At 42.2% G+C, this 57,671-nt stretch carries 54 protein-coding genes (2 of these 54 running past the window's edge); 7 read left to right on the forward strand and 47 right to left on the reverse strand.

Annotated features, from left to right (window positions below; all coding sequences use genetic code 11):
- From L6421_RS10640 to gspC, 25 genes are all read right to left on the reverse strand, one after another.
- A protein-coding gene (locus L6421_RS10640) for a GspE/PulE family protein (protein ID WP_237261772.1) crosses the window boundary here: on the reverse strand, positions 1–735 show its 5' portion. 948 nt of this gene lie to the left of the window's left edge; 735 of the gene's 1,683 nt are visible here — the first part of the coding sequence; the start codon lies at positions 733–735; its stop codon lies beyond the left edge, outside the window.
- A gap of 78 nt (positions 736–813) precedes the next feature.
- Entirely contained in the window at positions 814–2,427 is a 1,614-nt protein-coding gene (locus tag L6421_RS10645; RefSeq protein WP_237261773.1) for an ExeA family protein, read from the reverse strand.
- Complete coding sequence (locus L6421_RS10650) at positions 2,417–3,703, reverse strand: tetratricopeptide repeat protein (RefSeq protein ID WP_237261774.1); 1,287 nt, start codon at positions 3,701–3,703, stop codon at positions 2,417–2,419. Before L6421_RS10650 ends, L6421_RS10645 begins: the two co-directional genes overlap by 11 nt.
- Positions 3,704–3,709: 6 nt before the next feature.
- Positions 3,710–5,455 (reverse strand): pilus (MSHA type) biogenesis protein MshL, encoded by a 1,746-nt coding sequence (mshL, locus tag L6421_RS10655; RefSeq protein WP_237261775.1) that lies wholly within the window; start codon positions 5,453–5,455, stop codon positions 3,710–3,712.
- Between the two features lie 42 nt (positions 5,456–5,497).
- Positions 5,498–6,271 (reverse strand): type II secretion system protein, encoded by a 774-nt coding sequence (locus tag L6421_RS10660; RefSeq protein ID WP_237261776.1) that lies wholly within the window; start codon positions 6,269–6,271, stop codon positions 5,498–5,500.
- Positions 6,264–6,947, reverse strand: a complete 684-nt coding sequence (locus tag L6421_RS10665) for a hypothetical protein (RefSeq protein WP_237261777.1) — start codon at positions 6,945–6,947, stop codon at positions 6,264–6,266. Before L6421_RS10665 ends, L6421_RS10660 begins: the two co-directional genes overlap by 8 nt.
- 36 nt (positions 6,948–6,983) lie before the next feature.
- Entirely contained in the window at positions 6,984–7,502 is a 519-nt protein-coding gene (locus tag L6421_RS10670; RefSeq protein WP_237261778.1) for a hypothetical protein, read from the reverse strand.
- Between the two features lie 8 nt (positions 7,503–7,510).
- Positions 7,511–8,836, reverse strand: coding sequence for a hypothetical protein (locus L6421_RS10675; protein ID WP_237261779.1), 1,326 nt, complete (start codon positions 8,834–8,836; stop codon positions 7,511–7,513).
- On the reverse strand, positions 8,833–9,306 hold the full coding sequence (locus L6421_RS10680; protein WP_237261780.1) for a hypothetical protein: 474 nt from the start codon (positions 9,304–9,306) through the stop codon (positions 8,833–8,835). Before L6421_RS10680 ends, L6421_RS10675 begins: the two co-directional genes overlap by 4 nt.
- A 51-nt stretch (positions 9,307–9,357) precedes the next feature.
- Positions 9,358–10,209 carry a type II secretion system protein gene (locus tag L6421_RS10685; protein WP_237261781.1) on the reverse strand — a complete coding sequence of 284 codons (852 nt, stop codon included), beginning with the start codon at positions 10,207–10,209 and terminating at the stop codon, positions 9,358–9,360.
- Between the two features lie 10 nt (positions 10,210–10,219).
- Positions 10,220–11,011 carry a prepilin-type N-terminal cleavage/methylation domain-containing protein gene (locus L6421_RS10690; RefSeq protein WP_237261782.1) on the reverse strand — a complete coding sequence of 264 codons (792 nt, stop codon included), beginning with the start codon at positions 11,009–11,011 and terminating at the stop codon, positions 10,220–10,222.
- A gap of 361 nt (positions 11,012–11,372) precedes the next feature.
- Positions 11,373–12,071, reverse strand: a complete 699-nt coding sequence (locus L6421_RS10695; protein ID WP_237261783.1) for a response regulator transcription factor — start codon at positions 12,069–12,071, stop codon at positions 11,373–11,375.
- Positions 12,072–12,107: 36 nt separating this feature from the next.
- On the reverse strand, positions 12,108–14,033 hold the full coding sequence (locus L6421_RS10700; RefSeq protein ID WP_237261784.1) for a sensor histidine kinase: 1,926 nt from the start codon (positions 14,031–14,033) through the stop codon (positions 12,108–12,110).
- 51 nt (positions 14,034–14,084) lie between these two features.
- Positions 14,085–14,945: a type II secretion system protein N gene (gene gspN, locus L6421_RS10705; RefSeq protein ID WP_237261785.1), complete on the reverse strand. Its 861-nt coding sequence runs from the start codon at positions 14,943–14,945 to the stop codon at positions 14,085–14,087.
- A gap of 11 nt (positions 14,946–14,956) precedes the next feature.
- A complete protein-coding gene (locus L6421_RS10710; RefSeq protein WP_237261786.1) occupies positions 14,957–15,448 on the reverse strand; it encodes a type II secretion system protein M in 492 nt (163 codons plus the stop codon).
- Positions 15,432–16,706 carry a type II secretion system protein GspL gene (gene gspL / locus L6421_RS10715; RefSeq protein ID WP_237261787.1) on the reverse strand — a complete coding sequence of 425 codons (1,275 nt, stop codon included), beginning with the start codon at positions 16,704–16,706 and terminating at the stop codon, positions 15,432–15,434. The genes L6421_RS10710 and gspL overlap by 17 nt, the downstream gene beginning before the upstream one ends.
- A complete protein-coding gene (gene gspK / locus L6421_RS10720) occupies positions 16,696–17,754 on the reverse strand; it encodes a type II secretion system minor pseudopilin GspK (RefSeq protein WP_237261788.1) in 1,059 nt (352 codons plus the stop codon). Before gspK ends, gspL begins: the two co-directional genes overlap by 11 nt.
- Positions 17,755–18,387 (reverse strand): type II secretion system minor pseudopilin GspJ, encoded by a 633-nt coding sequence (gspJ, locus tag L6421_RS10725; RefSeq protein WP_237261789.1) that lies wholly within the window; start codon positions 18,385–18,387, stop codon positions 17,755–17,757.
- A complete protein-coding gene (gene gspI, locus L6421_RS10730) occupies positions 18,384–18,782 on the reverse strand; it encodes a type II secretion system minor pseudopilin GspI (RefSeq protein ID WP_237261790.1) in 399 nt (132 codons plus the stop codon). The genes gspJ and gspI overlap by 4 nt, the downstream gene beginning before the upstream one ends.
- 66 nt (positions 18,783–18,848) lie before the next feature.
- Positions 18,849–19,376, reverse strand: a complete 528-nt coding sequence (locus L6421_RS10735; RefSeq protein ID WP_237261791.1) for a prepilin-type N-terminal cleavage/methylation domain-containing protein — start codon at positions 19,374–19,376, stop codon at positions 18,849–18,851.
- A 31-nt stretch (positions 19,377–19,407) separates the two neighbouring features.
- Positions 19,408–19,854: a type II secretion system major pseudopilin GspG gene (gene gspG / locus L6421_RS10740; protein ID WP_237261792.1), complete on the reverse strand. Its 447-nt coding sequence runs from the start codon at positions 19,852–19,854 to the stop codon at positions 19,408–19,410.
- 65 nt (positions 19,855–19,919) lie between these two features.
- Positions 19,920–21,143, reverse strand: coding sequence for a type II secretion system inner membrane protein GspF (gene gspF, locus L6421_RS10745; protein ID WP_237261793.1), 1,224 nt, complete (start codon positions 21,141–21,143; stop codon positions 19,920–19,922).
- Positions 21,144–21,171: 28 nt separating this feature from the next.
- Positions 21,172–22,623 (reverse strand): type II secretion system ATPase GspE, encoded by a 1,452-nt coding sequence (gene gspE, locus L6421_RS10750; protein WP_237261794.1) that lies wholly within the window; start codon positions 22,621–22,623, stop codon positions 21,172–21,174.
- Positions 22,624–22,635: 12 nt separating this feature from the next.
- Positions 22,636–24,789 (reverse strand): type II secretion system secretin GspD, encoded by a 2,154-nt coding sequence (gene gspD, locus L6421_RS10755; protein ID WP_237261795.1) that lies wholly within the window; start codon positions 24,787–24,789, stop codon positions 22,636–22,638.
- A gap of 12 nt (positions 24,790–24,801) precedes the next feature.
- A complete protein-coding gene (gene gspC, locus L6421_RS10760) occupies positions 24,802–25,614 on the reverse strand; it encodes a type II secretion system protein GspC (protein ID WP_255695486.1) in 813 nt (270 codons plus the stop codon).
- A 468-nt stretch (positions 25,615–26,082) separates the two neighbouring features.
- Here gspC and L6421_RS10765 point away from each other — a divergent pair, with 468 nt between their 5' ends.
- Together L6421_RS10765 and olsF are read left to right on the forward strand one after the other, a co-directional pair.
- Positions 26,083–27,468, forward strand: coding sequence for a mannose-1-phosphate guanylyltransferase/mannose-6-phosphate isomerase (locus tag L6421_RS10765; RefSeq protein ID WP_237261797.1), 1,386 nt, complete (start codon positions 26,083–26,085; stop codon positions 27,466–27,468).
- Between the two features lie 436 nt (positions 27,469–27,904).
- Positions 27,905–29,638 (forward strand): bifunctional ornithine lipid synthase OlsF, encoded by a 1,734-nt coding sequence (olsF, locus tag L6421_RS10770; protein ID WP_237261798.1) that lies wholly within the window; start codon positions 27,905–27,907, stop codon positions 29,636–29,638.
- A 74-nt stretch (positions 29,639–29,712) separates the two neighbouring features.
- Here the strand turns inward: olsF and L6421_RS10775 are convergent, their stop codons facing one another.
- From L6421_RS10775 to L6421_RS10785, 3 genes are all read right to left on the reverse strand, one after another.
- Positions 29,713–32,997: an efflux RND transporter permease subunit gene (locus tag L6421_RS10775; protein WP_237261799.1), complete on the reverse strand. Its 3,285-nt coding sequence runs from the start codon at positions 32,995–32,997 to the stop codon at positions 29,713–29,715.
- Positions 32,994–34,052 carry an efflux RND transporter periplasmic adaptor subunit gene (locus L6421_RS10780; RefSeq protein ID WP_237261800.1) on the reverse strand — a complete coding sequence of 353 codons (1,059 nt, stop codon included), beginning with the start codon at positions 34,050–34,052 and terminating at the stop codon, positions 32,994–32,996. Before L6421_RS10780 ends, L6421_RS10775 begins: the two co-directional genes overlap by 4 nt.
- A gap of 117 nt (positions 34,053–34,169) precedes the next feature.
- Positions 34,170–35,027, reverse strand: a complete 858-nt coding sequence (locus L6421_RS10785) for a TIGR01777 family oxidoreductase (protein ID WP_237261801.1) — start codon at positions 35,025–35,027, stop codon at positions 34,170–34,172.
- Between the two features lie 189 nt (positions 35,028–35,216).
- Here L6421_RS10785 and L6421_RS10790 point away from each other — a divergent pair, with 189 nt between their 5' ends.
- The gene (locus tag L6421_RS10790; RefSeq protein ID WP_237261802.1) at positions 35,217–36,047 is read left to right on the forward strand and encodes an FAD-binding domain-containing protein; all 831 of its coding nucleotides are present in this window, start codon (positions 35,217–35,219) and stop codon (positions 36,045–36,047) included.
- A complete protein-coding gene (locus L6421_RS10795) occupies positions 36,031–36,513 on the forward strand; it encodes a hypothetical protein (protein WP_237261803.1) in 483 nt (160 codons plus the stop codon). The genes L6421_RS10790 and L6421_RS10795 overlap by 17 nt, the downstream gene beginning before the upstream one ends.
- 185 nt (positions 36,514–36,698) lie before the next feature.
- Here the strand turns inward: L6421_RS10795 and L6421_RS10800 are convergent, their stop codons facing one another.
- From L6421_RS10800 to L6421_RS10845, 10 genes are all read right to left on the reverse strand, one after another.
- On the reverse strand, positions 36,699–37,529 hold the full coding sequence (locus tag L6421_RS10800) for a DUF2189 domain-containing protein (protein WP_237261804.1): 831 nt from the start codon (positions 37,527–37,529) through the stop codon (positions 36,699–36,701).
- Between the two features lie 250 nt (positions 37,530–37,779).
- Positions 37,780–38,337 (reverse strand): hypothetical protein, encoded by a 558-nt coding sequence (locus L6421_RS10805; protein WP_237261805.1) that lies wholly within the window; start codon positions 38,335–38,337, stop codon positions 37,780–37,782.
- Between the two features lie 63 nt (positions 38,338–38,400).
- Positions 38,401–39,087 (reverse strand): cupin domain-containing protein, encoded by a 687-nt coding sequence (locus L6421_RS10810; protein WP_237261806.1) that lies wholly within the window; start codon positions 39,085–39,087, stop codon positions 38,401–38,403.
- A 3-nt stretch (positions 39,088–39,090) separates the two neighbouring features.
- A complete protein-coding gene (gene pdxH / locus L6421_RS10815) occupies positions 39,091–39,768 on the reverse strand; it encodes a pyridoxamine 5'-phosphate oxidase (protein ID WP_237261807.1) in 678 nt (225 codons plus the stop codon).
- Positions 39,769–40,256: 488 nt separating this feature from the next.
- Positions 40,257–41,063, reverse strand: coding sequence for a sulfite exporter TauE/SafE family protein (locus L6421_RS10820; RefSeq protein ID WP_237261808.1), 807 nt, complete (start codon positions 41,061–41,063; stop codon positions 40,257–40,259).
- 9 nt (positions 41,064–41,072) lie between these two features.
- Positions 41,073–42,668: a gamma-glutamyltransferase family protein gene (locus L6421_RS10825; RefSeq protein WP_237261809.1), complete on the reverse strand. Its 1,596-nt coding sequence runs from the start codon at positions 42,666–42,668 to the stop codon at positions 41,073–41,075.
- Between the two features lie 2 nt (positions 42,669–42,670).
- Complete coding sequence (locus L6421_RS10830) at positions 42,671–43,996, reverse strand: TRAP transporter large permease (protein ID WP_237261810.1); 1,326 nt, start codon at positions 43,994–43,996, stop codon at positions 42,671–42,673.
- A gap of 4 nt (positions 43,997–44,000) precedes the next feature.
- A complete protein-coding gene (locus tag L6421_RS10835; RefSeq protein ID WP_237261811.1) occupies positions 44,001–44,507 on the reverse strand; it encodes a TRAP transporter small permease subunit in 507 nt (168 codons plus the stop codon).
- Between the two features lie 2 nt (positions 44,508–44,509).
- Positions 44,510–45,604, reverse strand: a complete 1,095-nt coding sequence (locus L6421_RS10840) for a TRAP transporter substrate-binding protein (protein ID WP_237261812.1) — start codon at positions 45,602–45,604, stop codon at positions 44,510–44,512.
- Positions 45,605–45,640: 36 nt separating this feature from the next.
- A complete protein-coding gene (locus L6421_RS10845; RefSeq protein WP_237261813.1) occupies positions 45,641–46,738 on the reverse strand; it encodes a hypothetical protein in 1,098 nt (365 codons plus the stop codon).
- 367 nt (positions 46,739–47,105) lie between these two features.
- Between L6421_RS10845 and L6421_RS10850 the strand changes: the two genes are divergently transcribed.
- Positions 47,106–47,549: an Lrp/AsnC family transcriptional regulator gene (locus L6421_RS10850; protein WP_237261814.1), complete on the forward strand. Its 444-nt coding sequence runs from the start codon at positions 47,106–47,108 to the stop codon at positions 47,547–47,549.
- Between the two features lie 85 nt (positions 47,550–47,634).
- Here L6421_RS10850 and L6421_RS10855 read toward each other — a convergent pair whose 3' ends face one another.
- Entirely contained in the window at positions 47,635–48,117 is a 483-nt protein-coding gene (locus L6421_RS10855) for a hypothetical protein (protein WP_237261815.1), read from the reverse strand.
- Positions 48,118–48,222: 105 nt separating this feature from the next.
- Positions 48,223–49,326 (reverse strand): ferrochelatase, encoded by a 1,104-nt coding sequence (hemH, locus tag L6421_RS10860; protein WP_237261816.1) that lies wholly within the window; start codon positions 49,324–49,326, stop codon positions 48,223–48,225.
- Between the two features lie 90 nt (positions 49,327–49,416).
- On the opposite strand from hemH, the gene L6421_RS10865 reads away from it, so the two are divergent.
- Together L6421_RS10865 and L6421_RS10870 are read left to right on the forward strand one after the other, a co-directional pair.
- The gene (locus L6421_RS10865; protein ID WP_237261817.1) at positions 49,417–50,391 is read left to right on the forward strand and encodes a YbgA family protein; all 975 of its coding nucleotides are present in this window, start codon (positions 49,417–49,419) and stop codon (positions 50,389–50,391) included.
- 100 nt (positions 50,392–50,491) lie between these two features.
- Positions 50,492–50,950, forward strand: coding sequence for a PAS domain S-box protein (locus L6421_RS10870; RefSeq protein ID WP_237261818.1), 459 nt, complete (start codon positions 50,492–50,494; stop codon positions 50,948–50,950).
- Positions 50,951–51,081: 131 nt separating this feature from the next.
- On the opposite strand, the gene L6421_RS10875 is transcribed toward L6421_RS10870, so the two are convergent.
- The 7 genes from L6421_RS10875 to L6421_RS10905 form a co-directional block, all read right to left on the reverse strand.
- Positions 51,082–51,930, reverse strand: coding sequence for a MerR family transcriptional regulator (locus L6421_RS10875; protein ID WP_237261819.1), 849 nt, complete (start codon positions 51,928–51,930; stop codon positions 51,082–51,084).
- 84 nt (positions 51,931–52,014) lie between these two features.
- A complete protein-coding gene (locus tag L6421_RS10880) occupies positions 52,015–53,511 on the reverse strand; it encodes a cryptochrome/photolyase family protein (RefSeq protein WP_237261820.1) in 1,497 nt (498 codons plus the stop codon).
- A complete protein-coding gene (locus tag L6421_RS10885; RefSeq protein ID WP_237261821.1) occupies positions 53,512–54,066 on the reverse strand; it encodes a chalcone isomerase family protein in 555 nt (184 codons plus the stop codon).
- A gap of 13 nt (positions 54,067–54,079) precedes the next feature.
- A complete protein-coding gene (locus L6421_RS10890) occupies positions 54,080–54,625 on the reverse strand; it encodes a DUF3833 domain-containing protein (protein ID WP_237261822.1) in 546 nt (181 codons plus the stop codon).
- The gene (locus L6421_RS10895) at positions 54,622–55,866 is read right to left on the reverse strand and encodes an SAM-dependent methyltransferase (RefSeq protein ID WP_237261823.1); all 1,245 of its coding nucleotides are present in this window, start codon (positions 55,864–55,866) and stop codon (positions 54,622–54,624) included. The genes L6421_RS10890 and L6421_RS10895 overlap by 4 nt, the downstream gene beginning before the upstream one ends.
- On the reverse strand, positions 55,860–56,645 hold the full coding sequence (locus L6421_RS10900; protein WP_237261824.1) for a DUF1365 domain-containing protein: 786 nt from the start codon (positions 56,643–56,645) through the stop codon (positions 55,860–55,862). The genes L6421_RS10895 and L6421_RS10900 overlap by 7 nt, the downstream gene beginning before the upstream one ends.
- Positions 56,638–57,671 carry the 3' portion of an NAD(P)/FAD-dependent oxidoreductase gene (locus tag L6421_RS10905; protein ID WP_237261825.1) on the reverse strand. Its footprint extends 373 nt past the window's final position, so the window shows 1,034 of its 1,407 coding nt (coding positions 374–1,407); its start codon lies beyond the right edge, outside the window; its stop codon occupies positions 56,638–56,640. The genes L6421_RS10900 and L6421_RS10905 overlap by 8 nt, the downstream gene beginning before the upstream one ends.

The raw sequence follows: 57,671 nt of genomic DNA on the forward strand, positions 1-57,671 counted from the left end.
TTGAGGGCGTAATTGATCAGAAATATCCATATCAGCATGACGTTTTATGGCAGCGACTAAACGTTTTAAAGTTGTAGGAATTGCAAAAACAGGCTGTAGAACACCATCTACACGGAATGAAATATGAATACTTTTTGGCTCGGGTTGGATATGAATGTCCGTGGCACGTTGAAGCACCGCAAGATGTAACAGATAATGAATTAAGTTATCTGGAGAAAGAACTTGATCTTTATCTTTATCAATTTTTGAAACTTCTTTCAAGAAAAGCTTGTCTACTGGATTATCAATAAAGAAATAATTATGACGAATTGCTTGAAGGACTTTACTGAACTCACCCTGTTTGACTTTGCAATTCATCCCTGCGCGCTGAGTAACCGCCTGTTTCACATCATGGATATTGGCATTACCAATTACAACAACAAGTTCATTACCCTCTCTAAACAAGGGTAAGAAACCTCTATTTAAGCAGTACTCTTGGTTAAACATCCGAAGAATATCAGCATTAGGCTTAGAAACTGTATCAACATCGACAAACTCAATACCTGTTTGCGTTGCTAAATGTTTGGCTAAATCATACTCAGAAACAATTCCTAACCTTACCAGCAACTCACCTAAGCGTTCACCTGTAACGGCTTGCTTTTGTAAAGCGAACTCCATCTGATTCTGATTCATTAACTCCGCATTGAGTAATGATTCACCTAATCGAACAACTTGTGTATTCATCTCTTCTGACATAGTGACCAGCTTTATTTTTTGTTTAGCAATAACGTCTACAATCCACACAACTTGAATTGCGCCAACCAAGAAAAACAGCTACATAGCTAATGCACTGTTATCCCGAGTTAAAAAATACAATGTTAACGAATCCGCTTTACCCGTTGGTTCAAGACCTAATGAACGCTGAAAATTTGCAACGGCATACATGGTTTTAGAACCAATAGTTGCATCTTCTTTATCCTTAAAAAAGCCTTGTTCTTTAAGCAAATTTTGCAAAATCGCAACCTGTGAAGATTGCATACCAAAATAGTATTTATCAAAACGCAACTTAGGCTTCCAGAGCATTAACCAATGTTTTTTTTGATTATTAAACACCAGTTTCATTACACTTCTAGATGGTTCAATAAAAGGCTTCTCATTTATTAAAAGCTGCCAGCCCTGTTCAGCAATTTTTCTTTGGAAAACAGGCCAGTTGTTTTGCTCTACAGCCTTCTCTAATTCACCTGAATCATCACTCACACCATACCCATTTAGAAAACGCATTAACTCTGTGTTTTTGGGTTCCAAAACAGGCTCTGTGACTTCCTCTATAACCTGACCTGGTAACTCTTTTAGTGCCACTGTCTCGGTGTGACTAACCTCAACCGTGTCAAGACTTTTATCTCTTACCGTTACTTTTGTGCTGGCAGGTCCTTCAAGTACAAGACTCGCTTGAGATTCTGATACAGCCTGCTGTAAATTCAACTTGCTTATCCAGCTATCTGGTGCAAATTGCCAAACTGCCATTCCTAAAGCCAGTAAGATAGAAAAGCTTGCTAAATAGGCTCTATACCGATAAGTGTTAGCCTGCGCTTGTTGCACATTACGCATAGATTCTGTTTGCTCTATATCGTTATTAGCGAGAGTAATGAGCTTATCGTTCACGACTGTACTTGCATCCACTAACAATGCGTATAAGGCTCTATCCATAATTAAATTAATACGCCTTGGATAGCCTTTACTTAACTTATGGAGTTTTTTCCCCGCTTTTTTTGTTAGATGAATGTCATAGTCGTTGCCAGCCGTAGCAAGTCGAAAATTCACATAATCCAACACTTCTTGTTCCGTAAAAGGTGCTAGCTCAATATGTAGTGCAATTCGACTTTTTAACTGTCTTATTTGCGGCAAATTTAACGTCAACATGATTTCAGGTTGAGCAATCAACAGTATTTGCACTAACTTATGCGTACTTACCTCAAAATTTGAAATAAGGCGAATCATCTCCAAACTTTCCGCACTTAAATTTTGCGCATCATCAATGATAATTAAGCAGTTACGTTGCTGTTCATACTGTCTTAATAAAAAACTATTCAATGCATCTAACTGAGTTTTTACACCACCTTCAACCTTTAGTCCAAAGTCATCATTAATCGCTTTTAATAATTCAATACCCTGTAAAAACGTGTTTAAAACCAATGAAACATCGGTATTTTGTTCTTCCAAATTGTTAATCAAATAACGACTTAATGTACTTTTACCTAGACCGACATCTGCTGTAAAAAGTAAAAAACCTTTACGCACATGAATACAATGCATTAGCTCAAGTACATGTGACTCTAACCGTTGAGAACAAAAGTAGTTACTTGCATCAGGTGTTACAGGGAAAGGGGATTCCGTAAGACCTATACGATCGAACATGCCTTCGTTAGGTATGGCTAAACTAATATCCATATTTAGCGTGAATCATTTTTTTATAGAGCCTTAACTGGCTTGATTCGGGATATAACGAATCTAACCGATTCAATTGTTGCTTAGCAGTTTGTTGATCGCCTAACTCGGCTAGTGCAATAACTAAATTCATATTCGCCTCCATATCTTCAGGCTTTTGACTTAGAAGCTTCTGGTAGCTATTCACAGCTGCTTGATAGCGTTGATTTTTTAATGATGCATAAGCATTCATTCTTTGATAAATAACGCTATCTTTTCCTGATAACCGCTCAAGTTCATTTAAGTTGCTCTGAACCTCTTTATCACTTTTTAGTTGAATAGATTGTTTAATCTCCGCAACCTTTGTTTTTACCGCCATAAAATACTCAACCGAATTCTTAACGGGTGTCTCATTCGACTTAACCACCTCCACTTTAGTTAACGTCACGTCCTCTTTTTTAGGGAGTGGGATTTTTTTAAAAGGGGTTATATGAGACTTATCAACAAGCTTGTTTTCTACCACTTTGGCCGAAATGGGTTTTGGCGTTTTTTCTACTTTTGTGACAACCACCGCTACCTGTTTCACTGGTAGCTTATCGGCTTTCGCAACCGAAATAACGTGCTCTTTTTCTGTTTTTTGAAAAGAGAAATCTCTAACATGATAAGATTCATCACTTTCCACTTTTGGCTGAATGGCCTCTAATTCAGTCGATACTGTCTTTGTATTACTGTTTTTTTCAAACTGGCTATTCACCTCAACCATTAAGTTCGTTGGTTTAGATTCAGTTTTTTTAACAACAGGGCTTTGGTTAACACCTTTATCAACCGTAGCCATTGAAGCCTGTAAAGCGTGTGGTTCAATATTTTGATGTTTTGTATCATCTAAAACATCAACCGCAACAACGTCAGTTCTCGCTTCATCTTCATTGCTTATTTCTGCTACAAGAATTGAATCAGGCTCACGAACCTCTATGCTTTCATCCACTCTAGCGACAATTTTATTAATACTAGAATCATGAATGACGTCCTTCTTTATTTCACCCTGGCTCTCGACCAAATTAACTCGTTTATCTTGAAACGGTAACCGCTCCTCTTCTTTAGCTTGATAGCCCCAGTACTTTTGCAAAATAAATAAACCGATAATACAAGCTAGCGTTACCCCTAACACCACCAACCCAAAAGAGGTCTTTGAAAAAGCTTCCTCTTCCCTAGTTCGCATTCGCTGACTAATTGGATTAATTTTTTGTTGCGAGTCAGCTTTTTTCTCATGTTGTTTTAAGGAGTTATAAATTAAGCTCATAATCCTCTAAAGAATTGTTACACGTAAAACCATAACCAACTCTCTAGTCTCCTTGTCATGCAGACGGTTACCACCGAATAACGCGCCAATACCTGGAATTTCATTCAATCCTGGAACCCCTTCGCCTGAGTCAGTTGCCACTTCATCCATTAAACCACCTAAAATAACCGTGTCACCATCTTTAAGACTGAGAGAAGTAGTTAACCCTTTGAAATCAATGACGGGTAACGTAATTTTGGTACCGTTACCTACATCCACCAAAGCCATACTTGCTTTATCCACATTCGACTGCATAGGGTGAATGGTTAGACTAATTTTCCCATCAGAATCAATAAATGGCTCAAACCCTAATATAATCCCATCAAATACAGAGCTTGTTGATACATCGCTGGTTGTGGTTAAAGAACCGCCCACGTTATTCACTGTAGAGGTACTTTCAGAAATATATTGAGAGTTACGCCCTACACTAATAAAGGCTGGACGAGCATTTTTAGCGCGAATACTAGGGTTGGAGAGCACTCTAAGTGAACCAAATTGCTGTAAAGCTTGTAAGGCTACAGAGAAGGTATTGGCTGAATGTACCAACTTTAAGTTCGTTGCACCATCTACACCATAAGAATTTGCCGGAATAGTAATAGAACGAACCTGATTACCTGTACCAATCAAAGTATTGGTTACACTGCCCAAATCGACTGAACCCGCACCATAATTATAGGCGATATCTTCACCAAGCTTATTCCAGTCAACACCATACTGGTTTCCGTCCCCTAAACGAACATCAAGTAATTGCGCTTCAATGAGCACCTGTCTTGATAGTACTGATTTGTATTGTGTAATCAGCTGATCCACCGCTTCGACTTGTGAAGGTCTAGCTTTAAGATAAAGCGTGCCTGTCATCTCATTGAGAGAATAAATTGGCTGAAAACCTTTTGGTTTCTCTTTAATAGGAGAGGGCAAACGCCCCATCATATTTGGTATTTGAGTATTCACACCAGGAATCGTATTTTCTTGCTCACTGACTTTTTTACGACCCAAAATATCTTCTAAAGTTTCACTTAATTGAGTATAAGGATTGCTTTGCGTGGCTCCCGTTCCTTTAAACGCTAAAGAGCCTGTCATTGGCTTATTACCCCCATTACTACCGCTACCGCCATTTGAATTGGAATTTGCACCAAAGACATCTCCACCCATACTGTAATCAATTGTGGTAGAGGTCTGTAAAAAGTTAAGTTCATACACTTTTTCACGATAAGGTCTAACAATCAAAACATTACCCTTAACCTGACCATCAAAGTCTAATAGTTCCATTACTTGATTGAAAACCAAGCTAGCCGGTACATTTTTGAGATGCATACTTATTTTGCGTTTCAGCTCAGATAGCTGGGGATCCATTAATAAACTCATGCCCGCTTGATCAGAAATGGCGTGCAATACTGACTGTACATCCCCATTATTAACATTCACACTAATTTGCACAGCATCTAACGGATTGAAGACAGGTTCAACCACAACCACTTCAGGTTCTACTTTAGGTATTTTTTGAATCTCCTTATAAAGCGATTGGCTTTCATCCATAAACTTTTTAGACTCTTGATCAATACGAGTCGTCATCAATTTATGAGATTGATTATCCACTTCCTTCATATTATCAATATTGTTTTGGGAGACGTGCGCCGTTGAGCAACCCGCCAATAATGCACCACTTATAGCAAGTGATACGATTTGAACATAAGTATGATTTTTAGTACGCATCTTATAACCCATTTTTTTGATAATTCTTCATTCAAAATCCGTTTAAAGCAAGCCTATTAATTCACTAAAGGCCAAACCTGAAACCCTATCTACATAATTCGCATCTTGTCTTCTCGTCGGTGAAGCAAAGCAAAGCGAACCGGAGCCATCATGCTTCAAAAAAGCATTTACCCCATCAAAAGGGTTCCCATCCCCATCTGCATCTTCAACACTAGATGAAGCTAACCAAAAAGCGCCATTAGCCACTCTGTTCGTTAAGCAATCTTCACTACCAGATGTATTATTATCGCCTGTTATAAAAGGCTGATTAGCATTGGTGGCGAGTAAACTTGCATTCGATAACGCTTTTTTTAAATCATCAAGATTTTGATAATTAGCATCACCTAAACTGTCTCCAGTTCGTTCTGTCAAAACGGTCAGTTCTGCATCATTGACTGTATCTCTAAAAACCCCATAAATGAGGTTTTGATAGCCAATATCTACATCAGAAATCTGACTACTTACTGGCAGCCCAACAGTATAAAAAGGTAGCTGTCCTGTTTTATAACCACCTGAACAATCTTCAAAACCATCTCCATTTACATCTGGGCATGGAAGGCGAAAATTTCCTTGTGCAAAAAAAACTACGGCCTCTTGTGCTTGTAATAGCACTTTATTAACTAACGTCTGATTTCTATAGGTATTTACAGAGTTATAAACTTGCATTGTTGCCATCGATATAACCCCGATAACAACAAGTGCAATTGATAATTCGATTAAAGAAAATCCTTTCAATTCTTTGTATAGACTATCAACCTCTGCATCCTGACTATTCATGTTTTATGATAATTCCCTGTTGAAGATCCTGAAGGGTTTTAACCTCATCTTTTAACTTCTCGTTTTTATCTTCTCCAGGCAGTAAACCTTTGTTCTGAGATGTTTCTATGATTTTGTTAGATTGTGCAATTATTTTTCTCAATTGCGGTATATTCACCCCACCAACAACACCATTCTCATCACCCATTTCTTGGAGCTCTACAAGTAATGCATCTAGTTTGTTAAAGTCCACACTTTGAGGGTCACCTAGGGCAATTTTTTTCAACTCATCACGAATAACATTTAACTTTAGACGTTTTTGCTCTTCAGGTGAAAGCGCATCCTTTGTGTCTTTTTCACTTGACGATGACTGAACACCTAAATCTACAAAAGGACCTCCAACTCCATTCTCTTGCGTACCTTTTGGTATATCATTACCTTCTGTTAACCCTGCGCCATCATCATTAAAGCCACGGCCACTAGGTGTCTGACCATCTGGGCTACCAGGCATGTTTGGAAACCCTGAATCCTGCTGACTTTTTTCATGTATATTTGAATACTCAGGACTTTCAACAGAATGGTTCTCAACACTTATTTCAGGTTGATTTGCAGGAATTAAATGGTTAACCATCCAGTAAGCAATACCTACAATCAAAACAAAACCCAAAACAATATAGACAACCTGTTTCACTTTCATTAACCCTGCTTTAGCTTTCTATTTACAACAATTCAACTAAGAACGAATCTTGAATGTCTCTATTTTTTTGCCACGCTTTACTTCAACATAACTATCTTCAATAGAAACGACCTTTCCACCATCTGGCAAAACATCACCCACTCTGGAAAAATGATCATCGATTACGGCATAACGGTTATTAGGTGCAATAAAAATCATTGAAACGGCATAATCTTTGTAACGCTTAACAACAACCCGCGTATATGGAGTATAACGCTGTGAAGGCAAAGTCACCGTCGGCTTGTTAATTACAGGCGCGGTTGGTGCCAAAGCTATTAAGTTTGTATTTATGTTTGCAGCGGACTGATAAGCTGCAATAGCCTCAACTTGTTGATTCACTAGTGAAGCCTTCGCTTTTTGTGAAGTTTGCACCAATGTTTTAGACTTCAATTCTTGTAACTCTACCAGTGAAGAGTCTGAATTAGATGGAATATACTGTTTACTCCCAACTTCATCCCACGATAGATAGACCGAAACAGCGATAATCAATAATAAAACTAAACCACTATATTTCATTTAGACACCTATTCCTTATTTCCAGGAATGAGTATTAACTGGAACCCATTATTTCCATTTTTAGCAATAAATCCTTTGTCTTCAATTTGGTAGCCTTTTTCAACTAAACGGTCAATAAACATTCGAACCTGTCTAGAGGCAAAATCTAGGTCTTGGTCCACAAATCCTTGAACTACCATGCCGAACCCTTCATCCTCTTCTGAACTGTGGAGTTGAATGTTGTTGATATGAATAAATTTATTTACGCTCGCTTGCAAATCTGCAACGATTTGTGGAATAGAGTTAGATTCAGTAATAGAGTACAACTCTTCAATGAAGTCGACCTTGTTTGCTTCAAGGATTGTAGCGGTTTGATTATTTTGGGCTACCAGCTGCTTGGCGTTTGTTAACTTAGCTTCAAACTGACTTGATTCCATTAACTCATCTGTAGACGCCATATACTCTTCAGCAGATTTTTGCCAGTTCAAACCGGCCAGAAAAGCTCCTGCGCTGACTGCTAGTACTAACCCCGCCACCCAAGGTAATGCGCGTTCAAACTGAAACAGAGGTTTACTGGTTTCAGCTTTAATGGCATCACAAGTTGAAAGCGCTTGAAATAATGCATCAACATTACTCGCACAATCAGTTTTGTTTACCGATATATCTTGCTTTGTCGCGACAGAAATAGCTCTTCCAGACAGGCTTTCAAACCGTTCTGCTAATTCACCCGATGAATTATCAGCACACCATGAGAACCATTTAATACCATCTAACTGAACTTCTTGTTCTGACTCAACTTGGTTTAGCTCTGTTGCCAAATAACTAAGAGCACTCTCCCAGTCTTGACCACCATAAGATGCACTAGAGACTCTAATACTATGCAAAGGAAAACCAGAACCGACAACCAACACATCTAGCACACCGCCATGCTGGACAACCACCGTCGAAACACCTTTGCCAGCGACTTTCAACATGACGCTCCACAAAGGGACATAGAGACAATGATCATTGTCTTTTTTAATGGCATTTAGATAAGCCGCATATTCATTTATAGGCAAGGCTGCATAAAATACATTTTGCGCAGACGCAGCTTTTTTAGTTTGTAAAACCAATACCTCACTAGCCCCCTCCATATCACCGCGACTTCTGAGATGTTTTTCAATAATCGCTGATGCATAGGAACTGCCTTGATGAACAGTTTCAATCCCCGTTAAAGCATGATTGAAATCGGATAAAACCACTTTTGGACCAGAAACTGTTTCCAAAGAATCAATTAAAATCGCTTTTTTACCTTCTAATAACCAATTCTGATTATCAAGATGCAATATTCGCTTAAAACCTAAAGGGATACTCATAACGGTCTCCGAATCATATATTCACCTTCAAGCAATAAATTAAGTTGGTTTGAGCTTTTAGCCGTCCAATGAAAAAGGTCATCTTTTTCACTCATGGTTTTCAATGCAAACTGTTTAGGCTTGAACCATTGGGCTTCTTTATTTGAAATTCCTTTCAAAAACCCAGAAACATCTTGCCTTGAAATAATGCTATTTTTTACGATGACACTCTTACTACTCCAGTCCTCTTTTTTTAGGGCGTTTTTGGACACCCCTGACTGGATAGAAAGCAATGTATTTTGATAATTTTGAAACTCAGGTAATTGCTGCTCAAGTTCAGAAATCATTCTGACCTTTCGCTCTGCAGCCAAATATTGTTGCTGAGAACTCTGAAGCTTTTGCCACTGCTGAACTGAATATGAAACTGAAACCACCAAAAACACAGCGGCTAGAGCACTCAATCCCAACATGATTATTCTAAGAAATGGCATAACAACTCCTTCCAAATAGCTCGCTATTTATTTATCAATCTAAGCAAGAACCTATTGATCCATTTGCCAATGTGCCGTTAACAACACAACACGGTTTTCGTCTTGATTATCACCATCACCTTGCGCAGTAGCGGTCGCTTCTTCACCCACTTTGTAAGTACTGTTAGCACGCCACTCTACACCTGGTTGTTGACTGGTATTTGTCCCACCAGTATTCAAAGCCGCATCTTGTTGGCGAAAACGTCCTTCGATTGCATCAGGCTTACCATCAATCATGGTATCTAAAGTTCGTGCCAAATCTGGTGTAACACCACGTAAAACTAGCACATTACCTGCACCACTATTCGTGCCATTGGGGTTCCATTGAAAACAAACTTGCAACTCTACAGGATTGCCATTGGTATCCAAATATAGATAGCGATCCTCTTGCCCTTCTGCACGCCCAGGAGGCATTTTCAAACCTGCACGATCAAATAATGCGTGCAAGTCCTGCTGAGCAATGCCAGCATCACCTGTACCCACCGTATTAGCTGCATAACCTTGACCATGGCAAATTTTTAAACCTGTACCAGTGAAATTCTCAGCAACCCCCGCATTAGCGCCAGTCACATTGCCAGAGGCACCACCCGTTGTCCCTCCACCAATATTCGCTTCTAAGCCATTTACCATATAGGTTGGTGCTACTTGACTATCACCCACGACAACACCAATACGATTGTAATACTGGTCATAAGCCGTTTTCCACGCGGCTAAAAACTTTTGGTAGATTTTTTGATTTTCGGCGTCACGCTGCAAATCTTTACCAATGGAAACCGCGCCTAAAATCACCCCAATAATGGCCAATACAATCGCCATTTCAACCAGGGTAAACCCTTTTAATTTAGCTATTTTCTGCATAGACATGATGGCTCTCCTATTGATTCATTTTATAGACGGCGACCAAGGTGATTACCTGATCTTCATCTTGGTTATCAGTCACATCGGTTGCACTGGCTGTTGCTGCGGTTTGATCTTGAGCGTTATTTCCTACCCATTCAATACCTGCTACACCGCCTGTTGAATTGGCAACACCTTGCTGTCTAAAATTACCTTCACGGGCATCAGCTTTGCCATCAATCATTTGATCTAAAGTTCTTGCTAAATCCGGTGTCAAGCCTGCCAACACCATGACATTACCAGAACCTTCTGCTGTTCCAGGTCTATTCCATTGAAAACAAACTTGAACTTCTTGAGGGTTACCATTGCTATCTAGATATAGATATCTGTCTTCTAAACCTTCGGCACGACCTGGTGGCATACGAATACCTAAACGGTCAAAAAACGCGTGCAAATCAACGTCTGCGTCGGCTCTAGTCATTTTAGGTGCTTTTACACCCTGGCAAATCGCATTTGGTTCTGTAGCAGCCGTCATATCCCCTCCTGACACAGGAGCTCCTGCAGCAGCGGCGTAATCCTCGCCATTTACCATAAATCTTGGCTGTGACTGACTGTCACCAACAACCACTCCCGCTCTTTTGTAATAAGCGTTGTAGGACTGCACCCATTGATCAACAAATTTTTGTTTGATTTTGCTGTATTCAGCATCTCGCTGCAGATCTTTACCGATAGACACTGCCCCTAAGATTAAACCGATAATAACCAATACAATCGACATCTCAACCAAAGTAAAACCACCTTGCGATTTTTTATATGCTTGATGCTTCACGACGCTCTCCCAATCGTTAACTAAACTCATTTCAGATAGAATATAAACTTCAAATACGGTTCTTTGTTATTTAAAAATTGAGTTGCATTCGCTAGAAAATTCAAAGCTACCAGACCTGATAGCTCTAAAAACCCAACATCTTCACTTATAAAAACCGTTTATCATCCAAGTATGGTTGTTATTAATAACAATTACTAACGTCAAGTTACGACAATATACGACACAAACCGACATTTATTATTCCTAAGGAAGCCACATGGCGCTTAAATGAGATGATCTAGATAATAAAGAGGGGGAATTCATTTTATGTAGCATTGACGCCACAGACCTCTATACAAAAAATGAGAGTGTGGTGAGCTCGTTAAACAATATCAATCGGCTCTATAAAAGAGTACCCTATAGAATGTATTGTTTTGATGGGTTTTGTCTTATCCCCTGATACAGTTTCAATCTTTTGACGTAAACGTCTAATCAATACTTCTAGGCTTCTTAAGTCATAAGAGTCTTCTTTTTTATTTAAAGCAATAATCAACTCTTTTTTACTTACTGACTTACCAGGCATAATAGCTAAACGGTTTACCACCATTTCCTCAAGTTTTGTTAACTTGATGTGCTCTGCGTGATATCTATTCTTTAGAGTCCAATCTAATGTGTTTAACATCCATACCGCCTCATTTTTTTTAGGTATAACCACTTGTTTTTTATGCTGAACATTACGAATAATAGCAACCAGTTCTTCTAAAGCTATGGGCTTAATAAGATACGAATCAACGCCCAACTTAAATCCTTGAACACGTTCAACAACCTCTCCTCGAGCAGAGGTAATTATAATGGAAGCCTCTTCAGGTAACGGCTTGGTTTTTAGCCATTCCATTCCGTCATCACCCTCTAAATTAAGGTCTAATACCACCACGTCTGGACTGTTTTTGGCCAACCATTTTTGAGCATTCTGAAGATTACTAACCCCAACGGCAAAAGCATCTTCTAGATTTAAATAGGTGACAACAGCGTCACGTAATTCCACCTCGTCTTCAATGACTAAAACTGTTACACCTTTCATGACCTTACGATATCGCTCCTTAGTTAAAACTCGAAATTATGCACGTTTGAAGCACAAAACAAAACGGCTACCTTCATTATAATCTTGATCTACATAAACAGTTCCATCGTGTAGTTCCATAACTTTTTTAACTAAGAATAACCCTAGCCCAGTGCCACTAATATAGGCATCACTGTCAACGCGAACAAAACGTTCAAAAATTTTTTGTACATTTTCTTGGGCTACACCATCCCCCTGATCTTCTACATAGATAAAGATATTAATTTCTGTTACCACAATCTTTATGTGTATCTTACGACCAACTGGCGAATACTTAACTGCATTATCTACCAAATTATAGAGTGCCAATTTGAGCAAAACCGAATCTGCATGAATAGTGACAGCTTGTTTTTCAAAAGAAAATTGATGACTACTATAGATTTGTTTAATCATTTCTTCTAAAGACCCTAACCATTCGGCTAAATTAAACGTTTGAATTTCAAATGAAAACAGGTCATTTTCTAACTTATCCGAAATCAACCAATCATCAAACAACATCTCCATGCGTTGAGTGGTCATACTCATGGTATTTATACGATTTTGACAGTTATTTATCCCCTTTTCTGACTCTTTTCTTAACAATGCAAGCTGACTTTTAATAATCCCCAAGGGATTTCTGAGCTCATGGGTAATAAAGGAGATAAAGTTAGAATACTCGTTAACTAAAGCGCTCTGCTTTTTTAACATTTTTTCTAACTGAGCTGTTCGTGCTAAAACCTGTCTTTCGAGTAGTAGATTATTGTTTGTTTGTGTTTGAACCAAGTTGTGATTAGCAACCTCTTTCTCATCTTGTATTTGGAACATTTTGAGTGCAAGCAGATAAGCAAAAAAGGCAAACTCGATTATTGAGCCTGGAAAAGGTGCATTTCTTGTTAAGACGTTATAAGGCAACCACCCTAAATAAAGCATGGATAACACAATCATCCCTGAGAAAAAGGCAAATAACCCCACAACATATAAATTAATCTTACGCTCTTTGCGGGCGAGCGACTTGAATGACAAGTAAATAAGAACCAGCATGGTTATTGTTACCAACACATTGTGCAAGACAAAGCCCGTTTGTAGATCAACAGGAATAAGAACAATGACCAATACAAACAGTACAATCATTAGATTTAAGAGAATATGGCCTCGTGGATAATACAAACGGCTATCTAAAATTGATTGTGAAAACTTAATGAGAAAGACGAAAGAAATCGGCATAAATATATACAGAGCATTGTTAATCCACTCATTAAAAAACATTGGCACTAAACCATTGTATAACGCGACCCAAACCGAGTAACTTAAACTATAAAGACTATAGTAAATAAAGCTCATCTCTTTAAGATAAATATGCAACACTAAATAGAAAATCGACAACATAATCAGTGCCACAATCATTGAAGAGAACAGTATTGATTTTTTTAAGACTTGAGCATAAAACTCTTTTTCAGATGAAATTAATAGCGCGGCAAAAACACCTAACTGGCCGTCGAGTTGAACATAGATGGTTTTCTCTTCATTCGGGCGTAATTTAACAGAAAGATGGGGATAGGTGTCTAAGGTATCTTTATATTTAACATCAAGATGCAGCCCTCTGCTAAATGCTTGCCATTGATTGTTGACCTGTTCATAAAAAACGACTTTATGCAGAAAGGCTTCTGAAACCCAAAGAATTGGATTGATAACATTGTTAGAGATGTTTTGCAGTTCAATTTTAAACCAGTGGGTACGATTTGAATAACCTAAAGAAAAATGGTTTGACTGCGGTTGCCAATCGTTGTTTTCTATTACCTCAGAAAGCGACAACGAGTTTGATGGGTCTATATAGCTTTCAATGCTCATAAAATGGGGACCATACCCTCCTGATAGGGTGACCGCATTTGCATTTGTGGCAAAAACTAGAAACAATATCCAAAACCACAATCGCATCTGTTTCATTTAGCAACCTATCTCTATTAGCATCTCATTTATATTAAATGAGATGCTCAATTAAAACAAACGTCCTTGCAATTTGGCTACATAATTCACGGCTGATTTTCTTTGCATCAAAAATGCCCAATCTGGCAACTCTTTCTCTGAATCTGCTTTGAGGTTCAAATCTAATCGATAAGCATAACTTTTATTTAATGACGCCACTCCGTCCAATTTCCACCCCGCTTGCAACGCATCTAAACGGCTCTGAATACGCTCATCTTGTAATTCCACTTGAAGGTTCACCGTTGGAAACTTGTTATTCATGACGACTAAGTCATCAATTTGAATAGCTGACTGTAAAACACGAAACCACTTAGTCTGAACAAGATATTCTGTTTCTAAATGATTAATACTAACCAGGCCTACCAAACTTGGCGCAATAGGAGATGCGGTTATTTTGTTAACCGGCAACTTAGAGATTACATCTTTAAGATTCACAACACCACTCACACCAGAAAGATGAATCTTACGTGATTGAATTGAAGAGAAAACTCGTGTGGACAATTCTCCAGACACTACCGACTGGCCGAATTCCCACGAAATATCAGCCGATAGCTTTGTGATAAAAAGGGACATAATCTGTAAATCCCAAGAGACTTTACCAATGGGAATAACATTTGAAGTCGCCATTATTTTACTATCCTTCTGCTCGATAGCTAAATCGACTTCACCTTGCCAAACCGTTCCACGTGAAGCAAGGATTTTAATGTTTTGAGTGAGATTGATTTTTTGTTCTATCGTACTCTTTACAATTGGATTAGATAACAACCAATTGGCAGGCAGTTGCGATAGAATTGAGAAGAATAACGCCACAATAAAAAGTGAAGCCACCCCGATAATTTTTCTTTTCTTACGACCAAGTCTGAAAGTACGCACAGATGACATTCCTAATTAAGGGTAAATTGCATTTCAGCTTTCACAAACCCTGGTTCAAGCCAAGAGGCTTGTAATCGATTAGTCGCCACACCCTTTTGCTCAAGTAAACTCAACCATTTAAACAGCCTTGCGGCATCCACCTTATCAAAAGCCACTTTTCCGCCATTTTCGATGCTCTGCAGGGTTTTGATATCCTTAAATAGATTTTGCTGTTTAAGGCTACTCTGCAACTGCGTCATCAGCTGGGTTTGACTGGTAATTTTTAGATTGGCATTCAGCGCATTAGCTGGCAACTTTTGAATCGCCGGAATTTGATTGTTCAACCATTGCCATTCTTGCTGGGCACTCTGTAACTGTTGCTGGGCAATCTGTTTATTCGACACAATCGGTGACCAAATCAGCATGTACAAAATCACCACAACCAAAAACACGCCGAGCGCTTTTAATAATTTTTGCTCACGGCTATCTAAAGCAGACCAGGCCTGGTTAATTTGCATCCACATAAATCACTCCTTCAACAATATCCGCACTGACATTTTTCAATGTTAAACTCAATGTAACTTGAGAAGTCTCCAGGCCTGATGGATTGTTGTTTGCCGTTTGCGTGGTTTGCTGCGATAACGTCACAATCTTTTGTAAATCGGCAGAACTCGGCGCTGAAACCGTAAACGATAAACGTTTTGATTTTGCACTTTGCTGCCACTGCATTTGCTCAACCTTAACCGTTTTCACTTGGTTAAACCAAGGTTCAACCCGTTGTAAAACACTCACCAACTTTGCCGTGTTGTTATCATCAGCGGTCTGCTGTTTTAAATACGTCAAGGTTTGAGATTTAATGTTTACAATACGTTTGCTCTCAGGAAACAATCTCTTAAATAACTCGGTCGTTTTCTGTTGGGTATAGTCGGTTTGTTGTCGCAACTTTTGGGTTTGCAAGAGTGTTGTCGCCAAATGCAGCGACATAACCACCAAAGTCAACACGGCGACCCAACGCCAAGCATACCAACTGCCTTTACTGGCTGCATTCGCCTTATAGGCCAATTGACTTAAACTTAACGTTGCTACCTTTGACAAATTCTGTAAATGGCTACTCAACAAGCTGTTTGGGCTAACCTCGGTTTCAACGATTTTGGCTGTAGCAATACCCTCATGATTCTCCTTATCCGTCTCCAACGCATTCAGCATTTGCGTTTTAAGAGCGTCATACCAAGGTGTTTTACAAGCAAAACCATGAAATTGATCCGTTCTCACCAAACAACGGGCATCTTGTTCAACCACACCCCAAGAGCCGCCTTTCTGAGAGCCGTTTTGTGCAGGAATCCTGAAACAATCCGGAACCAATTGCACATGTCCCAAACCGTAAGACTCAACGATACGTTTCCAGTTTTTCATATCATCATGAGTGGCAATCGCCACTGAAACCAAACCTTCCGGTGTACGGTCATAAGCCACAAAATGATAATGCTCCACCGCTTCACTCAAACCTTCTTCCAGGGCATAAGGTAAAGCCGCCATCCATAAAGATTTACGCTTTCCCGGAACCATAACATCGGTCATCACCACTTTTTCAGTCGGCAACCAAACAATCGCAATCTCACGAGTCAAACGCCTTCCAGACTTCAACTTTGCGATAGTCTCTTCGCTATTCAGCAAAGAGCCATCTAGCCGACTGATCTGCAACTCACCATCCAAGCCAATACGGGCTACCAATGAATTTTTATCGACCGTTTCTGGTTGTTGATTAATTTTACTAAGCAACACTTAACCACCTTTGTACTAACGTCACTTCATTCTCACTTTTACGATTAAAGATAGAGGAAACCACCTGCTTCACCTCTCCATAATCCACTTGGGCTTGTAATAAAAAATAATCGGTTTTTACGGCAATCACATCGGTAGGCAAGTCTTTGACAATCTCTTCCGCACTGAATCCCGTTTGCTCTTCTAAGAAACTGTAAAAACGACTAATCTCTTCCGCAGGTTCCTGTTTTCTGACCTGTAACCACTGCTTGGCGATATCCTCTGTTAACCAATCAGTCAGAGCCATCAAGACCGGTACATCAGCAGTATTTACATTAATCGCCGTTACCGTTGGCAACGCCGCAAAATAACGTCCAATCTTGTCAAACTGCTGGGCAGTTAAAGCCTGCATGCCTTGCAAATTCTTCAGCTCCGAAACCATCACCATCGGCTGGTTAGCCGTACGGTAGGCTGGTTGATTAAGCAGATAACTATCGCTTTCCGCCCCCATAGCCAAGCGTTCATCATCGGCATCCACCCAATCCTGCACCACGTCGGCAAAACCAACCATCGATTGCTCGGGTAAGCTTTGCTCCAAATAACGCTCAATCATTTTTTTCCAAAATCCGCGCTGGGTTTCATTACCCACCAACACATTGTTTAGATTCAACTTGGCTTGCAAATCGGTCAATTTACCGCTGACTATCCCTTCTGCAAACGCCACCGGAATCAGTGGTTGCGCCCACTGTTCGGTAAGGTCATCGGTTTTATTATTCTTTAAATCCGCTTTTAAGCCTTTTTTAACCCAGTCTTCAAAACCGAATGCGACCGAAACCGAATGCGCCTGATGAATCATGTAACTACTGCGCTGAATATGTACCTGCTGGTCATACAGCAACTGACTCGATACCATGCTCACCAGCGCCACCACCAATAACACCGTTAACAAGGCAAAACCTTTCTGTGAGTTCACCGGAAGTTTGCCCGACACACCAGCCTTTTTCGATTGAGGATTTAGCAAACCCAGCAACCATTTGCCAATCATCTGTTTAGTCGTGCTATCCAGCATCTAATCGATTCCCATAAATAAACGCGTTATCGTGCCTAACGTTTTATGTTTTATGGTTACCCGGCTCGCTCTAGGTAAATCGGTTAAACCCAGGTTTGCTCTGGGCCAATCCTTGACCCACTCATTGCTTGAGGTCAACAACTCGATATCAAAACCCTCAATATCCGTCAGCAATTCGACCTTTTTCGGCTTTGTATCCTGCGCCCTATCCAAAACGGGCCACGTTAAACGATATAGGATACCGTCTTGCAACTGATAGCCAACACGTAATAAACCACCACTTGCATTAGGTGTTGGAAACTGTGCGATGCGTGTAAACTCAATCCCAATATCTTCACGATATTTAAATGCCGCTTGCCTCGAACCCAATTCATCTTGAATCGCACGGGGGACAATTTGAATGAAGTCTTGCTCCATCCACCAAATCGCACGCTGTAAATTCTCATTCTGCTTGCTGTGCTGTTCAACCGTGGTTTTGACATTCACCATGCTATCAATCGATTGATAAGCCAAAACGGCAATCACCGCAGAAACCCCCAACGCCACCAACAGCTCAATCAGGGTAAAACCTTGCTGCAATTTCATCTCGGAGGATCTCATAGCCTGACTGACATAACGAGATTGCGAATTCATTCAGGACCAACGACACTAAACAAATTGGCGACCACCGCATCTGAACCTTTTTCAGAAACCTTAACCGATAATTTATAGATTTCAGGAATAAAGGTCGGCTCGGTGGCAAACTCAACACTCCAATCACGGTTCAACATGCTTTCGGAACGCTTATTTTCAGATTGCGTTTTACCGAATAGTTGTTGCTCCACAATGGCATTTTCAGCCAACCAAGTCGCCACCACACGTGACTCAAGATGCGATTGATTGGATACCGTAATCCCCAAACTCCGACTGACCGCCGCCAAAGCAATCGCAATGATTGCCAACGCCACCATCACCTCAATGAGCGTAAAGCCGTGTAAGGTTCGGGTTTTTATGGTTGCAACAGAGGGTTTCATTGCTGGCTGGTTCATAAATTCATTATCTTTTTAAACTAACGTACACATTCAGTAGTTGGTTGGTTTCGGTTTAAATTGAGCTTACTGCTTAGCGAAAACCAAGGTTTCATCCCAACTTAAGGTCATTTCTGTTTTAGCGGTTGAGTCTGACGAATCGGTACCTAAAATTTTTAAATGAATCTTGCCGGCAATCGCTTCACCACTTGGCCAAAACACCCAACCAGGCCTGGGCAATTGCTGTTGCTGGACAAATGTTTCATCCAGCTCCCAGCTGACCATAAAACCGTCATGCCATGGAAATATGGCCAACTGTTCGTCTTCCAACCACTCACGGCTATTGAAGCGATAGGTCGTCAACCCTTGTGCATCTGGAACAATTAGATACATCTGTTGTCCAAACACCGCTTGGTCAGAAACCTGTTTAATATAGCTTTCGATTTTAGCCTGTTGATTATCAAGCAAGTCTTGGCTAAAACGTCCTAATGACAAAATCCCAACCGAGACCACAACACTCATAATCACCACCACGACCATCAATTCAATCAAGGTGAAGCCTTGTTGCTTTTTACCCTTGGCTGAGAGAACGTTTCGCGTGTCGGTTATTGGCATTAAATGACCCAAATGCTTTGCATCAAACTACTTATTTTATATTCCACTGACCAATCGTGGCATTAATGCCTTCGCCGCCATCGATGCCATCAGCACCATAGGTGAATAGGTCAAAATCTCCATGCTCTCCCGGCGACAGATACAAATATGGATTCCCCCAAGGATCAACCGGTACGTTATCCAATAAGTTCTTCCAATTTTTAGGTACCGGCTCCTCACTTGGTTGATTGACCAACGCCTCTAACCCTTGGTCGGTGGTCGGATAATTAAAGTTGTCTAATTTATAGAGCTTCAAAGCCGAAGAAATGGCGGAAATATCCTGTTTGGCTTTAACGATACGAGCCTCATCCGGGCGGTCCATCAAATTAGGGACGACCAGGCCTGCCAATACCGCCAAAATCACCACAACCACCATCAACTCAATTAAGGTGAAGCCTTTTTGGCGTTTTATTTTTTGTTGCTGCATTAAGGTTTTCATTCTTGCTTACCTTTTATTGATTGTAATAATTCTTTTTTTTCAGTCTGCCAGAGAGCCGAACGACTCTACTGCCCGACCATTTGATTCATTTCAAAAATCGGCATCATAATCGCCAACACCACGGTTAAGACCACCGCACCCATGATAATGATTAAAATCGGTTCCAATACACTTACCAAAGTATTCGCGGCGGTTTCTACCGAAAACTCGTAATGTTTCGCACCTTTAAGCAGCATCGAATCAAGCTGACCTTTACCTTCACCTGTTCTCACCAGGTTTAACAGCAAAGGCGGGAAAAACCCTGCCTTAATCATTGCCTGACCAACCGCTTCCCCTTCACGCACATCTTCCACCATCTTCAGCACCGCTTTCTTCAACGGTTCTAAAGTGACCACTTCAGCAGAGATCTTAAGGGCATCTTGAATGGCGACACCGCTGGAAATCAAGACCCCCAAAGTACGAGCCCAGCGTGCCGAGGATGAATAAATCAAAAACCGTTTCAATCCCGGTGTCTTCAATAACAGGGCATGCACTTTATAACGACCTTTTGGCTGACGTAACAACCAAATAAAAGCCCCCCAAACAGCTAAAATCAACGCCAACAACCAACCCCATTGATGTTGGATGAAGTCACTAAAACTCAATAAGCCTTGGGTTAAAGGAGGCAAGTCTTGCTGCATATTGTCAAAGACCTTCACCACTTTCGGCACCACGTAAATCATTAAAAAGAACACGATAACAACCGCCACGACCACCATCAGCACCGGGTAAATCAACGCCGTTTTCATCTTTTTATTCAACTGGTCACGTTGTTCAATCGATTCGGCCAAACGTGACAACACCTTGTCGAGATAACCGCTCTCCTCACCAGCCTGGATGGTGGCGATGACATCGGTAGGAACACGATAAGGCGCTTGATTCATGGCACTTGCCAAGCCATGTCCTTCAGCCACTTTGGTATGCAAGGTTGCCACAAAACGAGTCATCTGCTTGCTTTCCGCCTGTTGCGACATCGCTTTCAGCGCTTCGTTTAAAGGTGTTCCTGCATCCAGCAAGGTATAAAGTTCACGGGTAAACAGAGACAGTTCGGCTGTTTTTATTTGCGGGATAAACAGTGCGTTGTTTCCGCCAAGATGATGCTGAGCCGCTTTATTAATCGGCTCGATAGAAGTGGGTACCAGTCCTTGGTCACGCAAAAGCTGTCTTATCTGTTTTTCAGAATCGCCTTCCAACAAACCTTTCTTTTGTTTGCCGGATGCACTCAACGCTTTGTATTCAAAGGCCGGCATAAGATCTCTCCTCAGACAAGTTCATCATTTAACTCTGAGTCACTCGCTGAACTTCAGCTAAATTGGTCTGTCCTTTCAATACCGCCTGATAACCATTCTCTCTTAAAGAATGGGATTGCTTACGCACCACCGCCTCAATCTCCCCTTCGGGAATATTTGAATAAATCATGGAACGCAACTCATCATCCATCAAAAACAGTTCATACAAACCCATTCGGCCTTTGTAACCGGTGTATTGACACTTTTCACAGCCATTCGGACGATAGATGGTCGCTTGCTCAACCCCCAACACTTCACACTCAACCTTGTCGGCCTGATGCGGTGTTTTACAGTCACATAACTCACGCACCAGACGCTGGGCTAAGACACCCACAATACTCGATGACAACAAGAAAGGTTCGACCCCCATGTCACGCAATCGGGTAATGGCACCTACCGCCGAGTTAGTGTGCAAGGTTGAAAGCACCAAATGTCCTGTTAAAGAGGCCTGAACGGCAATATTGGCGGTTTCTGCATCACGAATCTCCCCCACCATCACCACATCAGGGTCTTGACGTAAAATCGCACGCAAGCCTTTGGCAAAGGTCATATCCGCTTTACTGTTCACCTGGGTCTGGTTGATACCGTCGATGTTGTATTCAATCGGGTCTTCAACCGTCATGATATTGCGTTGCGCATCATTTAACTGGGTTAACCCAGCATATAAAGTGGTGGTTTTACCCGAACCGGTTGGCCCAGTGACCAAGAAAATCCCATGTGATTTGGACAAGGCTTTTTGGATGCCTTTTTCAACTTCATCAGAGAGTTTGAGTTCTTTAAGGTTTAATCGCCCGGCACTCTTATCCAATAGACGCAGCACCACTCGCTCACCGTAACTGGAAGGAATCGTCGAAACCCTCAAATCAACCGCTCGCCCACCCAATTTCAAAGAGATGCGTCCATCTTGCGGCAGACGTTTTTCAGCGATATCCAAACGCGCCATAACCTTGATACGGGACACCAGCATATTCGCCAAAGCAATTTTAGGAGTCAAAACGGTTTTCAATAAGCCATCAATGCGGAAACGGATGCGTAGTTGATTTTCAAACGGCTCAATATGAATATCGGAGGCGCGTGAACGAATGGCTTCGCTTAAAATCGCATTCAGCAATTTGATAATCGGCGCCTCATCTTCGCTATCCAATAAATCTTCCGGCTCACCCACTTGCGCAAAAACCGAAGCTAAATCTTCGGTTTCAATAGCACCAATGGCTTCCATCGACTCTTTACCGTGGGTCGAATAGTTGGACTGAATTGCCATATCAAACGCGGTCTTATCAATCTTTTTCAGCTCAACATCACAATTGACAAACTGGCGCTGTAATTCCAATAAGGCACTCGCAGGGGTTTCATCGGTAAACTGCAGTAGCAACCCCTGTTCAGTGTTATTCAATAACACCTTATTCTTATTGGCAAAGCTAAACGAAAGCGAGACATTCATAATGGTAATTCCCTAAAACCCTAACAGCTCTTCAGTCGAGGTTTCGTAAATCAATTTGTCTTTTGGCTTATCCTTGGTAGCAGGTTTACTTTGCGCGGCAGCTTTAGCCTTTTCAGACTCATCGAATGGTTGGGCCGGCTCACTTTTTTTCCACTGTTCCAAAGTAGGTAATCGTGGACGTAAACCTTCCAATAGGTTTGCATCATCTTTACGCAACATAGCGTCTTGCTCTTGATAGACGTAGTTATATTTTTTCTGACTATAGTAATCACTCATCTCATTATTACGAATAATCACCGGGCGTAAAAACACCATCAAATTCACTTTTTCGCGCTGGTCTTGCGATGAACTGAACAAATTACCCAATACCGGCAAATCACCCAAGCCTGGTACTTTAGATTTAGAACGGGTCTCTTTCTCGTTAATCAAGCCACCTAACACCACCATATTGCCATCACCCACAATCACACGTGTTTTGATTTGGCGTTTAGAGGTCTGAATATCAACCGCCTCACCCTTATCAATGACATCAGAAACCTCTTGATCGATTTCTAGATAGACCTCGTTACCCTCATTAATCTGCGGTTTGACTTTAAGTTTCAGACCCACGTTTTTACGCTCAATCGTGGTGAACGGGTTGGTTACCGTGGTGCTGGTGCTGGCATAAGAACCAGTTTGGAAAGGCACCTCTCTACCCACCAAAATCTCAGCTTCTTCGTTATCTAACGTTAAGATGGATGGGGTTGCCAAAATATTCGATGCCGAATTGGTATTCAAGGCACGAATCAACGCCCCCCAACCAGTGTTGTCAGGATTGACCTCTCCACCACCTAAGGTAATGCCTCGACCAATCACTTGTGATTGCGCCAATAAATCCCCTGAATTACCAATCAATGCCGGAATCGCGCCAGAGAAATTCACCAGGCCTGCTCCACTTGAGCCACTAATCCCCCATTCAACACCCAGTTCGGCGGCTTTATCGGCGGCGATTTCCACAAAAATCGCTTCAATTAACACTTGAGCACGACGAATATCCAACTGTTTGATTACGCTTTTTAGGCCATTTACCACGGTGGTCGGCGCACTGATGATAATGGCATTCATACGTTCATCGGCTTCGATGCTGATTTTTTCCTGCAACTCGTTTTTATTTAGAATAGACGTGTTCAATCCTGTCACTTGTGCTGGCAAACCTTCAACCGGTGTAGCTGGAGGTGGCGTAGCACTCGACTCCTCAGACTGTACCTGAAGCGCCTGATTACCGGCGATTTTCTGTAAAACCGGCGCAATATCCGCCGCTTTCGCATATCGCAAATAAATGACCTGCACACCGCCTTCGGCATCGACCTTGACATCCAAATCGGCAATCAAGGCTCTCAACATCATGCGCTTGATTTCATCACCGCTTAAAATAACGCGGTTTGAACGCGCATCAAAACCGATGGTGACATCCACACCACCTTGGCCTTTTGGCACCACACTCTTCAAAGTCTTGGCCAAATCGACCGCTGAGGTATACTTGATTGGAATGACTTCATAGGCCCCTTTCACATCAACATCAACCCGTTTCAAAATACTTTTCAGACGTTTGATATTGGAAACCGTATCCGACACAATCAGTTTATTGCTTTCGGTCAGCGCGACCAAATGCCCCTCTTTTGCCACTAACGGACGTAGAACGGCGACTAACTTACTCGCTTCGACATTACGAATCGTGATGACTTCGGTCACCCAATCCTCGTCATATTCATTCCAGGTACGGTAAGGGATTTGGTCACGGGCGATGTTCGCAGGTACCACCTTAATCACGCCATCGGTTGGCACAGCGACATAACCGTAAACATTCAAGATGGCTAACAGTGAATCATAAAGCTCGTCTGGTTCCATGCCTTCTGGAGCGATAAACGTCACATTGCCTTTGACTCGCGGATCGATAATGAAGTTTTTGCCGGTAATCTTAGCCACGGCTTCAATCACGGTCTTGATATCCGCCTGTTTAAAATTCTGTTTTAAGGTACCTTCCGCTTGAACTGGCTGAGCATTGGTGGCCAACAGCGCAAAACTTAACGCAACCACACCAAAGGAACTAAATAGAAATTTCAAGAAACCACGGCTATCTCGCATCGCTCTTTTATCCATATCGTAAGCTAATAATTTCATATTCATCTTTTTATCCATCTAATCCAGTTGCACCAAAACACTCTGTTCTTGGCCATTACGTTCAATTGTTAAATCTAAATCTGTTTTTTGGAGCAGCTCTTGCCATAAAGTTGGCGACTTGACCAACTCCTCGATAGCGTAACCACTCACCATCTTAAGTTCGTCACCAGGTTCAAAACCTAAGGAGGCGAAAATCTCCCTCTCGGCCTGCGGCCAAACCTTAACCGCCGTGACCTTGCCATCCTTTTGAACCATCTGGAAACGCACATAACGCATTATGGAGATAGGGTTTTTTATGGCATTCTCTTTCACCGTTTTGAGTGTTTGCAACTGCTTTTCAGTCAAGTCAACAGACACCTCTTCACCTTGACTAAAAACCACGTCACCCTCAACCATCTGCAAAGTCTCTAACAAGCCATTATGACTGATGACAACATAGTCCGAATGCACCTCTTTCAGCACCACTCCATCTTGAATAGTTTCTTCTAAACTGAAACTGAAATTTTGCGAACCTTTTTCAATAATGGCGATGCTATTATTCGGAGCGACCAACACCCCCAAGAGCTTCAGATTAAGCCGAGTCTTTTGAACATTCTCAGTGTTCAATAAAGGTTGATCTGAAGCTATTGGTGCGCGGCCAAACAGATAAATGGGCGAGGCAACGCCAGAAACCGAAGCAGAGGTGGGTTGTGATTGTATGACAGGCATAATCAACTCCTGTTTAGGAGTTTCCAGCATAGTCCAAAACAACTTTGCCAACATCCATGAGATGGATAATAACAATAGAAGGGAAAGAGCATTTACTACTTTATTTCTAAATAAAGAATCCAAGAAAACCTCAAAAGTTGTGTTATTTCAACGAAAAATCCGTGCTGAATTATTTTCAAACCAGGCATAGACAACAATCATAAAGCCAATTATCTTACGATTCAAAAAAGGCGCTTAGAAAGTTATTCTAAATCAAATCCACCAACCACTAGCCATTAAACTTAGAACAGTCACTGAAAATTAAACCAAGCGTAATAAATCTGACACAGTAATCGCTCAAAAAAGGACTAGTATATATACTAATTTTTAAACACTCAATCACCCTTTTTGATGATGGCGTTGCTAATTGCCCGGTAGCTTGCCATAGTGACCGGCTATCAAGTGATGGAAACCTTGTGACATCACCACACCAAGCCAATTTGACTTTACCTCAAAGCGTACAATATTTTTTATTATGGATTCAGCTTTGGCATAATACTGAACATCACTCGTTTAAACCACACTTTGGCAACTTCAAAATTGAGAGCAACCATGATCAATATCATTCTATGCGGCGGTTCAGGAACACGTCTTTGGCCTTTAAGCCGTACTATGCTACCTAAACAATTTGTGCGCTTGTTTAATAATCACTCGTTGTTTCAAGATACCGTTTTGAGAAACCAGCCAGTGTGTTCACATACCTTTGTCGTATCCAATAATGAACAATATTTTTTAGCCGTTGACCAGTTAAACCAAATCACCGCCGATTCCGCCCAGTTCCTATTGGAACCGGTCGGCCGCAATACCGCCCCTGCGATTGCGTTGGCGTGCATGGCATTAGATGCAGATGATTTGGTGTTAGTCACCACCTCTGACCATTTGGTTAAAGACCAAGCGGCCTATGAAACCGCGGTAATTCAGGCTAAGGCTTTAGCCGAACAAAATAACCTAGTGACCTTTGGCATCAAACCGACTTATCCGGAAGTGGGTTTTGGCTATATTGAAGCCGACGGCAATGATGTTTTATCCTTTAAGGAAAAACCCGATGCTTTAACTGCCCAATCTTATATTGAGCAGGGTAACTACTACTGGAATTCTGGCATGTTCTGTTTTAAAGCGGGTGTGTTTTTAGCTGAACTTCAAAAGTATGCGCCAGAAATGTACCAGGCCTGTTTAGATGCCATGCCCAAAACAGGCTGCAAAACTGAAATTCGCATTGATTTAGAGATGATGAACGCCATTTCTGAAGACAGCATTGATTATGCGGTAATGGAAAAATCGAACAAGGTCAAAGTTGTGCCTTGTGACATGGGATGGTCTGACTTGGGAAGTTTTGATGCGTTATTTGAAGAAGTCAAACAACCAGGCCAGGATAATGCGGTTTTACCGCGTTTAGAGGATTCTCCAGAACCGATTTGTATCGACTCTAAAAACAACCTGATTGTGGCTCGTGAACGCCAAATTGCCTTAGTGGATGTGGAAGATCTATTGGTGGTAGACACTTCTGATGCGATTTTGATCTCTAAAAAAGGTAGCTCACAAAAAGTCAAAGAGGTGGTGGCGCAAATCAAAAAACAAACCCCTGAACTGACTGAGATTCACCGCCTTGCCCATAGACCATGGGGGACTTATGAGGTATTGCAAGATTCCCAACAATACAAGGTAAAACGTATCGTGGTTAAACCCGGTAGCAAGCTGTCTCTGCAAAAACACTTCCACCGTAATGAACATTGGATTGTGGTGTCCGGAACAGCAACGGTAACGGTTGACCAAAACGTATTTTTTGTTAGACCGAACGAATCCACCTACATTCAAATGGGGCAACTGCACCGCCTAGAAAATCAAGGCAAAATCGATTTGGTCATGATAGAGGTGCAAGTGGGTGAGTACACCGGTGAAGATGATATCGTACGAGTGGATGATGACTACGGTCGATAAATATAAAACCACGCTATTGAAAGCCCTTGTCAAGAAGCCATTGTTAAGTAGCTATTGTTAAGTAGCCATAGAATCAAACTCAGAATCAAACTCATTTGGAACTATGGCTAACCTATTCGTGTCATACCAACCATACACAACCATAACCGATACAAAACCATACGAATCGCCATTACCTGAAAGCACGCCTTAAACCTTAACTTTAGCGCCTGTCGTAACATCCTTAATCTCACCATTCGTTGACTTCCCTATTATTTTTCCCACTCTAGGCAATCAAGCAATCAATAAACTACCTTTATACTTAATAATAATTTTTGCTTATAGGCGTGCTAATAACTTCAATTAGATATCTTCGTAATATTCACTATAGTAACTATCTCGATGACACAATGCATCAACGCTAAAGAATTGCAAAAGAGCACCTTAAGGGAAATGAATGTTAGATATTGAAGCAACATTAGATAAAAAGTTTCCACAGCTGAATCAATCCACCAAAGGTAGATTGGCCAAAAAAATCATTAAACGATTTTCACATGAAGATGAGATTAATCAATTCATTCGCAAACACCCCCATTTGGAGGGTAGCGCTTTCATTCATAAAGCTTTTGAACATTTTAATTTCTCTTATCGTATCTGCTCCACATCTCGAAAAAACATCCCATCCCAAGGTCGGGTCATTATTGTCGCAAACCATCCTATAGGCACTCTAGACGGCATGGCTTTAGTTGATATGGTGCGTAGCATTCGCAAGGACGTCAAAGTGGTTGCCAATGAGCTGCTGTACCAAGTCAAACCGTTAAGATCGTGTTTCTTTCCGATTAATAACATGTCACCAAACGCTTCTCATAAAACCCAGTTCAAGGCGATGACGGAAGCGCTAAATGCAGATCAAGCGGTGATTATCTTCCCCGCTGGAGAGGTTTCCCGCTTAGGGCGCAAAGGCATTAAGGATTCCGAGTGGAAAACCGGCTTTTTGAAGCTGGCGAAAAAAACCAATAGCCCGATTTTACCGCTGCACATCGAAGCACGAAATTCCGCTTTTTTCTATGGACTTTCCATGCTCTACAAGCCATTGAGTACTATGTTGTTGGTGAATGAAATGTTTAATAAGAACAATCACACCATCGGTTTGAAAACGGGAAAACTTATCCCGATTCAGGCAATTGAAAACAGCGAATTACCACTCAACCAATTAGCCCAAAAAATCAAGCAATGTGTTTATAAACTAAAAAGTAAAAAGGAATATCAACCGGCTTTCACCACCGTAGATACGATTTCGCACCCTGCCTGTCGTCAATCCATTCGAAATGAACTGAAAACTCAACAGCACCTCCTAACCACACCAACAGGACTGGACCTCTATATTGTCGACTACAAAGCCGATTCCGCACTCATGCATGAACTGGGTCGGGTAAGGGAACTGACCTTCAGAGCGGTAGGTGAAGGAACCGGGACTTGCTGGGACCTAGATCAATATGACCAGCATTATCGCCATCTTATTTTATGGGATGACGCCCACCTAGAAATCGCTGGCGGCTATCGTTTGGGAGAGTGTCAGAAACTCATTGAAAAACATGGTCAGGACAGCTTATACATGAACCACATGTTCACCCTGCAGCCCAGCATAAAACCTTATTTGGAACACACCCTCGAATTGGGGCGTTGTTTTGTTCAACCTAAGTATTGGGGGTCGCGTGCACTGGACTACCTTTGGTTTGGAATGGGAAGCTATCTTAGCCAAAACCCGCAAATCAAATACCTAATGGGCTCAATCAGCTTGAGCAATAGCTACTCCGAATATGCCCGAGAGCTGATTGTGAGTTATTACAACACGCAGTTTCCTATGGAAGGTGAACTGGCAAATGCTAAATGTCCATTTGTCGTTTCTGAAGAGATACAACAGATTGCCAACAGTGAATTCACCGGCAGTTACGCCGAAAGTTTTGCACGTTTGAATGATTTATTAGAAGCCCGCGGTGAAAAGCTGCCTATGCTGTTTAAACAGTATGTGGAACTGAGTGATGATAAGGGAACACGTTTTATCGATTTCAACGTGGCTCCCGATTTCTGCAATGCAATTGGTGCATTAGTGGTATTCGAGCTTGATAAAATCAAAGAGAGTAAGAAAAAACGTTATCTGAACGGTTTTTCTAAAGAAAATGTTGCGTAAATTCTACGGTTAATTGCTTTATTTTAAAGTGACCAGGCCTGGTCACTTTCTGTTTATCTTTTTCATTTGTAATATCAATTCCGTTTATTCCGCGCTATAGAATCCAAATAGGCCTTGCGATAACTTTCATCGCCATACCAAAAAATATACAAACGGCGTTTGAACTCTAACTTATGCCAAGCAACCATTAATGCCTGCTGCAGGTTTTTCCAAAGCGGACGGTAAATATATTCATGCTTTTCAACTTGCTGATTCAGTTCAGCGCGCCCCAAGACCCACCACAACTTTGCTTGCGTTTCAGCCTTTTGCTGAACAAGCGGGATTTTCTCATTGTATTCCGCCAAATAGCTATAGGCGACAGGCACAACAATCAAGGTTAAAACCGTTGAACTGATCATGCCACCAATGACCGCAACCGCCAGTGGCGCATTCGCATCACTCCCCGCACCAAAACCCATGGCCGCAGGCAACATGGTAAATATCACGGTCAATGAAGTCATCAACACAGGACGTAAGCGGATTGGACAGGCCTGCTTAAGCGCGGTTACCGCATCTTGACCTTCGGCAACAAATTGATTGGTTAAATCCACCAATAAAATCGCATTTTTGGCGACCAGCCCCATCAACAACACCAAACCGATCATTGAGAAGATATTCAACGTCAAACCGGTTAGCCACAGCGCCAAGATTCCTCCTGCGATGGCAAGAGGTTGAGCCAGCATAATAATCAACGGTTGTACAAACGCATTGAACTGACTGGCCAAAACCATATACACCAACAACAGCGACAACAATAGACCTACCAACATATAGTGTGAGGTTTTTTTAAGCTCTTCGGCTTGCCCGGTCATCTTGATCTGGTAACCGCCAGGTAACAGACCTTCCGTTTCTGAATTCAAGATTTTTATCGCTTTACTTAAACTCACTGTCGGAGCGCTAAAAAACATACTTGCATAAGCTAAGTCATAACGAGGCACAACCGCCGCGGCAGGCTGCTTGACCATGGTTGCAACCGTATCCAATGAAACCAACTGCCCGGTTTTTGATTTAATGAATATTTTTGAAAGGTCTTTTACCTGATTGAGTTGACCGTCGATGGCTTTAAGCTGCACATCATAGCGATCCGCGACTTGGTTTCTTTCACTATACTTGGCAAGCTGTACACCTCCGGCAAGCACATTGATCGCCTGGGCAACCGATTCCGAGCTCAACCCCAACAGTGCAGCCTTCTGGCGATTCACCTCAAAATTGACTTGTGGCAAAGCCATCTGCAAATCCAGATCCAATTCGCCCAGTTCTGGGTGTTTTTGTAAACGTTTCAATAACGTCTCACTTAATACCGAAACCTGCTGTAAATCGGGGCCTTGAATCACAAAACGGAACGGCTCACCACGTTGCCCACTCATCATCGGCAATGGGGAAACAAACGATTTCACCCCCGCCAATGTATTTAACTGCTGTGATAGGCTTTGCATGATTTCGGTCATATGTATGTCACGCTCAGAAAATTCATCTAAACGGACCACGATTCGCCCCTCATTGACCTGGCTGGTTTGCCCTGTACCAATACTCGAAAATACGGCCGCAACCCCCGGCGTGTTCTGCAAGACCGTTTCCAAATCCTCTAGACGCTTTTCGGTATACGCCAAACTTGAACCCAAAGGTGCCTTGAAATTAACGATAAACTGCCCCTGGTCTTGCTTGGGCATAAAACTTGAACCTAATTGTGTTGCCAATAAAAAACACAACCCGACAATGCCGGCGGTCCACTGCAAAGTCTTTCTACGATTCTCCAACGCTTTAAATAGCCAGGCCTGGTAAGTTCGTTCAATACTGATAAACGCGTTATCCAACCAAACAAAACGCTTTGAATCCGATTTATCAACTCGAAGATAACGTGCGCTCAATACTGGAATCAATGTCAAAGACACCCATAATGAAACCAAGATTCCAATGGTGACCACAACACCAAACTCCTTGAAGAAGCGGCCGATGATGCCCTCCATAAAGATAACCGCCATAAAGATGGACACCAAGGTTAAAGAGGCGGCAATCACCGCGAACTGAACTTGCTGGGTTCCCTTTAATGCCGCATCACGCATTGAAATACCTTCGGTTTCCGCCACTCGGTGGATGTTCTCCAACACAACAATCGCATCGTCCACCACAATCCCAATCAACAGCAACAAGGCCAACAAGGTCATGGTATTGAAGGTGAAGCCGGCAAAATACATCACCGCCACCGCTCCCAACAAGGAAACAGGAATGGAAAGTGAAATAATCGCCGTCGCCCGGATATTCTTCAGGAAAAGCCACATCACTATCGCCGTAAGCAGGGTTCCCAACCATAGATGCTCTTTCATCGACTCTAAAATCAGCTGAATAAAACTCGCATCATCACTGGCAATCCTTAAGGTAACACCCGGTTCCAGGTTGGGTAAAATATCACGTTCCAAGCGGATCTTGGCCTCATTCACGATATCGACGGTATTGCTTCCCGAGACTTTAATCAGACCGATGCCCACTGTTGGACTCCCCTGAAAACGGGCTAACTTTCGTTTATCCGCCAGGCCTGAAACCACCTTGGCAACATCTTGGAGCTGTACGATGGTATTGCCGCGTTGGGCAATAGGTAGGGTTTTTAAGGTTTCAATCTGATGGAATTCCGCATCCAGTTTAATGAGATACTCCTGCTCACCATGCGTCAAAAATCCTCCAGGAAGCTGAAAGTGTTCATGTTCAATCGCGGACATCACCTCCAACACACTCAAACCATAGGCGTTTAAACGATCAATATCCAAATCGATACGAATGGTGTGCTTTTGTTCCCCCCCTAAAACCACCTGACCCACGCCGTCGATATTCTCTAAATAGCGTTTAATCTGATTCGTCGCGATTGCGTTCAATTGCTGCAAGGTTCGATTGCCTTCCAGCGTCAACCAAATAACTGGTGCGCCACCCGCCTCGACTTTAGCCACCTGCGGGGTCTTAATATCGTCGGGGAGTTGATTTAGAACCTGATTGACTTTGGCTTGAACCTCGTTGAAAGCCACATCAATATCTTTTTCTAACCGGAAGGTTAAATACACCTGCGAAATACCGGGAGAGGATTTTGACTGGATATGCTCAACCCCAGGAATCGCATTGACTTGGGATTCAATCACTCGGGTAATACTGGAGTCGATGATTTCTGGATTAGCCCCCAACATGACCGTGCTGACCGAAACCATCGGAAACTCAACGGATGGATAACGGTCCAAACCAATACGCTCAAAACTCATCCAGCCAAAAACCACAATCAACAAACTCATCATCCAGGCAAATACCGGACGGTTCAGAGAAAGCTTAACCAAATTCATCGCTGAATCTCCACCTTAGCACCCGCCGATAAAAACCTCGCACCATCCAATGCGATGACTTCTCCCGCCTTTAGACCCGACACAATCTGTGTGCCCTTGTCAGAGACCAAGCCGGTAACTACCAAACGTTCTTCAATCTTGACCTTGTTTGATTTAGCCTGTGAATGCACCACATACACCACTTGCCCAATGGGTCGCTGCACAATCGCCTGCTCAGGAACAATCAAGGAATTAGGGTGTTTCTGTAAAATAAGATCCGCTTTGACACTGGCGCCAGGCAGCCAGCCCAAGTTGTTTTCAAAGTTGGCGAAAACTTCAATCGCCAAACTATTGGCTTCAATCTGTGGTCTCAAATAATTTATTTTGGCCTTAATGGGGGTTCCAGAACTGGCCTCGGAATGTAGATAAACGGTTTGACCGATCTTGATTTGCGATGAGAGACGTTCAGAAAAAGGCAGGCGCACTCGTAACTGATTGACCTCCACCACTTTAAAGAGCGGCGTTCCAGGTGACACATAGCTACCGATAAAAATCATACGTTCATCAATGACACCTTCAATCGGGCTATAAATTTGAGTCTGTTTTACCCGAAGTTCCGCTGCACTGGCCTTAGCTTTCGCATAATCCAACTGAGAGAGCAGTGAATCGTTTTCCGAAACGACCTTATCGTAAGCAGAACGATCCACCCCTTTTTTTCTCAACAAGGCCCGATAACGGATGACCTGATTGGTTTGCAGTTTAACCAGTGAAGTCAAACGACGCACTTCTGCCTGAGCCTCTTTTAACTGCAAATCGTAACTTGCGCTATCCAGTTGAGCCAACAGGGTATCTTTGGTGACGAAATCACCGATTTTGACTTTGATATCCAACACCCTGGCCGTCAACTCAGCCGCGACCACCGGTGACTGCAAAGACTCAATCTTGCCTACCGTTTCAATACGGTCTTCGATATCGGTTTCAATAACGGGATGGACTGTAATAAAAATATTTTTGGCGAATAATACAGACGGAAACATGCTCAATATAAAGAGCGAACAGAAAATGCGAATAAACATACAAAACCAGATTCAATAAAGTAATCGGTATTCTAGTGGTACGCATAAATAATTAACAATCAAACAAATTGATTATGGGATTAACTGCAAGCCCGCTCACTTAAAAGAGGGAGATATTCAGTCATGTAAAATTTGCTGCAATGCACCATCTATCTTGGGGTATAAAAAATAAAAACCCTTTTCAAGCAACGCCCTAGGTAAAACCGCAGAGGAATGGGTCAAGACTTGTGCCCCCTCTCCAAACATCAACTTCAATTGAAACTCGGGCAACGGCAACCAAAAAGGTCGATTTAGGGTCTGCGCTAAACATTGACCAAATACTCTATTTGTTACCGGATTAGGTGAAGTTAGATTAAACACCCCGCTAAATTCAGGATAATCAATCAGGTAATTGACCGCTCTGGCTAAATCCTCAATATGGATCCAGCTAAAACATTGCTGTCCACCCGCCACCGGACCTCCTAAACCAAACCTGAATGGTGGCAACATTTTTTGTAAAGCGCCTCCATTTTTACCCAACACCACACCAAAACGCATAATGACCGGCTTGGGACTCAACGCCAAACTAGCTTGTTCCCATTGCTGGCTCAGCTCACCTAAAAATCCGCTACCGGCTTTTGTACAAGTTTCATCCACAGGGTGCTGGCAGTCGCTTTCGGGATAAAACCCAATCGCAGAGGCGGAAAAAATACGTTTTGGTGGGTTTTGACAGGCCTGTAAACTCTGCTTAAGTTTTTGGTTTGTTATAGTACGACTCTCCAATAGTGCGGTTTTGTATGATTTGCTCCAACGCCTACCAATATTCTCGCCCGCCAACATGATCAATAGATCTTGGTTTTCAAGACAGCTACTTAAATCGAAGCCGTCTTGAAAAGCTTCTCGACCATAAACCTTCACATCGAACCCTTGCTCAAGTAAGTCGGCTTCAAGGTAACGGCCCACAAACCCGGTTCCACCCAAAATCATAACTTTCATGATTACCACCTCACTGATTACCCGTTGGTCACTCTGACAACAATTTTAGAAAATAAGTATACAATACCTATACATTAATAATACAATATTTCAATGGCACGTGTAATATTTATGAAAATAGACGATTTAACCAATACGTATCTCGCTATTTATCAAGCCATTTATCAAATTACGCTACAGGAATAAAACATGCTATTTTATGAGACTTTACTTGACGGGAAATTCGTTCCAGTAACGCTTGAAGGCAAAAATCCTCGCGAGCGTTTTACCGACTGGGTGTTGTTGGATACCCCCTTTGTTGCATCGCCTATCAACGGCGGAATGAAAGAGGCGCAAGAAAAATTGGCAGCCCTTGATGTGATTGCTTACCAAAAAACACGCAACCATTTGGATGGAGCGGTCAGCGGCTTATCCCCTTACATTGAACACGGTTTAATTCAAGCCGATGAGGTATTGAAATTCATCGACAGTAATCACGCCCGGATAGAGGCTTATCATTTTTTACAACAACTGAGTTGGCGCGCTTTTTTTGAACAAAAATACCTAGAAGACCCTTCTTTGATTTGGAAAGATGCTGGCGATTACAAAACCGGATTCAAAGCAGACGATTATGCCGACAAACTGCCAAAAGACATCCTAAATGCCAAAACACCGGTCGCGGTGATTAATCAGTTTATTGCGGAGCTTTATCAAACGGGTTATCTGCATAATCACGCTCGCCTGTATTTAGCTTCTTATATCGTGCACTGGCGCAAAATCAAATGGCAAACCGGTGCCAAATGGATGTTAAGCCATTTGCTTGATGGAAACTTAGCCTCCAATAACTACTCTTGGCAATGGGTTGCCAGTACGGGCAGCAACAAACCTTATATTTTCAATTTGGACAATGTCACTCAATTTGCCAGCAAACAATACCAAACCCAGCGGTCGTTAAACCTGGAAATCGATAAACCTTACACTCTTTTAAAGAAACAGCTGTTCCCGAACGTGAAGGAGTTTCAAAATGAAAAAAAACATTGATACTTTAGTTTGGTTAACCGCAAGCCAGTTGAACGCCAACCACCCTGTTTATGAGCAAATTGACGGCCGCGTGGCCACCTTGTTTATTTGGGATGATGAGCAATTTCAAAAGATGGGGTTTTCAATCAAACGCCAATATTTCATTTGGCAGTGTTTACAGGATTTTAAAAAACGCAATTTAATGGTGATCAAAGGCGAGACCGACCATGTGTTAAAGTCTATCTACCAAAAAACCCCGAAGATTAAGATTATCACCCCTGAAGATAAACGCTTAGATTACAGCCGATGGTCATTCATCAATCGGTTGAATCAACCCCAGTTTTTGGTCTACCAAGGCAAGATACCCTACGGTTTTTTTAAATTTTGGAAACAAGCTGAACAGCAACTGTTCCCTAAAAAATACCCAGCGCAATCGCATGTCAAAGCAAGTATTCCAAGCAACATTAATCAGTCATCGGCAGTGTGAAGAAGATGCGACTAAAATAACTACCAGGCCTGGATAATCCCTTATAAAACAAGCATTACTAATGCTTATCGCCTCTCGTCAAACCAAAGCTGGCTACAGAAACCTCCCATAAAAAAGGGGCTATTCAGCCCCTTCCAGAACAAAAACCGACTTTTCTTCAGCCGGTTTTTATTGTTCACCCATCATTAAAGCGGCAAATCTTTAACCCCATCATCCACTTCAATTAAGTCATTAAAAGCATGCCAGCTAGCGTAACCTAACAACGGCATGACAATGACCATGGCAAGGCCTAAAGTAACAATCCCAATCGCGACTAAAGCCGCGATGGTCATCGCCCAAACGGCCATCACTTTCTTGTTTTCCATAACCACTTGAAAGCTCAAAATCATCGCAGAAATCACGCCAACTTTAGTGTCCCTAAGCAATAACGGAATCGTCACCACACTAATACTGAAAACAAAGGCAGAAACCAATGATGCGCTAATCAAAAAGAACAGCAAAAAGCTTTGCCCCGCTTCAGAACCCAAAAAGCTGGCCACACCGGCACTCGGATCGACAATCAACAGTGAATTGGATTTAACTACTGCCGCAATCAGCGGGACAATTCTTGACCAAATAGCGATGATTATCCCAAGAGCCAAGGCAAACAGCGCAAACTCGGTGGGATTGCGTTTCCAAGAATACATGGAACGAATCAAGTCCGGTCTTTGACCTTTGGACATCTGATAAGAAACCGCATAAAGACCCGTTGCTAAGAACGGCGACAAAATCACAAAAAAAGTGGTTATTTTAAACATCATTATCGGCTCATTGCTGAACGCAAAATACACAAGCATGACCGACAACATCATAACCAAGCCATAAAAAACCGATTCCACTGGGGCATTGGCTATATCAATCCAACCTTTTTTGAGCCAAGTTCCTATACTTGCCAGAGTCGCATCTCTAGAAACAATATGTTCACCACTTTCAGTGTAGTGATCATGAGTCGTTTGATTAAATGTAGATTGTGACATGGTAACCTCCTGGGTTAGATACCGACTAAATAACCTAGTGAAATACTAGGAAATTAAATCTATTTATACTTAAGCAATACCTCCTTTTCCAATTTAAAATACCTATAGATACCATATAAACCATAGATTTCATAAATACAATCAATCACTTATATTAACAATGGTAGTACTTGAAATACTTTGGAAAAAGCCAAATAGCCTAGGAAACACCTCGTTTGGAACGGCGTTAACAAGATGCATTATTGAGAATTTAAATACCGTTTTTCGATGGAGTTGACAGAGCGTTCGGCTGCATTTTTTCAGTGCGAGGAGGATTACCATCAGGATTGAACGGTTGAGATGGGGGTTGATGAGGGTTAAACAAATAGGGATTTTCCTGTAAGCGCCTATGCACCAAGTTCTTGATATATTCCCTACGCATAGCAATCACCTGATAAGCCATATCCAGCTCTTCTTGAAGCACTTTTTTCGGTGGTGACAGTAAATCAGGAACATCAATATAAGCGAGTTTGGATTGTCTTAAAGCAATGAACTGCGGTAGACACTTTTGGTGTAAACGCTTGGCGACAAGCTCTTTGCCGTCAGATAAATGCTCAACACTCGCGGCGTTTTCTCTTAAACAGGCACCTAAAGCCAGACCAATTTGCTTCTGGTCTTCTTTAAGCTGACTCGCCGTAAGCGGGGTTCTATTTTGATGGTCTAAAAATGTTTGGCCTTCGGATTGCGTATCTGAAGCTGAATCGCATGCTGACAAACCTAGAACACATACCGTCAAAACAAGCCGTTTTGCATGATCCATGTATCGCATATTACACCTCAAATTATCCAAAGGCATAGAAAATCCTCTATCTTGCCGCTTAGCAGAACAAGCCTAAAGATGGCCGGTTTTAACGTAGATTAAAGTATCTTCATCCACAAATGGAAAGTGTTCGCTGTGGTGCGGGCTTCTTAACCAACTGCCTTTGGGGTAAACACCATGCTCATCCTTAAACACACCTTTCAACACCAAAATCTCTTCTCCACCCCAATGGCGATGCGGTTGGAACTTCTCGCCCGCTGGCCAAAACACCAATGCACTACCCTCTGTGCCATAACTATGCAAAGACATCACTTGCAAGTTGCCTATGCCAGGCTGCATAGGCTGGCTATTGGTATCGATGACAACCGGTTCCAAATCCAATGGGTCAAACTGGTCTAACTTTACAAACAAGGTGCAGCCCTCTTTAGAAAAAGGCGAGTGTTTGGAACCTGGCGGGTTTCTAAAATAAGTGCCGGCAGGGTAATCCCCCCTTTCATCGGAAAACACGCCCTCCAATACCAGAATCTCTTCACCCAGAGGGTGGGAATGTTCTGGAAATTGCGCTCCCGGCATAAACTTCACCAAACTGGTGGTGCGGCCATGCTCCGCAAACTCTTTCTCAAGTGGTTTACGTAACACACCCTTCGCAGGACTGCCTTGCCATTGCATCGCTTCGGTGTCTATCACCACACGTTTGTCTAGTTGCATATTTAGAGCCTGTTGCACAGTGTCGTCCTCCAACGATTTTGTTAGCTTCATTGTTTATGGCGCTAAACGCTGGATTTTCCAGCCGTTTTCTTGCGGGGTAAACACCAAACGGTCATGGAGTCGGTCATCACCGCCTTGCCAGAATTCAAAATAACTGGGCTCGATACAGTAACCGCCCCAAAAATCCGGAAAAGGCACTTGTCCACTGGCAAACTTCTGTTTGAGTTTTTGGTATTGGTTGACCAACAATGCCTTTGAGGAGATAACCTGGCTTTGATGGCTGACCCAAGCCCCAATCTGGCTTCCTGAAGGCCGAAGGAAAAAGTAATGCATCGAATCTTTTAAGGAGATTTTTTTGGCTGTGCCGCGAATTTTGACCTGGCGCTCCAGACCCAACCATAAGAACTGAATCGTGACTTCAGGGTTATGCTCGATCTCTTTGGCTTTTTGACTGGTGTAGTTGGTAAAAAACACAAAACCATTTTCATCAAAGGCCTTGAGTAATACAGTGCGGGTATTGGGCCGATTGTCTTTATCAACCGTCGCCAACACCATGGCATTCGGTTCTATTAAATCAGCGCTTTCCGCCTCGTCATACCAGGCCTTAAATTGAGCGAATGGGTTCTTGGCTACATTTTCTTCAGTCAATTGTGCTTTTTTATACACTTTGCGCGCATCGTAGAGGTCTTTATTCACCTCTTGATCTAATGCCTGGCTTTCTGAATCACTCATCGGCTACTCCTCATCACTCGGTGTTATAAATTATTCTACTCTTAGAGGCTTTGACTGCCACAAAAGATTTAAAAAATACTTTTCTCAAAGTTAAACGGGCTTATTCAGCTTAATTTGAGCGCCACCACTTTTAAATTATACGGTATCAATTAATCTTTATTACAGCCAATAAAACTTATCCATTATGGTAATTTGCCAACTCTATAAAACACAAACAACGGGTTAGTTGACACACTCTTACCAGGCCTGGTTATGTGCTATTCAATAAAGGCGGTTAAACCATTTATTACATACTTGAGTAACGTCAACCAGATACTGCGTAAGATTATTCTAGGGCACGCACCAATCGTCACAATATCGTTCGATTGAAGACGCGATAAATTAATAAATTACGAGAAACACTAAGAATAATGACTTTAAAGAAAGCAAGATGAGAAAACTTTGAGAAACCGCCTAAAAAGGTGGCGCTCAAAGTTATGAAAATTAAATTAGACCAAAAGCATTTTAATGCCAACAAATGCAAGAAAGATGGCAAAAACGACCTTCAACTGTTTAACATTAAGTTTATAAGCGAGTTTTACACCTAACGGCGCAAAAAGCATTGTCATTGGCACTAAAGCGATAAAACCAAGCCAATTAACGTAACCCGTTGAAGCTACTGGCAAGTTAGGTACATTCCAGCCGATGAGAACATAGCCAATCGTAGCAGGAATACTAATTACCAGGCCAAATAATGACGCTGTACTTACCGCCTTATGAATTGGATAGGAAAACAGTGTTAATAAAGGCACCATTAACGTTCCTCCACCAATACCTAATAATGAAGAAAACCCACCTAATAAAGATGCAAAGATTTGCTGACCTGGAAACTTAGGAAGTTCTTTTGCTATCACAATATTTCGGTAACTACTCATAATCATATGCGTCGAAACCAACAATAAAAGTACCCCAAACATCCATTTCAAGGTTACTCCATTAACATATGAGGCAAAATAAGCCCCTAATAGAACACCTAATACTACAAACGGCAACCAGCGCTTAACGATAACCCAGTCTATTCCGCCTTTCTTATGGTGGGATCTGGCAGAAATAATCGAAGTCACCACAATGGTTGAAAGGGATGTTCCAACAGCTAATGGCATGGCAATCGAGATATCAATATTTAAATAAATAAAAATATGGTAAAGCATGGGCACAATAACAATGCCCCCTCCTACGCCTAAAAGCCCTGCCAACAACCCAGCAATCACCCCACTTAGTAATAAAATGGGTAATAAAATAATCAATTCATTCATCATTTACCCTCACATTCCCGCAGCCTTACCATCACTTCTCGGGTCTGTAGCCCCCTCAATTTTTGATGATGGATACAATACCAAGGCACCGGCATGCCCCACCGCCGAATCTACAGGATTAAGCCATTCAAATTCATGCCCCTTTTCTTGCAGCTCGCCAGCAAAAAAATCAGGAAAACGCGATTCAAGCTTTAAGCTTTCAGAGGCATTGCCCCAAGTTCTTCCCAATAGCCATCGAGGCTTATTAATGGCTGTTTGTAAATCATCTCCATAATAAGCATAACGACTGAAAACAGTCGCCTGAGTTTGTGGTTGACCATCCCCGCCCATCGTTCCATAAGCCATCACGCGCCCATCCTTAAACAGAGCAATCGCAGGGTTTAAGGTATGAAAAGGTTTCTTATCTGGCTGAATACAACGGACGTGACGATTATCCAGAGAGAAACTGCAACCTCTATTCTGCCAAACGATACCTGACTCTGGGAGCATGAAACCACTGCCAAATTCATGATAAATACTCTGAATCGCGCTAACCACACGTCCTTTAGAATCAATAACACCAAACCAAGTGGTATCCCCAGGAGAAGTTTTTTCATCCCAATCTTGCGTTTTACTTAAATCGATTTGTTGACTCAAATAATCAAGGTATTCTGGTTCAAGCCATGCCTGCAAATCTTCTTTGCTTGCTGAGGTGTCCATCCTATTTCGATGAGAAAACGCAATTTTGGTCGCCTCTACCAACAAATGAACATAATCTACGGAATCGCTTTTAGGAAGCTTATCTTTCCATCGGTCAAACAGCCCTAAAATCATTAATGACGCTACACCCTGAGTAGGAGCAGAAGCGTTAAACAGAGTGGCTTTAGAGGTTTCCATTTCAAGATATGGCTTCCAAGAAGCTTTATGGTTTTCAAGATCCTGCCGGGTGATATAGCCTTGCTTAACAGAAAAATCACTGGCTATCGAGGCGGCAAGCTCACCTCGATAAAAATCATCAAAACCTTTTTGCCCCAGTTTCTCTAATGTTTTTCCCAGAGATTTCTGTACTAAGGTTTCACCTTCATTAAGAGTCTTACCTTCAGGGTAATAAACTTCTGAAAAAGCCTTGTCCGCCTGAAGCTCTTTCGCTTTATCTTTGAATGTTTCAGCTAAAGAGGCTGTTACCAATATGCCATTTTTAGCCGAATCGACGGCTTCTTGCATGAGTTTAGAGGATGAGGTTGTTCCTCCCCAATCATTTTGGCTTTTTTGGTAAGCTAAATCCCAAGCTGAAACAGCTCCTGCAACCGTATTTGCCGCTAACTTGCCTCTAAAGGGAATTTCGTCCATGCCCGTATAGAGTTCCGCTGAAATTTCAGAACCCGAATAACCAGATGCTTCAATGAAACTCACGCCATCCTCTGGGTCATAAATCAACCAAAAAGCATCTCCTCCAATACCGGTCATATGAGGATAATGCACCGCTAACGAAGCCGCTGTAGCAATTGCCGCTTCAATTGCATTACCACCCGACTTTAAAATATCAAGGCCAGCATCGGCTGCTGCATGGTGTGGCGCGACAACCATTCCCTTGGTACTTACTTGTGTTTTAAATTGTTCAATCATACTTAACTCCAGCCAATCGCTTTAGGTAACCAGAGGGCTATTTCTGGAAAAATCATTACCAACCCAATCACACCAATTTGCATCCCAATAAAAGGCACAACCCCTTTATAGATATCAATCGTTTTAATTTCTGGAGGAGCAACACCTTTAAGGAAAAATAGTGACCAACCAAAAGGTGGTGTTAAAAAAGAGGTTTGCAAATTCAGTGCTACTAAAATCGCTAACCAAACCATATCGATACCTAATGCATGAAAAATTGGTAGCATTAAAGGTAAGACAATATAGGAGATTTCAATCCACTCTAAAAAGAAACCTAAGACCAAAAGTATGAGCATCATGAAAAGGATTGCCCCCCACTCGCCTCCTGGAATCATTGAGAATAAATCTTCAATTAAATAATCGCCATCCAAGCCTCTAAAACTTAAACCAAAAATTTGTGCGGCAATCAGTACAAACATAATCATGCCGGTGATTTTTAAGGTCTCTCTTAAGGTTCCTCTTAAAACATCCAAACTCAATCGTTTACTTAACAAAACCAAAACCAAAGCGCCTAAAGCACCCATCGAAGCGGCTTCTGTCGGTGCAGCAACCCCACCTATAATTGAGCCCAACACTGCAAATATGAGAATAAAGGGTGGAGCAACAGACTTGATAAATTCAATCCATAATTCTTTTCTTGAATACTGCTCTCTTTCCTCTAGCTCTATTGCAGGAACCTTTTCAGGGTTTTTCCAAGCAATAAACAAAATATACAACACATACAATGTTGCCAGTATTAAACCTGGAACCAATGCCGCCGCAAACAGTGGTCCAATGGCCTCTCCTGTAATATCAGCCAGTAATATCAACACTAAACTTGGGGGAAGAATCTGCCCTAAAGTTCCTGACGCACATATTGTTCCGCAGGCTACTGAATGGCTATAATTTCGTCTCAATAACGTCGGTAATGCGATCATACTTAAGGTAACAACCGTTGCCCCTACAATGCCTGTAGAAGCGCCCATTAAGACACCAACAAGAATAATCGCTATCGCCATTCCGCCCGGAAGCCTTCCGGCAAGATGCCCTAAGACATCAAGCATTTTCTCCGCTAAACGCGACTTTTCGAGCATCACGCCCATAAAAACAAACAGAGGAATCGCTAATAATGTGTAGTTGGTTAAAACACCAAATATGCGCGCTGGAATAAGATTGAATAAATCAACCCCCATCCCTATTAATCCGAAGGTTAAACCTGCCGCAACGATTGAAAATGCAACAGGAACTCCTACTAAAATAAGAGTAAAAAGTGTGATGACCATTAAAATGGCCAAAAATTGAGGTTCCATAAATTCAGTGCTCTTGCTTAGTATTCGTTAATGCCTTCAAAAAAAGAGCCAAGCCCTGTATAGCAATCAGAACAAAACCAATTGGAAGTAATGATTTAACTAAATATCGATAAGGCAGTCCTCCAGGATCAGGAGAAACTTCCATAATGTCATATGAACGAAAGACAAAATCTGACGTGAGGTAAATCATAAAGACGGAAAAGGGAATGATAATAAATAGAGGAATTACCAAATCCATCCAACGTTTAGTTCTTTGTGAATAGCGATGATAAAAAAGATCAACTCGGACATGCTCACCTTGCTGTAAGGTATAAACAGATCCAAACATTGCGATTGCGGCCAATAGATGCCATTCGAGCTCTTGCATACCGACTGAACTTGCTGAAAAGAAATATCTAGCAAGCACATTGCCCGCGACTAAAAGCACGAGCATAAAGATCAACCAAGAACTTAAATGGCCGATGCATTCGATGAATGCATCTAGCCTTTTAGATAAACTTGATAAAAACATAATTACAACTTAGTCATAAGTACTTTTTCACTTCGTTCCTGCCATGCATCATGCTTGGCTTTGAAAGCAAAATAGCTTTCATGAACTTTCTTCACCAAAGGATCTTTTTCTGTATAGGTTTCAAAAGTTTTGAAAGTAATCTCTTTTAATTTTTCAACTACAGAATCTGGCAAGGTTCTAACCTCAACACCATGATTTTTTACTAAATCATCTAATGCTTCAGAGTTATTAGCCTCTGACCACATATGACTCATTAAGTTACATTCCGCAGCAACCGTTTCTACAATGGCTTGTAAATCTTTTGGTAAAGAATTCCAAGCATCTTTATTAATTAAACACTCGGTAGTGTTACTTGGCTCAGACCATCCGGTAGTGTAGTAATATTTAGCCGCTTTCTGTAAACCTAAACGACGATCTTGATATGGGCCAACAAATTCAGCCGCATCAATCACTCCACGTTCAAGAGCTGAGAAAATCTCGCCACCAGGAAGCAACTTAACGCTAACCCCCAATTGCTCATAAACTTTACCCGCTAATCCAGGAATACGCATACGTAGTCCCTTTAGGTCTGCTACAGAATTGATTTCTTTTCTAAACCAACCCGTCATTTGAACACCCGTATTTCCTGCGGCCAAACCGATAACGTTAAATGGCTTATACACCTCATCCCAAAGCTCTTTTCCGCCGCCTTCTTGTAACCAAGCGTTGGTTCCTTGAAAATTCATCCCAAATGGTACCGCTGTAAAATACTGAGCCGCAAAAGTTTTTCCAGCCCAATAATATGAGTTAGCCCAGTTCATCTCAATCGTACCTTTAGAGACTGCATCAAAACCTTCCATCGCTGGAATCAACTCACCTGCCGCATAATGCTTAATTTTTAAACGACCACCAGACAGTTCATCTATTCGTTTGCAAAAATAACTGGCGCTTCCTGGCCCTTTTGAATAAAAAGGCGCACCTGCTGGATAGGCATTAGTCATCTTCCATCTAAATTTTTGTTTATCTGCAGCATTTGCGATTGATGGCGCAACCGTAGCGCCTGTGGCTGCTAACCCTGCTAGACCAGCCCTAAGAAAATCTCTTCTTTTAAGTGACATAAAATAACTCCTAATTTTTTAATCTGATTGTCTGGTTTAGAATTGAATCTGAGTACCGATTTTAAGTGTTCCAACTGCATCAGAACCCGTTTCTTTAGTGTTCGAATAAACCGCTGAAATTAATGCGTTATGACTAGAGATAACATAGTTCATACCCAGTTCACTTTTATCCATCGTTCCACCTGTCTCATATTCAAAATTCTGCACTCGTGCAAAAGGCTGAAATTTACCTATTCCAACTTTTTTAGGGAACATATAGGAAGTTAACGCTAGGTAAGAATCACCTGCTTTAAGGGTTGGATCTGTAATACCATCAAGATCGTAAGAATAATACGCACCTTCTAACGTACCAACGCCACCGTTAGACAACTTCTTTTCAAGAAGGAAATCTGCATTCCATGCCGTGAAGTCGCCCTGGTTAGTTACATCGGTACCCACACCATTTGCTTGGTATGCACCACCGATACCAAATGTAAGAATATCTTTAGAGCCATGGTAAGTACTACGATTGAAATAACCAGACTCGGCATCCCATAAACTCACGGCTAAACGGCCAGAGTATAACAAGCTACCAGAATCGTTCGGTCCATCTGTACGACCTTGTGTAGCACCAAAATAGTACTTAACTTTCTTATCGTTTGCTAAACCCCAAAATACCACACCATCATCTCTGCCAGCAAAAATTGATGGATATTTACGCACTGAAGGGAAATCAAATGCGGCCTGGTAAAAAGGCCCATCCAAATTGGCTCTATCAGTAGGAATCAAAACTCGACCAGCCCAAATATTCAATCCGTCATTGATATGAAACTTTGCAGCGGCATCCATAAGCTTGATATTGTCATTCGCATCTTTTTCTGTATTAAACGTAAACTGAATATCTTTCATTGCTTGTGCAGTCAAATAAAAACGCATATTTTGTACAGCAAAATCGGTACTATTATCAGTACCACTAGGCGCACCATCCTCTACAATAGAGGCACTTGCTCTAATTCCCGCTCCAATTTTTACCCAACGATCATCATCGATATTCAGAGTTATGCCTGCATTAGCAACGGGAGTCGTCAATAACAACGCTCCACCAGCCAAAACACTCGCCAGACAACCCACTTTTTGATTCTTACTTATATTCATTTTTTACCCTTCAACTAGAACTATCATTTGTAAACACTACAACATACATTTAGCACCGGGTATGCCAAAAAAATAAAAATAACGTAACTTTTTGTTTTTAATGGATTTTAACCAAAAAAATAAATTTTCAATATAAGCAAAAAATGATTTATTTGCACCATAAAAACAGCTGATATGAATACCTTTTGTAAACCAAATACTTTTTAATCATTTCTTTTGTATACTACAAACATACAAAAAAATTAAAAAAATGATATTCATCTCAATAAATAACTAAAATCGTTTACATTCGAAATAATTATTTATAAATTACAAAATGCACCAAATAAGAGCATTTTTATTTTTTAACAAAACAGGATTGTAAAAAATGAATACTGACAACCATATCATTAATGCATTAATTAAAAATGGTCGAGCTTCCTATGCTGATATCGCGAGAGAGATTGGAGTATCAAGGGCTTATGTCAGGCAAAGAGTCCAGAAATTAGTCGATGAGGGTATGATTGAACAATTTACAGCAGTCATTAACCCTAATAAATTAGGGAAGTCTCTATCTGCTTTTTTGGACGTCAAAGTCTCTCCTCAAGGCATTGAAGAGATTGCTAATGAACTAGCCAACTGCCCAGAAGTTGTTAGCTTATATATTATGAGTGATATGAAAAGCCTTCATATCCATACCTTAACAAACGATATAGATGCATTAGATAAATTCTCGCAAGAACATCTGTTCTCTCGAGAACATATTATTGATGTGGATTGCAAAACATTACTTAAGCGAGTTAAAAATCGTCGAGGAGGACCAAGACTTTAATTGGTAATTCCTTTTCATATGCATTTTAAATAGAAAATTGGCAAGTGATTTTTTAAATGGTTAGCAAAGAGTTAAGGTAGCAAACCTACCAAGACTCTTCACGAATGAAACACAGATAGCTGTGAAAGCCTTCTCGCCAAGCCTCTATAATTTCTGGCTCAACCTCTTCGGCCAAACCACCAGGCCTGGTCACTTTGTTGTATGGGTTTTCCGAGAACTGTAATCGCTGACCATCTTCAATCAACCTGACCGGTGAAATCGAGCGCGCGAAATTGACCCCATCGGTACGAGCAGACTCAATACGATACTCTAACCAGCCTTGTGTCGCCAACTGATTCAGTATTACATTGGTTTGTTTGGCAAAAGGCTCAAAGGATTTTTTTGAATAGACAAACAGGTTTTCCAACTGTTGCCAAAGTTGGCGCTCTTGGTCGTTAGATTGCAACAGCACTTCCGCCAACATCCACGGCACCTTATAGCCTTGAAGTGCCGCGATAAGGTAACGCATTCGCTCCGCAAGAATAGAATCACCGGTCAAAAAGTTGATTTGTTCCGAAGTCAGTTGCATAAATACCCCACAATCCTAGCGTTACATTCAATGGCCGGCTGCAGTGCTTTTCCATCGAGGGCATCACATGCTACCAAACCCGGTAATACCGCTTTATCCAACTTATTAGACAATTGTTGCACCGAGTTTTTGGGCATTGGTTTTCACTTTGGCCAAATCTTCATCGTCTACAACCACATCCCAGCCTTGTAGATGCTGCAACACCAAATGGGCCAATGCCATGGTATGATCTGCGCGGTCGTTTAAGCATTGAATATAACCAAAGGTTTCACCCCCGGCCTCCTCAAAATATTCACGGTTCTCTTCGCCAATCTCTTCAATGGTCTCTAAACAATCGGCTGAAAAACCAGGACAAATCACCTGAACATTTTTAATCCCGCGCTTAGGTAAATCCATCATGGTTTCATCGGTATAGGGTTGTACCCAGGGCTCCTTACCAAAGCGCGACTGGAAGGTGACGAGATATTCCTCTTTACTCAACCCCAACTTTTCCGCCACCAAACGTGAGGTTAGATGACAATGGCATGGATAAGCATCGCCATTATCCCAATAACGTTGTGGAATACCGTGATATGACATCACCAATAACTCGGGCTTGCCATGCGCTTGTTGATATTCTGCGATGGAGTTGGCCAAGGCATCAATATAACCGGGGTGGCGGTAATATTGGTTGATGGTGCGGATTTCCGGAACCCAACGCCAATTAAGCAACTCTTGGTTTACCGCATCAAAGGTTGAGGCGGTGGTTGCACCGGCATATTGCGGATACAGAGGCAAGACTAAAATTTTTTGACAGCCTTTGGCTTGCAGTTTTTGCATGGCCGAAGCAATCGAAGGATTGCCATAACGCATGCCCAACTCAAACTCCACTCGAGTGTTGAGTTTGGGTGTGACATGTTTTGCAATGGCATCCACTTGACACTGCGAAATATTCAACAATGGCGCTCCAGGCCCTTCAGAATCCCAAACGGTTTGATAAGCTTGTGCAGACTTGGCAGGCCTGGTATTCAAAATAATCCCATTCAAAATCAAACGCCATAACCAACGTGCCGGTGGTGGCTCGACCACTCGGGGATCGGACAAGAACTCTTTTAAATAAGGCTTGAGAGCCTCTTTGGTAGGTGCATCTGGCGTACCCAGATTGGTGATTAACACACCAATCGCCGAAGCATCGCCATGTTGATAATTGGTGTATGATTGGTAATACATATCATTCCTTGCAAATAGCTTTCTTAAATGTATAACTATTGTATAATATTTAGAAAACAATGTATCAGTTTATTAGCATGAGGATTAAAAATGCACTTTCCACGATTAAAAATTGCGGTTTCAGACTGTTTGAGAGGCACCGAGTGTCGTTATAACGGTGGTCATGCTCAAGATGATTTTGTGAACCAACATTTGGCCAAATATGCCGATTTTTATCCTTTCTGCCCGGAAGCGGCGGTGATTGGCACACCTAGGGAAACCATCCGTCTGGTGGGGATTGGCACGGAAGTGCGTGTCATTGCACCCAAATCCAATATCGATTACACCGAAGGTTTGCAGGCCTACAATGACAACATCATCCCTAAACTGGTCGATAAGAAAATGGACGGCGCGGTGGTGAAATCCCGCTCACCAAGCTGTGGTTTGGAGCGCATCAAAGTGTATCAACCTAGCGGTGAATGGCATGGTTCTAAAGATCCGATGCAAGCAGGCCTGTTTACCGGAGATTTGCAGAAAGCCATGCCGCATTTGGCCATCGAGGAAGAGGGGCGTTTAAGTGACGCTTGGTTGCGAGAAACCTTTATGGTTCAGGCGTTTACCTCGGCACGTTGGCGTGAGTTCATGGAAAACCAACCAACGGTTGGTAAATTCCAAACCTTTCACCGCGACCACAAATATCTGTTTCTCTCTAAAAATGAAGAGATTTATCGTGAGCTAGGGGCTCTGGTGGCGACCACCCGCAAACACAACTTAACAGAAAGCCTGATTGGCTATCAACATAAGATGTTTCAACTGCTGGCATGCCGCTCTAAAAAAGGCCATGTAAAAAATGTCCTGGACCATATTTACGGCTACTTCAAACATGATATTACCCAAGATGAAAAGGCCCACTATCACGAAACCGTTGCCGAATTTATGGAGGACATCATCCCCTTGATTGCGGTCATTAAAATCTTGGAGCAGTTTTTAAAACGCTACGGTTCAGACTATTTGGCGTCTCAGGTGTTCTTTCACCCTTACCCGGCGGATTTAGCATTACGCTCAAGGACTTCAGCGTACCGTTAAACCGTGAATTGGATAAAAAGGATGTTTAGCGAGTCCATCTCTTGACCCCTGTGCAGATAAAGCGATAATAGAGTCGAATTTTTATTCAAATGACGGTGTTATGAAAGATCCAAAACTGAGAACGAATTTATTACTACAGCTTGTTGAAAACGCGCAAGAAGGGATTGTGGTTGCCGAAAAAGAAGGTCATGACACCATTCTGATTTATGTGAACCCAGCATTTGAACGCTTAACAGGTTATAAATCGGAAGAAATCTTGTACCAGGACTGCCGCTTTTTACAAGGTGAAGACACCCAGCAAGAATCGATCAAAGTGATTCGTGATGCGATTGATGGTTCTGAACCGGTACGAACCATTTTAAAAAACTACCGTAAAGACGGTACGGTGTTTTGGAACGAGTTGAGTGTAACGCCCTATTTTGATGAGATAGATAATCTGACTTACTTTATTGGTATTCAAAAAGATGTCACCGAGGAGGTGGTGTTGCAAGAAAAGCTGGATAAAGCCAATGAAGAAATTGCTCAATTAAAAGCCGAGCTCAAGGCGATTAAGAAGTAATCCAAGATTGAAAGTCCGTGCAAGATCGGTAAATTGCATAAAGACCTTTTTTGCTAGACCTTAACTGAAAAAAGCTGATTAACTCAGCTTTTTTTATGCCTGTTGAAAACAATCCTACGTCTGTTTTCGGGCTAGTCTAAACGATAAGCATAACACTGGATTTTTCGACTCAAGTTCAGGTTATCGTCGGCAGATTCCATAAAATAATGCAGCTCTAAGCCAGGGTGTTCTTCAACCCAATTGCTCCAACGTGTTTCATCAAATTGCTGCAGCATATCTACAATGACCAGCCCCTGGCAAAGTGATGCTTTGATATTTTCAAATAACAGAACATCGTCCTGCTGTGGTGTTGTACTGATAATCGAGTTCATGCCTTTTTCAGCCAAACGAATCGCCGCGATGACTAAAACGACCGTTGAATCCTGCTCCGATTGACCTTGCAACCATAGGCTTTTAGCCGAATGCGATGCGATATGGCGACTGGCAAAACGTAACCGGGTATATAACCGTGGCAGTAATTGAGACTCCCAAAAGACGATAACGGCACGGGTTGAGTTTGAGTTCTCATGCTCAGTCAATTGCTTGCTAACCTGTAATATAGTGGCAAACAAAAAACGATCGCTCAAATCCATGAAAATTTGGTCAAGCTCTGCGTTTAAGCCTTCTAAATCAAAATTGACACACGCTTCTTTTAGCTTGGATTCATAGTCATAATCATCAGAATCAAGCGTATCTTTCACCTGGGTTGCCATCTGCTTGAGTCGGGCTTTAACCTGACTAATCGGAATACCCTCTTCGGTTAATTTCACCGCCGCTTTGATACGTTCGATATGCGCTAAAGTGTAAAGACGATGCCCACCCTCGGTACGAACCGGTTCAATCAAACCATAGCGTCTTTCCCAAGCCCTCAAGGTGATTGAATTCACCCCTGTCAAGTTGGAGACTTCTCTAATTGGGTAAAGTGCTTCTTCGCTGTTCATAGTGTTCAATTCTTTCATTTTGGGCGCAAGGGCATCAAACCCTATAGTTATGCGTATGTTAGACAAAAACCTATACTAAAGCAATCAACTCGCCGCTTTGATTGCTGCCACACGCTCCAAGTGTTCGGTTCTACTCTGTTTCAAATCCACCAACGGATAGGGGTAATCTGTACCCAATTCAATGCCTTTTAATTTGCATTCCGCCAGATACTCCCACGGCGCATGAATTGCTTTGCTGGAGAGTAATTTCAATTCAGGGACCCAAGTTCTAATATATTCACCATCGTCGTCAAACTTCACGCTTTGTGTCACCGGGTTAAACAAACGGTAATAAGGCGAGGCATCCACCCCGCAACCTGCCACCCACTGCCAACCCATGACATTATTAGCCGGGTCAGCATCAAACAAGGTATTATCAAACCACGCCTTGCCTTTTAACCAAGACTGGTTCAAATTCTTGGTTAAGAACGAGGCCACCAACATACGCACACGATTATGCATCGTGCCGGTTTCCCATAGTTCACGCATGCCCGCATCCACAATGGGAATCCCCGTCAACCCTTTCTGCCAGGCCTGGTAGTTTGGTAAATCCTCTTGCCAAGCCATGGTTTTATATTTGCTTTGAAACGGTTCGGTTTCGGTTTGTGGAAAATGCACCAGCAAGTGGCGTGCAAACTCTTTCCAGACCAACTGCCTTATCCACGGCATCGCCTGTTCCGCTTTAACAAGGTTTTCGGCCATTAAGGCTTGCAGATAATAATAGATAACCCGCGGATTGATTTCTCCAAAATGCAGATACTGTGATAGACCGCTGGTGGCATTTAGGCTTGGAAAGTCACGGTCATAATCATAACTGTCTATACCTTGTTTGATGAACTCGTCCAACTTTTGCCAAGCCGCTTGTTCACCGACTTGCCAATGTGACATCATCTTTTTCGCCCACGGCTCTCTAGCCAAAGCCTGTAAATCTGCCGGCAAATCCAACCAGGCCTGGTCAGTTGGTTGGATTTGCGCACAGCGGGTTAAACAACCGATATCCTCTTGCAAAGGTTCTATATATTGTTGCTTGGCCATTAAGGCTTTATAGAAAGGTGTAAACACCAGATAGGGTTTGTTTTGCTGATTGCTGATTGCTTGCGGCTCCAGCAAAAACTCCGAATAAAAAGGTGTTAGCGCCACTTTATATTGCTGGCAAATCGCCAAAGCCTGCTGTTGCATCTGCATAAAAGGTGTACCGACCTGAAAACTATACATGACCTGTCTGACCTTGTAGTCCGACAAAAGCTTGGAAAACTGGGTGGCAAAATCGCCATCAACAACCCACAAGTCACCACCTTTGGCACGCATGTTTTTCTGCAACAAGACCAAGCTATGCGCCAACCAAAGTGAATTGGCTTCACCAACCTGCTGTTTTGGGTCATGAAAATACGCCACAATCACCCCACCCGCTGAATCCAAAGCGGCTTGCAAAGCAGGCAATGCACTTAACCTAAACTCCCTTTGCAACCAGACCAAGGTGGCGGCTTGCTCTGGACGTTTGGCGGTATCGACAGAGGTATTAACAGCGGTATCAGCAGACATCTAAGTTCCTAAATTTTTCAGAAGACGGTTTTTTAAATCTTCAGAGAGCGGATTTTCTCCCAACCAAATGCCAAAATACAGCGCCTTAAATCCACCAACCTTTGAAGTGAATAATGGGATTTGATTGAGTTTTAACTGGGTGCCAATTTGTGGTGTATATTCTAATTCATAACAATCACCCGGTTTTACTGGCTGATACGATTGATGCAGCCGGCTGACTTCCGATTTTAACGGCTCACTCATCTCTTTAGGCAACACCTTATTGGCACCTTCGATAAAAAGACCGGGAGAGATAGCTTGCAAATAACACAAGCTCAACTTCAACGGCTGCGAGTCCGCTAAAAAATCTTTAGGCAATTTCGGTTGTGGGTTGGCACGCTCGGCTTTGCCGTCCACATACAAACTTGCATTGTAGACATCCAACCACAACCAAGTCGCCTTGCCTTGCGAGACTTCTTGCCAAACCACATCCTTTGAATCAGATGCATTTGCCAAACAACCGTTTGAAAAAACCACGCCAAAAACACTTAACGCAAAATATACCGCAAGCTTCATCTATCTGGCCAATCTACAAGGGGGTTTTACTAAAAAACAGCGTGACTTCGCCAACATTAAACCCCCATTTAGTGACACTGGCGCGATTTATCATGCTGCTGTCACTCTGCAAAAACATCCAATCGTTAAATTGCACATGGATACTACCGTCTTTGTAGGGTAGGTCTAGGGTATAACGCCAATTCAAGGCGTTGCCAGCCGATTCACCAATCGCCTCACCCACGACATCATCGGCTTTGCCGGTATAATGCCCCTCTGCAGTTTGGGTGATTTGCCAAACACGCTGCTGTTTTTCACCATCGTGGTACACAAAACGTTCATCCAAGGTCAGTTGCTGGCCATCAACGGTACCGTTGATATCTACCGTAAAACGCCGCAGAACCTTGCCAGACCGATCTTGAAATTGACCTTGGGCGAAGGTTTTACCCTTGAAATATTCAAACAGTTCAAGCTGTGGTGTTTCATTTTGGTAATCTTGGATTTTCACTGAACTGCATCCTGAAATCAGGGTTGATGACATTAAACCCATCGCTAAAAATAAACCTTTAAACAGCATCATAACGCCTCCTCGACCCGCTCTTGCTTTGAAAGCGTTAACTGCACCACGCTACTGTGTTGGGTTTCAAAACCAACCGTGCAGTAATCCAGGTAATAGTTCCACATTTTTTGAAACGACTTGTCGTAACCTTGTTCCAATAAAGTTTGGCTATGTTTATTAAAGTCTTGCTTCCATAACCGACAGGTTTTGGCGTAATCCTGACCAAAATCGAAGACATTATCGACCTTGAAGCCATGCTTTGTCGCCAATTGCTTCAATTGAGTTAAACTTGGCAAAAGTCCGCCAGGGAAAATATAGGTTTGGATAAAATCCACATTATCCTGATAAAGCTCGGCAAACCGTTCGTTGATGGTAATCACCTGCAAAGCCACTTTGCCATGGTCTTTCAAGCACTCATTGAGTTTGGCAAAATAAACATCCCAATACTCCTTGCCCACCGCTTCAAACATCTCGATGCTCACAATATGGTCGTACTGCTGCACCTCATGACGATAATCTTGCAGAACCACTTCAAACTGACCATCAACCGCCTGGTTTTGTAAACGTCGTAACGCAAAATCTCTTTGCTCTATTGATAAAGTTAACCCCTTGATTGCAGCGCCCTTATGTATCGCGGCCTCCATGAACCCACCCCATCCGCAGCCGATTTCCAATACATCTTGACCGGCTTTGAGGTCAATCTCCTTAATCAGGCGCTGATATTTTTGTTGCTGGGCCTCTTCTAAAGTCTGGTCATCACGACTGAAGATGGCACTTGAGTATGACATGGTCTTGTCTAACCACATTTGATAAAAATCGTTACCTAAGTCGTAATGATAAGAGATGTTTTTACGGCTATTCTCAATCGAATTATGACGTTTTTTGTGCTGCCAAAGATGCCAGAGATTGAACTTGGTATTGGCCAATAAATCATCGAGCACCGCTTGGTTCTGATAAACCAAGTGCATTAACTGGTACAGCGAATGGGAATCTACCGCGTGTTCAAAATAGGCTTGGGCAAACCCGAGTTCGCCTTGAGTTTTCATTAGCAAGTAGGCTCTAAACGGTTTTTTGAGCACCAAATCTGCATGATACCCCGGCTCTACCCCCTCAAAACGGTGTGTTGCACCAAACAACTCAAGGGTTAAGCTACCCTTTTGTATTTGATTGAACGGCAGTTTTAAAATCATTTTTTGAATGAACGAGCGGGTGACCAGTTTTTCAAGCAAACTGAATCCACCATTTGAAATCGCTTTTAACATAAGTGCATCTCCGTGTGACTGTAGTCAATGCCTACTTGCTGTTCAGGGGTGCGATGGAACCGACCGCCTTTCACCCAAATTTTGATGGCCCACCAATGAATCATCCAAAGCACTTTTAAGCTATTGAAGGGATGTTTTAAGGCAGCTTTAAGTAGGTTTGAATCGTTTAAATCTTGTGCCTGACCAACTTGAGTGGCCGTTAAAACCTGTTGGCTGTTTTCAGTTTGATAAATACCGATTTTGTAGTGTGCCGATGGCTTGTTAAAGCGAAACTGATATTGGCAGTCCATGCCGATAAACGGCGATACATGAAAATCTTTTTTGGCTTGGGCTTTGATGCTATCCGCTAAAGGTCGGCCTTTATCGGTAAGCACATAATGATGCCACTGACCAAAGGTATTGCTTACTTCACCGATGATGGCAATCATTTTCCCCTGTTGGTCGTAGGCATACCACATAGCAAGCGGATTGAAGGCGATGTTCATAAAACGCGGGAAACAGACCAATTCAATCTTATGTGCCGGTTCCGGCAGTCCATATTCCGCCAGCAAGCTGTCCGCCCAGATTCGCCAGGCCTGGTCGGTTTGACGAGCGCCATAATCTTTAAAATGCAGGCTGAACAGATTGAACCGATTCAGCGATAGCCAAGTCGATTTTTTGGCTTCGGTTTCAATCTGATCGATATCCACCCTTAAACTCATGACACCATAACGAAACTGATACTGCATCGGAAAAAACCGTTGATGCATGACCTGACCCAAATAGATTTGACTAGGCATTTTTACAATCCTGTTCAACAACCGATACCGCCATCTCGCCATCAACAAGATTGGCTTGAACACTCTGCCCAGCTTGCTCTGTTTGCTCATCCCAGGGCAGAGCAATATCCCAAAGTTTGGCTAGGTTCACCGAGCTGGTTAAGCCATCTTCATGAAAGCCATAACCAAAATAACTGCCGCAGAACCATAAGTTATCTTTACCCTGCAGTTCCACTAACCGTTTTTGTGCAGACATGGCCGCTTTGTCAAAGACAGGGTGCTGGTAGACGATGCGATGATGCGTTAGATGCATGGCTGGCAACGCACTTGGATTTAAAGTCACTAATAATGGCGTTTTGGTTTCTAGGTTTTGTAACAGGTTCATCCAGTAAGTAACGGCAACCGGGCTCTCATTTGAGGTGGTGTCACGCAGATAATTCCATGCTGCCCACGCCAACTTTCGCTTTGGCATCAAGCTTAAATCACTGTGCAAATAGGCGATATTTTCCTGGTATTTAAAATTAGCCAGCAACTCAAAATCAGGTTGCAATTTTTCATCCAACATCGCGTAGGTTTGGTCGGCGTGCGATGCAAAAACCACATCATCAAACAAAGCTTCATCGCCGTTTTCAATCCGCAGCGCCATGCCAAAATCGGTTTTATAGACCTTACTGACCGGGCTAGATAACTTAACCGTAAACGGATTGTCTGCCATAATCGCTTTGATATATTGTTCGGAACCGTTAACGACCGATTGCCACTGCGGCCGATCTTCAATATTCAACAGACCATGATTTTCAAAAAACTGCAAAAAGCTGCCAACTGGAAACTTCATCATGGTTTCCAATGGGCAAGACCAAATGGCGGCGGCCATCGGCAATAAATAATAGTCGCGCATACGCTGGCTAAAACCATGCCGATTCAAATAATCCCCTAAACTCAAGGAAACAGGTGCCGCTAAACCAAAACCTTTCGCTTCCAAATCCTGTTTGGCTTGCTTATTGAAACGCAAGATTTCCGCAATCATCTTCCAATGAGCCACGGACA

The sequence above is a fragment of the Thiomicrorhabdus immobilis genome, from assembly GCF_021654855.1.
Taxonomy (GTDB): domain Bacteria; phylum Pseudomonadota; class Gammaproteobacteria; order Thiomicrospirales; family Thiomicrospiraceae; genus Thiomicrorhabdus; species Thiomicrorhabdus immobilis.

Bases quoted from the DNA above. Each gene is read 5' to 3' on its own strand.
- L6421_RS10865 (WP_237261817.1), top strand. From the start codon at position 49,417: ATGCACTTTCCACGATTAAAAATTGCGGTTTCAGACTGTTTGAGAGGC.
- L6421_RS10665 (WP_237261777.1), bottom strand. From the start codon at position 6,947: ATGAAAGTGAAACAGGTTGTCTATATTGTTTTGGGTTTTGTTTTGATT.
- L6421_RS10800 (WP_237261804.1), bottom strand. From the start codon at position 37,529: ATGTCACAATCTACATTTAATCAAACGACTCATGATCACTACACTGAA.
- gspJ (WP_237261789.1), bottom strand. From the start codon at position 18,387: ATGAATTCGCAATCTCGTTATGTCAGTCAGGCTATGAGATCCTCCGAG.
- L6421_RS10795 (WP_237261803.1), top strand. From the start codon at position 36,031: ATGAAAAAAAACATTGATACTTTAGTTTGGTTAACCGCAAGCCAGTTG.
- L6421_RS10870 (WP_237261818.1), top strand. From the start codon at position 50,492: ATGAAAGATCCAAAACTGAGAACGAATTTATTACTACAGCTTGTTGAA.
- hemH (WP_237261816.1), bottom strand. From the start codon at position 49,326: ATGTATTACCAATCATACACCAATTATCAACATGGCGATGCTTCGGCG.
- L6421_RS10830 (WP_237261810.1), bottom strand. From the start codon at position 43,996: ATGGAACCTCAATTTTTGGCCATTTTAATGGTCATCACACTTTTTACT.
- gspF (WP_237261793.1), bottom strand. From the start codon at position 21,143: ATGCCGGCCTTTGAATACAAAGCGTTGAGTGCATCCGGCAAACAAAAG.
- gspI (WP_237261790.1), bottom strand. From the start codon at position 18,782: ATGAACCAGCCAGCAATGAAACCCTCTGTTGCAACCATAAAAACCCGA.
- L6421_RS10895 (WP_237261823.1), bottom strand. From the start codon at position 55,866: ATGTTAAAAGCGATTTCAAATGGTGGATTCAGTTTGCTTGAAAAACTG.
- L6421_RS10840 (WP_237261812.1), bottom strand. From the start codon at position 45,604: ATGTCACTTAAAAGAAGAGATTTTCTTAGGGCTGGTCTAGCAGGGTTA.
- L6421_RS10820 (WP_237261808.1), bottom strand. From the start codon at position 41,063: ATGAATGAATTGATTATTTTATTACCCATTTTATTACTAAGTGGGGTG.
- L6421_RS10685 (WP_237261781.1), bottom strand. From the start codon at position 10,209: ATGTCTATGCAGAAAATAGCTAAATTAAAAGGGTTTACCCTGGTTGAA.
- mshL (WP_237261775.1), bottom strand. From the start codon at position 5,455: ATGCGTACTAAAAATCATACTTATGTTCAAATCGTATCACTTGCTATA.
- L6421_RS10675 (WP_237261779.1), bottom strand. From the start codon at position 8,836: ATGAGTATCCCTTTAGGTTTTAAGCGAATATTGCATCTTGATAATCAG.
- gspK (WP_237261788.1), bottom strand. From the start codon at position 17,754: ATGCTGGATAGCACGACTAAACAGATGATTGGCAAATGGTTGCTGGGT.
- gspG (WP_237261792.1), bottom strand. From the start codon at position 19,854: ATGAAAACCTTAATGCAGCAACAAAAAATAAAACGCCAAAAAGGCTTC.
- L6421_RS10885 (WP_237261821.1), bottom strand. From the start codon at position 54,066: ATGAAGCTTGCGGTATATTTTGCGTTAAGTGTTTTTGGCGTGGTTTTT.
- gspD (WP_237261795.1), bottom strand. From the start codon at position 24,789: ATGAATATGAAATTATTAGCTTACGATATGGATAAAAGAGCGATGCGA.
- L6421_RS10780 (WP_237261800.1), bottom strand. From the start codon at position 34,052: ATGTTTATTCGCATTTTCTGTTCGCTCTTTATATTGAGCATGTTTCCG.
- L6421_RS10765 (WP_237261797.1), top strand. From the start codon at position 26,083: ATGATCAATATCATTCTATGCGGCGGTTCAGGAACACGTCTTTGGCCT.
- L6421_RS10700 (WP_237261784.1), bottom strand. From the start codon at position 14,033: ATGAAACAGATGCGATTGTGGTTTTGGATATTGTTTCTAGTTTTTGCC.
- L6421_RS10645 (WP_237261773.1), bottom strand. From the start codon at position 2,427: ATGGATATTAGTTTAGCCATACCTAACGAAGGCATGTTCGATCGTATA.
- L6421_RS10650 (WP_237261774.1), bottom strand. From the start codon at position 3,703: ATGAGCTTAATTTATAACTCCTTAAAACAACATGAGAAAAAAGCTGAC.
- L6421_RS10875 (WP_237261819.1), bottom strand. From the start codon at position 51,930: ATGAACAGCGAAGAAGCACTTTACCCAATTAGAGAAGTCTCCAACTTG.
- L6421_RS10710 (WP_237261786.1), bottom strand. From the start codon at position 15,448: ATGTGGATGCAAATTAACCAGGCCTGGTCTGCTTTAGATAGCCGTGAG.
- L6421_RS10805 (WP_237261805.1), bottom strand. From the start codon at position 38,337: ATGCGATACATGGATCATGCAAAACGGCTTGTTTTGACGGTATGTGTT.
- L6421_RS10785 (WP_237261801.1), bottom strand. From the start codon at position 35,027: ATGAAAGTTATGATTTTGGGTGGAACCGGGTTTGTGGGCCGTTACCTT.
- L6421_RS10695 (WP_237261783.1), bottom strand. From the start codon at position 12,071: ATGAAAGGTGTAACAGTTTTAGTCATTGAAGACGAGGTGGAATTACGT.
- L6421_RS10680 (WP_237261780.1), bottom strand. From the start codon at position 9,306: ATGCCATTTCTTAGAATAATCATGTTGGGATTGAGTGCTCTAGCCGCT.
- L6421_RS10670 (WP_237261778.1), bottom strand. From the start codon at position 7,502: ATGAAATATAGTGGTTTAGTTTTATTATTGATTATCGCTGTTTCGGTC.
- L6421_RS10735 (WP_237261791.1), bottom strand. From the start codon at position 19,376: ATGCCAATAACCGACACGCGAAACGTTCTCTCAGCCAAGGGTAAAAAG.
- L6421_RS10850 (WP_237261814.1), top strand. From the start codon at position 47,106: ATGAATACTGACAACCATATCATTAATGCATTAATTAAAAATGGTCGA.
- L6421_RS10890 (WP_237261822.1), bottom strand. From the start codon at position 54,625: ATGATGCTGTTTAAAGGTTTATTTTTAGCGATGGGTTTAATGTCATCA.
- L6421_RS10825 (WP_237261809.1), bottom strand. From the start codon at position 42,668: ATGATTGAACAATTTAAAACACAAGTAAGTACCAAGGGAATGGTTGTC.
- L6421_RS10660 (WP_237261776.1), bottom strand. From the start codon at position 6,271: ATGAATAGTCAGGATGCAGAGGTTGATAGTCTATACAAAGAATTGAAA.
- olsF (WP_237261798.1), top strand. From the start codon at position 27,905: ATGTTAGATATTGAAGCAACATTAGATAAAAAGTTTCCACAGCTGAAT.
- L6421_RS10775 (WP_237261799.1), bottom strand. From the start codon at position 32,997: ATGAATTTGGTTAAGCTTTCTCTGAACCGTCCGGTATTTGCCTGGATG.
- L6421_RS10790 (WP_237261802.1), top strand. From the start codon at position 35,217: ATGCTATTTTATGAGACTTTACTTGACGGGAAATTCGTTCCAGTAACG.
- L6421_RS10880 (WP_237261820.1), bottom strand. From the start codon at position 53,511: ATGTCTGCTGATACCGCTGTTAATACCTCTGTCGATACCGCCAAACGT.
- L6421_RS10900 (WP_237261824.1), bottom strand. From the start codon at position 56,645: ATGCCTAGTCAAATCTATTTGGGTCAGGTCATGCATCAACGGTTTTTT.
- gspE (WP_237261794.1), bottom strand. From the start codon at position 22,623: ATGAATGTCTCGCTTTCGTTTAGCTTTGCCAATAAGAATAAGGTGTTA.
- L6421_RS10835 (WP_237261811.1), bottom strand. From the start codon at position 44,507: ATGTTTTTATCAAGTTTATCTAAAAGGCTAGATGCATTCATCGAATGC.
- L6421_RS10845 (WP_237261813.1), bottom strand. From the start codon at position 46,738: ATGAATATAAGTAAGAATCAAAAAGTGGGTTGTCTGGCGAGTGTTTTG.
- pdxH (WP_237261807.1), bottom strand. From the start codon at position 39,768: ATGAGTGATTCAGAAAGCCAGGCATTAGATCAAGAGGTGAATAAAGAC.
- L6421_RS10855 (WP_237261815.1), bottom strand. From the start codon at position 48,117: ATGCAACTGACTTCGGAACAAATCAACTTTTTGACCGGTGATTCTATT.
- L6421_RS10810 (WP_237261806.1), bottom strand. From the start codon at position 39,087: ATGAAGCTAACAAAATCGTTGGAGGACGACACTGTGCAACAGGCTCTA.